This is a genomic window from Blautia sp. Sow4_E7 (assembly GCF_052116245.1).
Lineage (GTDB): Bacteria > Bacillota > Clostridia > Lachnospirales > Lachnospiraceae > Blautia_A.
The window spans coordinates 1-57671 of the sequence record NZ_JBQKLL010000019.1; the positions used below are offsets into that span (position 1 = coordinate 1).

Here is a 57671-nt window from a genome sequence, read left to right on the forward strand (position 1 = left end):
GATCGCAGAATAACCAATAGTAATTAATCAACCTGCTGAGCTTTGCTCAGTTTGAAGCGGAATGGCGCTCCGTTCCTCTGGAACGGATGCGCAGTTCTTGCGGAATATGCAAAGGACTCTAGCACACGAAAATGATTGGTATTATAATAATTATATTATGAGATTACTGATTGTAGAAGACGAGAATGATTTAAGAAACATTGTCAAAAAAAGGCTTGTCAAGGAACATTACAGTGTGGATGCCTGTGGGGATGGTCTAGAAGCGATGGATTATATCGATATGACTTCCTACGATGGTATTATTCTTGATATCATGTTGCCGGGAAAGGATGGGTATGAAATCTTAAGAGAATTAAGGCAACGAGAAGATGATACACCGGTTCTGTTACTGACAGCAAAAGACAGCATTGAAGACCGTGTCAAAGGACTGGATCTTGGTGCCGATGATTACCTGATCAAACCATTTGCATTTGAAGAACTGCTTGCAAGAATCCGTGTCATGATGCGTAGAAAGCCACAATTTACATCCAATCAACTAAAAATAGCAGATCTTATTCTGGATCGTGACACAAGAAAGGTTACAAGAGCCGGAAATGAAATTGATCTTTCTGCAAAAGAATTTATGGTTCTGGAATGTCTTATGCGCAACAAAAATATCGTAATGACAAGACAGCAGATTGAACAGAATGCGTGGGACTTTGATTTTGAAGGTGGTTCCAATGTGATCGACGTATACATTCGCTATTTGCGAAAAAAAATCGATGCACAATATGAACAAAAACTCATCCACACTGTTCGCGGTGTCGGATATGTAATGAGGGAAAACGAATGAAACAGCTAACGATCAAGAAAAAAATTACGCTTTGGTACACTGGAATCATTGCCGTAGTTCTTGGGACTATTTTAGTTCTCGTCCTTCTTTTTGTGGATAAGGTTGGAATTTCTGCGACAGAAGAAGAAATCAGTGCCGCAGTGACCGGTTTCTCTTCAAATATTAATTTTCAGGATGATTCCTTTTATCTTGACGGCGATACCGAATTTTACGATGACGGTATTATGTTTTGTATTTATGACAAAAACGGACGCTTACTTTATGGAACGATTCCAACCCAATTTCCAGAAGAAACTATCCTCAAGTCGAATACACCGCGAAAGATAACCGGATCAAATCGAAAATGGATGATATATGACAGAGTTTACACTTACGGTGATGATGAGGAAATGTGGGTACGAGGAATTACCTCCGTACATTCTATAGAACTTTTCATGCAGACATCCGAGAAAATGCTGTTGATTGTATTCCCATTACTCATTATTCTGATCGGGGCCATCGGATATTTTATGATCAAGCGGGCATTGAGACAGGTGGATCTTATCTGCGATGAAGTTGAAAACATCAGCAATGGAAAAGATCTTTCCAAACGATTGTCTCTGCCAAAAGCAAAAGATGAATTATACGAATTGTCGGAGAAATTTAACGAAATGTTCGAGCGCTTGGAATTTTCGTTTGAGAAGGAACGTCAATTTACATCAGACGTATCCCATGAACTGCGGACTCCCGTTGCTGTTATCATTTCCCAGTGTGAGTACTTATTGGAAAATGAAAACTTATCTGCAGAAGATAAGGAAGAGATTGTCGTCATCTTAAGGCAGGCAAAACGAATGTCAAAGCTGACAAGCGAAATGTTAATGATCGCCAGAAACGAACAGGATGAGCAGCATCTGATGGAAAAACTGGATTTTGGATTATTAAGCGAACTTGTAATAGAAGAACTGCAGACAAAAGCACAGGAAAAAAATATTGAAATCACCCTGCAAAAGCAGGACGACTTATTTATGAACGGCGACCAGACATTGATTTTGCGTATGATGATGAATTTAATAACCAATGCCATCAATTACGGAAAAACAAATGGACATATTCATGTTATCCTGAAGGTCGAAAATGACCAGATTGTCGGTGAAGTGAAAGATGATGGTATTGGAATAAGTGAGGAACACCTGGACAAAATCTGGGAGCGTTTCTATCGCATAGATAAAAGCCGTTCCAGAGAAAATGGCGGTACCGGCCTCGGTCTTTCTATGGTGCGCTGGATTGTAAACTTCCACAATGGAACCATTCACGTCGAAAGTATCGAAGGTATCGGAACGAGTTTTATTTTCCGATTTCCGAAAATATAAAGGGCTATCGCTATATATCATCATGAAGATTTTTTTAATATCGTAAAACTAGTAAATGATGAAGCATCAAACCAATTCTCACATTTATTTAATGAAAATCCGTTAAAACATTCTCGTCTAAAATCTCAATGTGATTGTATTAATAAAATCGCAAAGCGAGAGTATGAATATCATCAACATCTAATCCACCGTATAGTCCCATATATCCGGCATTTTGAAAAATTGCAAACTCCTCATTTGTAATAACTCCTGCATTATGTGCTGTCTCTGCCAGCATTTGATTCCATTGTTTGATATCTCCCCTGACAACAAGTCTTCTGTTATCTTCATCCAATTCATTAAAGTGGTCAGCGACTTCCTGTCTGTATGTCTGGATTGCAAAATACGTCTGTCCTAACGCAATGACCTCTTTTCTTGGATCTCCATGCACAGCCAAAACCATCTAATGCTATGCTTTCTATTCACAGATTCGTTCTTAACGTATATCACAGGATAATCTCGTAATCTATATTTTTACCTGCTAACTTCTTAACTATTTTTCCAGATACCTGCGGTAGTTATCCATGACAGAATCTGTGACACCGTTTTTGTACACTTTACGGATATCAACAATTTTTTCATCTTTCAATGCTTTCAGCCAATCCAACAAATCTTTTCTGCTGTTTGCAAAATTACAGCATTTTCCGTCTGCATATTCAATCCGGTATCTCATAAGCCCCTCCTACACATAAACCAATTCACTTAAAATAATTTCATCTACCCGGCTTCTCACATTGTTTGCCTGGCGGACCCATTCCATTTGATCTCTGCTTTTCCTGTTACTGCTATTTCATGTTCACATATAATAATGAGGTCGCATTCCACGACCTCATCACCTTCCTTTAAATATAAATAACTTTCGTTTTACTGTTATTTTTCTTCAGAGTTAAACAATTCACTTAAGGTTTCCGCATCTTCCTGCAGTACCTTCATCACATACTTGTCAAAGTGTCTCGCATCCTGTGTCGAAGAACCAAATTCATAGGTTTCCTGTCCATAATCCATAACATCAAATCCCGGAGTTGCTTTACTGGCTCCTTTTGTTCTGTACGAAGCTGCATTTTTCAGAGTAAAAATCACCTCTCCATTCTCATAAGATACCCAACTGCTGATGTTTGTTCCTGTTGCCTCTGTGGCAGTTCCGTTTTCTGTCTGAGTCTGCGCCGCTGCTTTTGTTACTTTCGCAGCTCCTTCCACATATTGTCCATACATTTCATCAACATAAAGTGCCAGTGATTCCCCAAAAATTTCAGACGGAACATGTCCACCATCCCACTGCCATTCCAGTTTGGCATCTGTTCCGCTGTTAAGCCATGCAATCTGCATGTTCATAGACGCAAACAGAGACATATCACCTTCGGATGCACCCATTACAAGTCTGGTCCATGTCGGGCTTTCTGTATCTTCATCTCCAATATAGTTGATTGGATTATACAGGTCTACAATATTATTTCCGTATTTGTCACCATCCTCGATAGAGGCGATATCACTTTCATAAGATTCCAGCATTTCTTCATAGCTGCTATAGCTTGAAGAATCTGTTTTTGTGCCTACAGACTGTGTAGTTCCGGCATCCGGAGTTCCGACCTCATCTCCCATTCCACTTGTAACCAGGTCGTCTTGAGCATTGCCACCCAAAGTTTCTCTATCTGGCATACTTCCGGCTGGTGCTCCCTCCGGCTTTTCTCCATCTGAGTCATTTCCATCCGGTATTCCGTCCGGCTTTTCACCCGGCATTTTACCCGGCATTTCACCCGGCATTTCATTTCCATCCGGACCATTTCCATCTGGCATTCTGCCTCCTGGACCTGCATTTTGTCCGGATTCTCCTTTGGCATATCGTCCTTCCAGAAATGCCTGAGCTTTCTCTTCTGTTGTCATCTGTGACACATTCTCATCACTCAGTGTATTTCCATCACTGTCAAACCACGTCCAATCATCTGCATAATCCAGATTTTCCAGATACCATTCCAGATTTTTTTCAAATTCTTTCAGATAAAGCGTAAGATAAGTCCCACCGTATCCGTCTGTATCTGCATATTTTTCCCCATCATATTCTATCGTCAGATCCACTACATCGTCCTTATCCCCATCTCCATTGATATCAATGTCCACTGCCGACTCGCTGACACTCAGATTCTGATCATTGATATACTCCATATATTCCTGAGACAGGTATTTTGCCAGCTTTTTCTGAAAATCCGTATTAAATTCATAATCTGTATCAAGATAGTATTCAAATGCCATTGCCATATCCGCTTCCTGTAAAGAAGTGATCGCACTGTATGCAACACATCCCCATACTCCATCTGAAATTTCAGTATCCTCTGATCCTATGGTCTCTGAATAAGTTCCATCTTCATTTTGATAGATTCCTACTGCCCCTGCTTCTACTTCATATGGGAAATAATCTGTATTGTCAGAAGTTGCTGCTACCATTGCCGCATGTGCTCCACCACCGGAACCTCCCGTAGACACGAAATATTCTGTATTTCCCGGAAGGTTTCCAAGAATGATATTATACTTTACAAAACGGATTGCATTTTTCTGATCCACCAAACAGAGCGGTGCATCGCCGGTATAATATTCCTCCCCATTCTCATCCGTTGCCGTACTCTGTTTGCCACGGTTTCCACAAGCCACATTGATATATCCATATGCCGCATTGCCGGAAGATGCCTTTTGATTTTCCTGTGCACTATACCCTGCTGCTCCTGTATTTATAATAACCGGTGCTGTAGATGCAGTATAGGTCTGTCCGTTTGCATTCGTAATTTGGGCACTATCGTCAATCACGAGCTGTCCATTTACTTCTTCCGAATAAGTTTTCCCCGTTACATCCTCCGTTCCGTCCCCATCTGTATCAATTCCTTTTACATATGCACCAGGAACATTTACAGAAACGCCCTGATAATCCGGCAGCTCCGGATTTGCAACTGCGCATGTTACGGACATTGTCCAGGAATCTGACTGGCTGTCATAACTCCATGTAATTTCATCGTTGTTTGAAATATTTAAGGTACTTTCAATTTCTGTCTGTTCTTTATTCTCCTGCTCTGCGCTTACGTTTCCTGCTCCATATGCTGTGATTCCCAGCACCATTGTCATTGCTGTTATCATTGCAGTTATCTGCTTTCTTTTCATTGACTGCGCCCCTTTCTTAATCAGAATTTTTTACGGGCACGATTATATGAGAAAAACCTTGAAAATTCCTTGAAAAAATAAATTTTCAAGGAAATTCACAAGGTTTTCATAAATCTTTTATTTTCTGTGAAGAAACGGAAAGTCTATTACATTCTCGCTTATCACTGTTATACATTCCAGTCGCATAGAATCGTTTATTTAAATCCTGTAAAGAAATGCTGGACATATTGGTGATTCCAACCACATGTTGGATCAGCGATACTGCCACAGACTTTCCAGTTCCACCATTTCCTTTCAACGTAAGGAATTTTTGAAACTGCGTATCCTGGGTCATACAGTATCCAAAATACTCCCAGAATGTCTGCTGTTCTTCTTTGTTAGGAAGAGACGATGCCAGGTACTTTTTGATATTTTCTCCACCCTGCAACACCTGCTCACAATCCTCTGGATAATAGGGAAATGGAATCTGGTTGATTGTCAGATAATCTGGATTGTGTTCCAGCATTTCACCCGTAACCGGATCATAATATCCATTTTTGAAGTTGATCCACCGCACAGGCTGTTTATTTAATTCATAGGCTTCTCTGTGGACTTTTGGCTGTGTGATCAGCAGATTATAGATTCTTTTGATTACTCCACTCTGTACCTGATCTCGATAGATCAGCTTCTGGATACGGTATTTCATTCTTACCCCATCATGGTCTTCCAGGAAAACGCCGTGTTCATAATAATAAGGCGTGATTCCCACCACAAAAAACTGAACATTCTCCACCAGGTAATCTACAATCTCCATATCCCTGACACCTTTCACATTTCCTTTTGCATCAAATAAGTGAAAACGGCTCAGTTCCGGTTCTTCTTTCGGATCTCGCTCAAACCGAAGAATATACTGTTCCAGTAATTTCTTAACTTCTTTCTGATTATCCAGTTTGCCAAGATACTCCTTCTCTTTGAACAACTGCCAGCCTGCTTTTCCATCAAGACCAGCGTCTTTGAAAAATGTCAGTAACTTATCATTTACCCGCTTCACTGAACAGGAAGCCACATAATGATAGGCACACTGGTAGCTTCCAGTAAACTGAATAGCTCTCATTTCTTCTATAAAGAAATCTGCACTGAAATAATATCCGTCATCTTCCTGAACCAGACAAAATGCCTGATAACCTGACATCACAATATTCAAAGCTATATCCTGATTATCCACCAGAAAGATATAGGTCTGTGCTGTCCCTTCTGGATTGGTTTCCATATAATGCTTCAAAAACTTCTTGTTCAAACTTATCACTTCCTTTCAAGCAAAAAAAAAGACGCAAGCCACATTTCTATGACTCACGCCTTTCTCTACTCATATTTTATAAATCTTTATTTTCTTTTTCTTCTTCTTTCTGTAGATAATAAAATCTCTTCTGAATTTCAATCTCTTCTCGAAGCTGTTCTTCTGATGGAAGGCAAGTTTTATATTTAGATGCAAATAATTGTTCGTGCCCATGCAATATAGAATATTTTGCAATATCTTCGTCTGTATCAGAACATAAAATAATGCCTAATGTTGGATTATCCCCTTCATTTCGCTTCATTTCATCATACATACGAATATACATATCCATCTGTCCCACATCCTGATGTGTGATTTTCGACGTTTTTAAATCAATCAATACAAAACACTTCAAAATGTAATTGTAAAAAACAAGATCAATGTAATAATCTTCTTTTTCAGTTCGAATATGCTGTTGTCTCGCTACAAATGCATATCCTTTCCCCAACTCCATGAGAAATTTTTGAATATGCGTGATAATTCTCTGCTCCAATTCACTTTCTGTAAAGTCTGTATTAGAAGATAGTCCAAGAAATTCTGCTATTACTGGATTTTTGATAAATTCCAGCTTATCAGCCTGATAAGTAGCTGTTAGTTCTTTCATTTCTTTTTCTACAGGTTCTGTATTTTGAGACATGAGCATGCGGTAATAATACTGTGAAGAAATATTCCGTTGCAAAGTCCGAACTGACCATGCTTGCTCCTGTGCCTCTTTTGCATACCATGCTCGTGCCTCTGGTGATGTTTCCTGAAGCAAAATTCTATAATGCGTCCATGACAAGGGACGCCCAGACTTTGGACGCAGTGAGTCCAAAATTTGAGGAAATTCCTGATGAAATTTCACATATTTATAAAGACTGCTAAAGTCAAAGCCTTTGCCATATTTTTCTTTTAATTCTGATGATAGCTTTTTCATAGTTTTTTTGCCATAGTCCGCTTTTCCATTTTCATTCAGACACTCTATAGCAATTCGCTTTCCCAACAACCAGTTCCTTTGAACCAGAATTGTATCGACAGCCGCATACGCAATACTTTGTGCACTCTCCACGATTTCACATGTATCAGCAAATAAATCTCCTGTTTCATGATAAGCAATCATACTTTTATTTAATTTTGGACTCGGTGAATCCAAACTTGTTTTTTCTTTTTCAGAATGTTTTTTTTCCATCAAATCAACCTCCTTTTCGATAATTGTTGCGACGCTGTCGCAACTTTTCCATTTTGAAGTTCCAGATTGACACCTCAAAACGATTTCTTTAAATCTCCAAAATCTATGTTCTTATTTTACCCCAACTCTTTCATTCTGCCTACTGCTATTTCATATTCACATATAATAATGAGGTCGTAATCCACGACCTCTTCACCTTCATTTAAACATAAATCAATTCCTTGAGAATAATCTCTTCCGCAGTGTTGATTAGCAGCTCTTACCCATGCCATCTGACCTGCTTCTTTATCCGGCAGTGGTTCTTTTTCTTCCAACTGTTTCAGAATTACCTCTTCCCGTTCTCTGGCTGCCTTTTCTACTTCCAGAAGATGCTCTCCAATGGTATCCTGCAGAAGCATCACCTGATACGTTGAATTTCGATGGTTTTTCAGATAATCTCTGCGAAGAAAACCATACTTGCCAAGTTGCTCCATCTGCTCACCGGATTTATAGGTGAGATTCGGGATCAGATATCCATTTACATTTGTGTACGTTATATAAATAGGACATTCGCAATCCGCTTTCGCTACTTGCTCATGAACGCAGTTGCTTCGCTGCCTGCGTTCATTTTATTAGCACTCTCCATTTCTCATCATTTTTTGACCACAAATTTACGACATTTACGACAAATCTGACACTGCTTTACAATACCAGACAAAATGACTGATGCCCCGGAAAGCCTGTAAAACAGGCACTTCCGGGATACACAAGACAGGACAAAAATCAACTTCCATTATCAAGAGGTGAGTGCTAATTATTTTGTGAAGAATTTGTGATCGTAAAATGAAACACTAACTTCCACCTCTGGCCATTTTAACTTTCCTTGTGCCTCTATCATGTTCTTACTCATATAGCCGCCTACGCTTATCTATATAATAAAAATCCGCACATCCACTTGACATCTCCCGTCATTTATTCTACTATTAGAATATTCAATTCTGGACTATTACAAAAAGAAGGTGAACCAAAACTCCATGAACCCAATCGACTTCATTTCCATCAGTACCAAAGCTATGAAAGCCTACGAGACCTTCTGCCAGCCTGTTTGCAAAAAGTATCAGCTCAGTCAGACAAGCTTTGATGTACTTATGTTTCTGGCCAATAATCCAGAATATAACACCGCAAGGGATATTTGTGAAATCCGGGGAATCCGGACGGGGATTGCTTCGGTAGCGGTTGATCTGCTGGTAAAAAACGGGTATATTCACAGGCAGCCAGATGCCAGTGACCGACGTCTCACACGGCTGATCCTTACTGAAAAAAGCGAGGAAATCATACAAAGCGGCCGGCTGATCCAGCGGGAATTCGGGGCACAGCTGATCACCGGGATTTCTGACGAAGAAATGACTGCTTACATGAAAACGGCTCAGAAATTCAGAGAAAATATTTTAAATATGAAACAAACGAGAGGAGATTTGTTATGATCACAACAGTTATCGTCTGTATCCTGGCAGGGCTTGGAGCCGGGCTTGGGACAGGATTTGCGGGGATGAGCGCGGCGGCGGTTATCAGCCCTATGCTCATTACGTTTCTTGGAATGGATCCCTATCAGGCTATCGGAATTGCTCTCGCCAGTGATGTCCTGGCCAGCGCAGTTTCTTCCTATGAGTATGGAAAGAACAAGAATCTGGATATCAAAAACGGACTGGTGATGATGTTCACCGTTATGCTTTTTACCTTTATTGCCAGCTTCCTTTCCAAGTTCGTTTCTGGAAATACAATGGGAAGCTTTTCCACCTTTATGACCATGCTTCTTGGTATTAAATTTATTGTAAAACCAGTCATGACTACCAAGGAAAAAATGATGGCAGTGGATAAGAAAACCAGGATCATCCAGTCCGTCCTCTGTGGGATTGTGATCGGTCTGATCTGTGGTTTCGTTGGCGCAGGCGGCGGTATGATGATGCTTCTCATTCTTACCTCTGTGCTTGGATATGAGCTGAAAACAGCAGTTGGAACCAGCGTATTTATTATGACTTTCACCGCATTTACAGGCGCTGCCAGCCACTTCTATCTTGGCGGCATGCCGGATCTTACCGTTTTGGCCCTGTGTGCACTCAGCACCCTGTTCTTCGCCCGGGTAGCTGCGGTTTTCGCAAACAAGGCTTCTGCGAAAACGCTGAACAGGGCACTGGGTATTGTATTGACAGTGCTGGGAGCTGTGATACTGATCGTGAAATTTTTCCAGTAATCCGTTATAAAGCGAGAACTAAAATAACATTTATGCTAATTCCTTTCCTGCAAAAGCAGCTGCATCAGGTTGTAATCTCAACCAATGCAGCTGCTTTATTCTTGCCCAGCCAGATGCCATCATCATATCTGAAAATCAGTTTCGCCGCTGCTAACCAGAGCTTTCAAAGTGAGCTACAATAATTCTCTACAGCATCTCCCTCAACTGATAATTGGTACACACCTGTTCATAATCATATTCCTCATCATACCGGGTCAGTGTTACCATAGGATCTGCTCCTGGGAGTACCTGGTAGCTATAGGAAATTTCATAATCCCCGTCTATAAATTTCACAGCCCCCTGGTTTTCAGAGCCTTCTGTGATCTCCGTCATATGGGCGGTAAAAACATGACCGCTGTTTACATCATTTGCCATAGTGGCCATAACTTCTGCCAGATTTCCAAGATCCTCCTTCACCGTACTCATTTGCAGCCTCTCTCCAGCGAATGTTAATATAGTTATCATCCGTTATCCTGTAGCTTCCAATATAGTCCTTGGGATCATAATATTCATCTCCCGCCCAATGAGCTGTGAAGGTTCCAGTTTCTTCATCCAGGGAAACTTCATAGCCTTTTTCCAGGTTTACAGTGCCAAGATAACAGCCAATAATATCCGCAGGATCGTCCGTTTCCGGCTGATAGATATACGGGTTCTCTTTTGGGATCTTCACCTTTTCGCTGTCCGTCATATCATCCAGACTCTGGCTGTTTCCCATCTGCACCAGTTTAACTGCTGTAACTATATTATAAGAATTATCTCTTGAAAAAAGCACTATACTCTGGTTAGTATTTTCTCTAAGCCTTCTCCCTTTTTCAAAGACAAAACCGAACATGCTTTGTGGATTTTGGTTTATTTTTGCGGCAGTCGCCAAGTTCTCATGCAAGCACAGGCTTTGGCTCATTGCTCGCGTAAAAACAAGGCGCCCTTTGCAAGCTGCAGTCCTCGCAAAAAACGCCTCATAAAATGATCCGTAATTCTATTTTATCTCTCCAAAATCTTCCCAACCAGGCTTGTCACCAGAAATGCCACAATATCCACAGCCACAATAGTAGAACCTACCGGCGTTCCACCCAGAATGGAAACAATAATTCCCAGGAATGCACACAGCACAGATAAAATCGCAGAGCAGATGATCACCGCGCCAAATCGTTTATAGATCCGCATAGCCGACAATGCCGGGAAAATGATCAGGGCTGAGATCAGCAGGGATCCCACCAGGTTCATAGCCAGCACAATGATCACCGCTGTGATCACCGCGATCAGCAGGTTATAAACATCTGTCTTGGTTCCAGTAGCTTTTGCAAAATTTTCATCAAAGGTAACGGCAAAAATCTTATGATAAAATACCACAAACAGTGCCACTACGATCACAGACACGATCACGCACAGCCACACCTCCGCTGTGGTCAGCGTCAGAATGGAAGTGGAACCAAACAGGCTGCTGCATACATCTCCGGAAATATTGGAGCCTGTGGAAAATACATTCATCAGCAGATAACCAACCGCCAGAGCGCCCACAGAAATCATGGCGATTGCCGCATCCCCTTTAATCTTAGTGCTCTGTCCAGTGCGAAGAAGAAGCACCGCGCAGATCACCGTTACCGGCATGACAAACAGCATATTGTTGCTGAAATTCAGCACCGACGCAATGGCCATTGCCCCAAATGCCACATGGGAAAGCCCGTCCCCAATAAAGGAAAACCGCTTCAGCACCAGCGTCACGCCCAGAAGTGAGGAACAAAGGGCAATAAGCACACCTACGATCAGCGCATACCACACAAATGGATACTGGAAATAAAATGCCAGCTTTTCGAATATTCCGCTCATGCTTTTCCCTCCTCTCCAGCGTCCACAAGCCGCTTCCCGATCTTGCTTTTCAGATATTCCTCTTTTGTTCCGAAGAAAACCTTCTGTCCGATATGCAGCACATGGCTTGCATAGGTTGCCACCTCGCTGATATCGTGGGAGATCATGATGATGGTTACTTTGTCCTCTTTATTTAATTCGTTGATGATCTGGTACATATCCGCAGTCGCCACCGGATCCAAGCCGGAAACAGGCTCATCCAGAAGGAGGATTTTCCTTGTGGCACAGAGGGCTCTGGTCAAAAGCACTCTCTGCTGCTGCCCGCCGGAAAGTTCCCGGTAACAACGGTTCGCCAGGTCTGTGATCCTGGTTTTTTCCATCAGTTCGTGAGCCTCTTTTTTCTCCGCCCTATTGTAAAAAGGGCGAAGTCCCATCCTTCCCAGGAAGCCGGACATCACGATTTCTTCTACCGAAGCAGGGAAATCTCTCTGGAGGGCGGTCTGCTGGGGCAGATAGCCGATTTCATTGATTTTTAGATTATCTCCCAGAGTGATACTGCCGCTCATAGGGCTCTGAAGATGAAGAAGTGTCTTCATCAGTGTGGATTTGCCTGAGCCGTTTTCCCCTACAATGCAAAGGTAATCACCGGAATTTACGGTGAAATTCAGCCCGGACAAAATTGCTTTTCCTTCATATCCTAATGTGAGGTTCTCACAGGTGATCAGACTCATAATGCCTCCTTCAGGATCTGCAGATTATTTTCCATAATGGAAAGATAGGTTGTGCCTTCTTCCACGTCCTGGGCTGTCACGGACTGCATGGAATTTAATGTCAAAATCTTCTGATCCTTAGTGTTTGTATTTTCAATCACTGCTTTCGCTACTTTCTGGTCGGAATTCTCGATGGTGAGGACCACCGGGAGCTTCAGCTCATCCAGCTTGCCAGCCAGGAACGTGATGGTCTCGAAGCTGGCGTCTGTCTCTGCAGAGCAGCCGGTGAAGGCAGCGTAATAGGTAAGGTTGTAATCATCCGTTAAATAACGGAATGGAAAACGGTCTGCAAAAAGCAGGGTTTTGAACTGGGATTTGTCCACTGTGGCCTGGTATTCCTGATCCAGGGCTGCCAGCTTTTCTTCGTAGGCCGCAGCGTTCTGCTGGTAAAGCTGGGCGTGTTCCGGGTCTGCGTCGGCCAGGGTGCTGGCAATGGTGTTGCAGAATAAGGAAGCATTTTTCAGGGACAGCCAGACGTGCTCGTCGTATTCTAAGTCGTCATCCGTCCCCTCATCGTGGGAATGCCTCTCAGAATCATGTGAAGAATCTTCCGTCACTTCACTTTCTGTTCTCTCCTTATCTGAATCTGCATCGCTATCATGGGCATCGGCAGAATCAGCTTCTACATGGGTATGCCCATCTTCGTCCTGCATTCCCTCTACAACTTCTTCCTCTTTCACCTGATCACCCAATACTTCCATCAGATTGATGGCTTTTCGGTCCGGGTTTCCAGCACCTTTCAGTACATCAGCTACCCAGGAATCGGATTCGCCTCCTACATAAATGAATACATCACAGGTGGATACCTTCAGGATATCCGCCATGGTGGGCTGGAAGCTGTGCATGTCTGTTCCGTTGCCAAGAAGCAGGGTAAGATCCACGTTGTCTGCCTGATCACCCAGGATTTCCTTAACCCAGTCATATTCCGGGAAAATGGTGGTCACTACCTGGAGCTTCTGGCTGTCTGAACTGTCAAAATTCCCACCGCTGCCATTCCCCTCACGCTGATTTTCGGTCACGTCTGAACTCTCAGCTCCCGCCGCGGACGCGCCCACACCACAGCCAGCAAGAAGACAGGCAACACCAACTGTGGCAGCTGTCAGAAAAAGCTGCCTAAATTTATTTTTCAATTTATACATAATGAACCTCTTCACTTCAAAATACAAATCACTCCACAAGAACCTATTTTCCACGGCACTCCTCGCAGACTCCATAAAACACCGTCCGTGTAAAGTCCCACTGGAATCCATGGTCTGCCAGCATATGCTCACCCAGATGTGTCATCTCCTCGCATTCCAGGTGGATCACTTTCCCGCATTTCTCGCATTTGCAGTGGAAGCATACATGCTTATGACAGTGCTCCTCATGTCCCAGATATTCGAAGCATGCGCTGCTTGTACCATCTACCACATATTTGGCAACCAGCCCCTGCTCCACCATCCGGTCTAGCTGGCGGTACACGGTTGTGGTTCCAACAGAAATGCCCTGGCTTTTAAAGTATTTACATATATCGCTGACCGTAACATGCTTTCCTTCCATAGAACACAGATAATTCTCCAGCTCTGTGATCTGCCTGGTACGGTATTGTACTTTTTCACTCATCGCTTACGCCTCCAATTTGAAAATCATTTTCATATTATAGCAGATTCTTTTTTTAAGTCAATATGAAAATCGTTTTCATTTTTATCATTCCGTATTTTTTACAGTGCAATCCAAAATTCTCTTGTTTCTGCATCACACAAGTGCTATTCTTATTCTCAAAACGGACATGTCGCCTGTCGGTGACATCACCATATATGAAAGTTTACGTTTCTAAAGGAGCCTGACATCATGGAAAATATAAGTTATGGAAAAATTGTTCTGATTGGCGCAGGTCATGTGGGATCTGCCATTCTGGATTCTCTTCTTCGAATGAATCTTGCAGATGAGATTGTTGTCATAAACAGAAATGAGAAAAAAGCATTGGGGGTTGTGTTAGATGCCAGCCACACCACAGCCTTCGCATATAGTGCCAACGCCAACATCCGCGTAGGAACCTACGAAGACTGTAAGGACGCCCAGATCATCATCAACACTGCCGGTCCCAGCATTCAGCCTGGCAACTCCCGTGACCGCATGGTGCTGCTGCAGACCAATGTACAGGTGATGAAGGAGATCATGACACAGATCACCACTTACACCCGTTCTGCCATTATTATCAATGTTTCAAATCCTATGGATATTCTTACCTTTATCGCACAGAAGGAATTCAACTATCCCCGAAACCTTCTGATCGGTACCGGTACGCTCCTGGACACCGCCCGCTTCAATAAAATGCTAGCCGACCTTTGCGGCGTAGATGCAAAAAATGTCACCGGCTTCGTTCTGGGCGAACACGGCGGCACTAGCTTTATCCCATGGAATGCAGTTAATATAGTAGGAATTCCTTTTCATGATTTTCAGAAACAGTTTGGCCTGAAGGAGCCAATTGACTGTGAAAAGCTGCTTCACGAGGTGAAGGTCAGCGGTCTGGATATTGTAGAACTGAAGGGCTACACGAGCTCCGGTATCGCCCTTAGCGTATGTCGTCTTGTGGGTGCTATCATGCGAAATGAGCGCGCTATAGTACCAGCCTCCGTTGTCCTGGAAGGGGAATATGGATTGGAGGGAATCGCAATGAGCCTTCCATGCGTCATTTCCCGAAACGGCGTGGAGCGCACTTTGCAGATTCCGCTGGACAAAGAGGGGGAGAAAAATCTTAAGATCTGCTACGATTATCTCCGCGGAGTGATTGAGAGTATTTCCTGATATGCCCCCAGCAGACAGGCTCTAGAGCTCCATAAATACCAAAAGCTTACTACAACTTAAACATACATTTTTCCATGTCTAAATTGCAGTAAGCTTTTTTTATAAAACATACATAAAGTGAATCCCTATTATCTCTTGCACCCACTCGCAATGGCGTGTACTGGACATGCCTGCTTACACCGTCCGCAACGGATACATTCCGGACTGTTGGGGTTTTCCACAGGATTGACCGCCATCTGGCAAGCCTTTGCACATTTTCCACAGCCAACGCATTTCTCCATATCTACCCGGTAACGGTAAATGGAAACCTTATTGAATACGGAATAAAACGCGCCAAGCGGACAAATATAACGGCAAAATGGTCTGTAAATGATAATGGAAAGAACAATTGTCACGATTAGAATTGTGTTTTTCCATATATACAGCCAGCCAATGGCACCGCGCATCGCCTTGTTCAAAAGTACCAGCGGCAGTCCGCCCTCCAACGTTCCGGCCGGACAGATCAGCTTACAGAAATAGGGTGCTCCCTGCCCCATTATGTCTGTGAGAAACAGGGGAAGCAGGATTACAAACACCAGAAAAATCACATATTTCAGCTTTCGAAGAAGCTTGTCCCCCTTGAAGGTACGGATTTTCTTTGGAAAAGGAATCTTATTCAGCAGGTCCTGGATCAGTCCAAAGGGGCAGAGAAAACCACACACCAGCCTTCCCAGGATCGCACCTACGAAAATCAGAAATCCGATTACGTAGTAGGCAAATTTAAAGTTCCAGCTTCCAACCACAGCCTGTAAGGAACCAATGGGACAGGCTCCTGCTGCCCCGGGACAGGAATAGCAGTTCAGTCCAGGAACACAGGCATTTTTCAGCTTTCCTGTATATATTTTTCCAGTTACAAATCCAGATAAATGTGAATTTGTAAGCAGCGCCCAAAGTGCCTGTATGGTATGTCTGGGCCAGTTTTTTATGTTCATTTTCTTATCATCCAATTCCAATACACTCCATACAGATATTTACAGCTTTTGTAAAAACAACTTCCATTTCACCCCGGTAAATACCAAAGGCCATCATCAGAATCCCCACCGCTGCAAGGGCGATTCCGGTCCATTTGGATTCGGCGATTTTTTTCATATGCTTATTCTCCTGCTTTGATATTTTCCAGGGCATCCTCTACAGCTGCTTTCCAGTCTTCCAGACTTCTGCTGCCCATAATCGGATCACCTACAATGTTTCCATCTTTATCTACAAAGAAGGATTCCGGGAAACTGCTGAGACCGCTGATACGTCCATTCATGTTTCCTGCATCTGGAATCAGAAGAGGATAGGTAACTCCTGTTTTTTCCTTGAGAATCTGAGCCTTTTTCACAATATCTTCATCTGTTGTTCCGTCCTCGCCTACAGAATCGATAACCATTCCTACTACGCCCACTCCCTTTTCCTTCATTTCCTGATAAAGCTTGTCAAGGTCTGGCATTTCATTTACACATGGAGAGCACCAGGTTGTAAAGCAGTTTACAAGAGTCAGGTCATAGTCGCTGAATACTTTTTCTGTATAAGCATTTCCATCAATATCCGTTGTCTCAAATGCACCTACATTTTCTGCATCCGGGTTGGCATTTTCTGCTGGCATATCAAATACGGATTTATTTGGATCAAATGCTGTCATTTCTGTAATTGTAGTCTCGATTTTTTCAATCTCATCTGTTAAATCAGATTCAGCATCTTTATTAATGCTGAGATAGTACTTATAATTTCCATCCTCGCTGGTTCCCAGCTCTTTGTGCTCGTTACAGCCTGTGATGGAATCCAGATCATCGATCACATCCTTGCTGTAAACACCAAGTGTACCAACTCTTTCGATGCTCTTAAGCCAGTCCTCATAACCGGTTCCAAGAAGGTTTACATCTTCGTTTTTCTGCTCCTCAGTAAGCTTATTCCAGTGGAAAAAGGCATACTTGAAGCCGGTCATGTCATCATTCCATTCTTCCTCTGTGATCATAAGCATATCGGAGTTTTCTATCTGTTTCTTCAGTTCTTCCGGAAGGACTGCCTTTAAGCCAAGGAATGGGAAATCGTAGGAATCCTGCACCTTCATATTAATATCTGCTGCTTTTACTGTTTTTTTCACAGGTGTGCCATCTCCAGAGAAAACAGCTGTCTCAGAACCGTCACCGGCTACCACTACGCCTGCTTCGTCTGCTGATACTGCTGCGCCGGCCTCATCTGCAGAAACTGCTACTCCTGCTGCATCTGCCGGAACTGCCATGCCGGCTTCCTCTGCGGATACGCTTTCAGCCTTGATCATAGCGGGATTGAAAGATGTTGCGGTCAGAACTCCTGCTGCCAGAATTGCCATAAGTCTTTTTTTATTCATCATTTTAATTTTCCTTTCAGCGTTTTTTATTTGTCTGAACGTATTTTAACATCTTTCCTATAAAATCTGTGTTAAGAATTTTATTTTTTTGAAAAAACCATTTATTTCAGGCTGTTAAACAAGAAACTCCTTAAAAACATTATCAACTATTTTTTCATCTTCCATATCTGCCACAAGCTCTAATGGCATTTCCAGGTCAAGACTGAAGATTCCCATAATAGATTTTGCGTTTACATAATATTTTCCACTGATTAAATCCATATCACAATCGAATTTAGAACATAACTTATTAAATGTATCAACATCTTTCATATTCTCAATTCTAACTTTACGTTTTACCATTCCTCATTTCTCCTTTATCATTTTATATCCACAGTTTCATCTGCCACATATTCAAAGAAGTCAAAATCAGCTGTGTGCTGATGAAGCATACGGTCGCCACAGGTGATTCCTACGAAGGTTCCTGTAAATTCACCAAACTCAGAATACTCATCCGAAAATTTCGTAGTATCAAAGCATGGTCCGATTTCTTTATAGGTATCTCCATCAAGCGACCACTTAAAACAGGATTTTCTGCCCTTTATCTCCAGCCGCATCCAGATGTCCTGTCCGTCTTCCACAAAAGTCCTTGCTTCCGGGAATTCCCGTTTTATTCCATTTTCCACCTGCATAACAGAAATCGCACTGTGATTCAGCGTATCGCTGAAATATTTATACAAATATACAAAATTCATATTATCATAATAAAGAATCAAGCCAGCTGTATGCTGGTAACTCAGCGGAGTGAAATCAACCTTTGTCGTTACCGCTGCCTGTACACTTGTCAGCTTTCTTGCCAAAATACTTGTCTTATTCAAAGAGCAGCCGGATTCCTGACCACGCAGGCGAATCCAGCCTGGTCTTGCTTTCAGGTCAACAAAAGTCACAGGATCAATGCGAGGCGCATAATAACCGATTCCAAGAGTTTCAGAATCAAAGTCATCCCTCTGCGGAAGCTTTTTCACCGGATACTCGGGAAGCTTACTCTCCTCCACAAACTCCTGGGCCATATTGCCTCCATTTTCCATTCGAAGCCAGCCATCCTCTGTCCATTTCATTCGCTGAATGGCAGTTTCACGGCCAAGAGTGCAGCGAAGCTCCGGAACAAAAGGTCTGGAAGTGAGATGTACCAGCCAGGTTTCTCCGTTCGGAAGATCCACATAACTGGCATGACCTGATTTCTGAAGCTTACTCTCCGGATTATAATAGCGAGGCTTCAAGTGATCCCAATCAGCACGTTCGTTATGATTTTCCGGAACAGAAGTTACAATTGGGTTACATGGATCAGCCTCATATGGTCCCCATACATTTTCAGAACGTCCCATTGTCACGCTATGATAATAGCCCGTTCCGCCTTCAGCACACATTATATAGTAGTAATTCCCACGCTTAGTCAGATGAGGCGCCTCAATACAACCACGGTCTGTACCTCCTCTCCAGAAAGCTTTTGGCATTCCCACTACTTTTTTCTGTGCCGGATCATATTCTACAATGCAGATCGGACCCGGTTTCTCGTATTCTGTTCTTGTCTCCCATTCAAGAGCCACAATATATTTTTTGCCGTCATCATCATGAAACATAGAAGCATCAAAACCGGAAGAATGAAGATAAACCGGTTCACTCCAGGGGCCGCGCAGATCTTTTGCTGTGATCAGATAGTTATCTACATCAAAATATCTGGCATTCATAGAATTCATTACACCATATACTACATAAAACAGATCATCTGCTTCACAGTAGGTCAGGCAAGGTGCCCAGATTCCTTTTGCACTTGGCAGCTTTTTTAAGTCAGGCTCTTCCGCATTGGTAAGAGCATGGGAATACAGCTCCCAGTTTTTCATATCCTTTGAATGATAAATGGGGATTCCTGGGAACCACTCAAAGGAGGATACTGCAATATAGAAGTCGTCGCCTTTGCGGCAGATACATGGATCGGCGTGGAAACCGGGTAAAATTGGATTCTGGATCATAGGAAAAACCTCTCTTTCTTAAAAATGTCTGTACAAAAATGTCAATATTGTTATTATCAGTTGCTGTTCACGGACTGAACGGGAATCGCCTCGCAGAATGTTGCCCTCGAACAGTTTTTTATAAATTTAGAATAAATTACTTGCTCTCAAATTTCCAGATATGATAGTATCTAAGTAATAGGTTAATATTCTCTTTTTTATGGAGTCAGACAGTTATGAAAAAAGTGATCACGACTTCAAATTATGAAGTGATTCCTCTTGATTTCAGGACAAATGTGCGTTTTTATACATCGGTGGATTTTGGAAGCTATGTGCCGCCTCATTGGCATGACGCCATTGAAATTCTCTATTTACAGGAAGGCGAACTGAAAGTAAATACAGAAGGCACTTCCAGAAATCTTAGGTCTGGGCAATGTACGCTGATACAGCCAAACAGGATACATTCCACTTTATGTACACGTCCAAACAAAGCCATTGTATTTCAGATTCCACTTCTGTTTCTGGAAAGATTTGTTCCCGATGCCTCCCAGCTGACTTTTCAGCTTGAAGAAACTCCCAGACAAGCTTCTCAGCCAGAATGGGACAGACAAAAAACACAAATAGATCAATTTAAAGAAAAACTGGAGCAAATGCAGTTTATAATGGATACAAAACCAGACGGAGCACCGCTGTTGTTTAACACGCTTCTTTTTGACGTGCTTTATCAGCTTTATCACAATTTCAGTTTCAGATTTACAGCAGATTCCACAAGCAGGCAAAATCAGAATCTGGAAAAACTAAAGCCTGTTCTGGATTACATTCACTGCAATTATAACAGAGCCATTTCCCTTACTAAAATTTCCAGGATTGCCATGTTTGATCCTAAGTATTTCTGCCGGTTTTTTAAGAAATGTATGGGAACAACATTTCTGGAATACCAGAATGACATCCGTATTTCCCATATTTATCAGGATCTGGTATCCACAAATGATAAAATTTCTGTCATTCTGGAGCGCCACGGATTCACTAATTATAAACTGTTTCGAAAAGTTTTTTATGAGCATTTTTGTGCCACACCAACTGAAGTACGTAAAAATAATTCTGTCTATCAGAAAACCACATTATGAAAGGAGACAATATGCACATTTTAATTATAGAAGACGAAGAACAGCTCTGCCGCTCTGTTGCGGAGGGACTTCGCATAGATGGTTATGAAACAGATATCTGTTTCGATGGAGACGAGGGGCTTTGCCTGTGTATGACAGAAAATTATGACCTGATCCTGCTGGATCTGAATCTTCCCGGCACGGACGGTCTGGAAATTCTCCGCCAATTCCGGGAACACAATACCAATACCCCGGTTCTGATCCTGTCCGCCCGGGATCAGATTGAAGATAAAGTAAACGGTCTGGATCTGGGAGCCAATGATTATCTTACCAAGCCCTTTCACTTCCAGGAGCTGGAAGCCAGAATCCGAAGCCTTACCCGGCGGAAATTTGTTCAAGAGGATGTATGCCTGAAATGGAATCAGCTTACCTTTGATACCAGAACAAGAGAAGCTTCTGTAAATGGAGTGCCGCTTTCCCTTACCAGAAAAGAAAGCAGCCTTCTGGAATATTTCCTGCTCCACCAGAACCGGGTCATTTCACCGGAAGAAATGATCGAACACATTTGGGATGGAAGCGTAAATACTTTCAGCAATTCCATCCGTGTGCACATTTCATCTCTTAGAAAAAAACTAAAGACTGCAATTGGATTTGACCCTATTCAGAATAAAATTGGCCAGGGCTATATATTGGAGGAATACAGATGATAAAAAAACGTTTCCACACCTCACTTCAGCTGAAACTCACTTTATTGCTGTCCTTACTGATGATCATCTCCTGCGTTCTTATGTATTTTTTCATCAGTCATTCCGCCGTATCGGGAATGGACGGATTGCAGAATTACATGATCAAGGTGGATCCCCAGGATGGAGATTCCCCCATTACCTTTAATGTAGATCCCAAAGCCCTTTTTCCTCAGTTTGAGCAGGAAATCCAGGAAACCAAAGAGGCTTTTCTTCTCCGAAGTGTTATTGCAACCACGATCATTATTCTTCTTTCCAGTGTGTGTACTTATTTTCTTACGAAAAAGACCCTCACACCACTGCAGAAGCTAACCAACGAAGTCAGTCAGATTCAGGCTCAGAACCTTTCCACTCAGCTGGCAGTTCCCAATTCAAAGGATGAAATTGCACAGCTGACCAGCTCTTTCAATGAAATGCTGGCCAGGCTGGACAATGCCTTCAGTACACAGAAACAGTTTTCTGCAAATGCCGCTCATGAGCTGCGGACACCACTAGCAGTATTGCAGACCAACCTGGAAGTTTTCGAGAAAAAGCAGGAACCGGAAATAATTGAATACAGACGGCTTTTCACCATGATTAAAGAACAGACAGCAAGGCTTTCCCAGTTGGTGGGAACTCTTCTTGACATGACAAATCTGAAATCTGTTCCACGAACGGATCAGGTTACGCTGGAAGAGCTTGTCGATGAGGTGTTCTGCGACCTGGACCCAGTTGCAGAAAAAGCAGGAATTTCCATTCATTTTAATGACAGCGCCAGTCAGGATTCGCATACCGATGTCACCGGCAGCTATGTACTTCTTTATCGTGCAGTCTACAATCTGGTGGAAAATGCCATTAAATATAATCGCCCCCATGGTTCAGTTTCCGTTTCTGTGAAACAGGAAAAAGGGCAGGCTATGGTCCTGGTAACAGACACCGGCATCGGTATTTCACCTGAAAATCAAAAAAAAATCTTTGATCCTTTTTTCCGTGTAGACAAGTCCCGCAGCCGGGCCATGGGAGGTGCCGGACTGGGGCTGGCGCTGGTTGACTCCATTGCCAAAGAGCACGGGGGAACCGTAAATGTGCTGGAAAGCAGCGAAACAGGCAGCACGATAGCGCTTATGCTGCCTGTGGAGAATTCCTGAATATGTCTTTACACGCATATGTCTTGCCGCATAATTAAATTCTTGTGGCAAGACATATGTTTTTCCCCTCTATTTCTTCCCTTCTTTTTCCTTTGACAGCGAATGTCCGTAAATCTTCTTATAAAGATTATAAAGATAATGCCAGTCCGAATATCCAACCAGTTCTGCAATTTCGTATATTTTCAAATCACTGTTCAGATAAAGATTTCTGGCCTGTTCCATTCTCTGTTTGGTAATATAATCTACAAATTTAACTCCTGTACTTTCCTTAAAAATTTTACTGAAATAGTTTTTACTCACACCAATTTTTTCAGCTACCATCTGCAGGGAAAGCTCTTTATTCCCAAGATTTTCACCAATATAATTCAGTGCCTGCACCATCTCTCTTTTCATTGAACCGGAAATATCCAGTGCGCCGGAAAAACGAATCTTGTTTACTTCAGAATCTGCTGTTGCACATAGCTCCACTGCCAAAGCATAGCTTCGATTCAAAGCTTCTGCTCCCTGCACCAGATTACTGATACCTGCTACAACTTCAATCTGATAATGCAGCTTCAGGAACGTAAATCCTGAATTCAGCTTGTTATAAATCCCATCAATAAAACAGCTGTTTTGCTCAAGAATTTCTGTTTTGCAGCAGATAATTGCATATTCCTTGTAATTAATCCGATAGAGAAAACATTCATACTCCGTTCCCATAACCTCTTCCAGCACGTTTCCAATGGAAAACTGCATAAGACTCAGGTCGTCCCCAAACACTCTCACCAGACAATCCTGATATTTCGTCAATCGGACACTGGCAATTGCATACTCCGTTGTCTCCAGTTCCTGCCATTGCTCCTCTGAAATTCCGTATTTCTCCCTGGAAACCTTTTCTCCCTGAAGAAACCTTTCCAATATTTCTTTTTTAGAAATAGCCTGAACTGCCTTTTTCTTTGTTTCTTTTTTCTTTTCCAGAACTCTTTGTACTGACTCCAAAATGTCTGTTGGCATCATAGTTGGTTTAAACAGGTAATCCTCTGCACCAAGCTGCATGGCACTGCGCACAAGCTCAAACTCATTAAAGCTGCTAAGAACAATTGCTGCTGGAGACCAGCCATTCTGATAAACCTTTTCCAACAACTCCAGACCTGTCATTGACGGCATACGTATGTCTGTCATCAACACATCTACTGTACGTTTTTCCATAAATTCCAGTGCTTCTTTTCCGCTGGATACCTGATGAACTTCCACTCCATGCTCGGCCCACGAAATCGTATTTGCCACGGCCTGCCTTGCATAGGCTTCATCGTCTACGATCAGTAAGACTTTCATCTGCTGCTTTTCCTCCCTCAACAATCGGAAATACTATTGTCACACGGGTCCCTTCTCCTATTACACTATAAATCTGCATTTCTGATTCTGTTCCAAAATTAAGCTCCAGTCTGTCTTTTATATTATTCAGGCCTATTCCCGTAAGCTTGTCAAAGCCTTCATACTGAAAGCCACGGCCATTGTCATACACGGAAATCTTCATATGTCCCTTATTTTTCTTACATGTAACTGTAATTACATTTCCCTCTCCGCTATTGTCGAAAGCATGAATCAATGCATTTTCCACAATTGGCTGCAATAACATTTTCAGCACCAGACACTCTCTGCAGTCATCTTCAATCTGATATTTGACAACAACACTGCTGCCATACCGCATGTTCTGAATATAAATATAGTCCTCAATAAACTGGATCTCTTCTCTAAGTGCGACCATATCCAGGGTGTTTTTACAGCTATATTCCAGAATTTTTGTCAGCGCCACAATACTGTTGGCAATATCCATCTGACTCTGGGAAATGGCCTGCCACTTAATGGTATTTAAAGTGTTATAAAGAAAATGGGAATTGATCTTTGCATTTAACGCCATCATTTCCATTCTGGTTTTTTCATGCTCTTTCTGAATATTTTCTTTCATCAGAACATCCACTTCCAGAATCATGGTGTTAAAGCTTTCCACTAATTCTGCCAGATCTTTGTTATCTGGCTTTTCTACCTGAATATTAAAATTTCCCTGACTGACTTTTCCCATACTTTTGATCAGGCCTGCAATGGGCTTTGTTATGCTGTGGGATAAGCTGAGAGACAATCCGAGAGCACATAACAGACAGATTACAAATACCAGAAGCCAGGTATTCTGAATCTTTCCCAGCTCCTCCCGAAACATGACATCACTGTTCACCTGAATCAGATACCACTTTTTATTAAACAGGGCAACCTTTTTAATCAGACTTTGTTCTCCATTATTTTCTTTTTTATAATCTGCGTTGACTTTCTCCCAAAGACCACCCAGATTATAACTTCCGTAAACAACATTACTGGCCTTTTTCCCTATATCTGCGGAATCAGGAGCATAAATCAGATAATCGTTTTCATCTACAATAAAAGAAAAATCACTCTGGGTCATTTCCAGCAATTCCACTGACTTTCTGATCTTTTCATAGGGAATATCCATCTGGATCAGTCCGATTGCACCACTTTGTGTATATCTGTTCAAATAAATCAGCATACTGACCATATAGGGAGCTTTATCTCCATTTCCGCGGTATCTGTAAGCTGCCCTGTGAGGTGGGAGAATCACTGTTTTCCCTTGCTGGTCCCTGGACAAAGGCTCTGCCAGCTCCTCTTTATAAACCTCTTCATTCCACTCGCTGTTGGAACTGAAACCATTTCCATCAAAATCCAATATATAAATATTGTCTATAGTATCATTTGAGATGCAGATATTTGTAAGCTGAGATGTTATTTTCCGATACAAAAGCAAACGGTCATATGTACTTTTTTCCGAATAATTTTCAAATTCAGAAGACAAAACTGCAAGCCCCAATACCTGATCCGATACCGTATCAATCTGACGCAGAATATTATTCACATTGGCAGTCATATTTTTACGGTTGTTTTCCTGAAATATGGCCACCTTTTCACGATAAAACTCTCTTGTATAGTTATAATAAAAACCCAGAATGATCAAACTGGACAAAACAGGCGTAACTAACATCGCAATTGCCATTTTCTTTTGTATGGAAATTGTTTTAAATTTACCAATCCATTTTCTCATTCCGGGTCACCTTCCCTTTTTATGTTATTATTGTCAGAAATTCCCATCTTTTATTATAACATGACAGGACAAATCATAAAATTCTTTTTCCAGATTCTTTTTTACCTTTTCTAAATCCTCCCAGTCATCACCATACCGGCCAGATGTGGTCAGTATCTTTATTTTATTCTCTCTTACCACCAGAATACAATTGAAGTACAGCTTTCCCTGATTTGTTACCCACAAAAGGTAGGTACCATCTTCCTGAATCCATTTTTTCAATGGCTGGAAAATATGCCTGGGAAAATCACTTCTCCGGATCACCTGTATTCCATCTGTTTCTTCCAGTGCCCGATATTGATATTCCAGATAATCATCAATATCCCAGTCATAAACCTCTTCCGTCTGTAGCTTTTTATCGTAACAATCCATTGCAGCTTCTGTATAAATCCGTACTTCATCTATCGCTGGAAAAGCCTCTAATAATCCTTTCGGCTGCTCCAGGGACTTTGAATCCAGCATAACCTTTTCACCATTCTGGGTAACTGCCCGAAGTCCCTCTGCCTTTTGCAAAATATGAAGAATCTTTACAGGAGGACAATACAGATCCAGAATCTCCTGAAGATGAGTCCAAAGCTCTGGTTTCAGGCATTCTGCGGATATATTTTTATCAACCATTTCAGTGCTCCTCCTTTTTTACTTTCCAGATTTGAATTTCAAATGGACGAAGTGTCACATTCAAACAATCAGTTACTGTTTTATTAGCATGGCTTTGCATATCTGTAAATTTTCGTCTTCCCCGGAAATCTATCGACGCTTCTTTGGACTTTTCTGAAGTATTTGCCACAAAAATTAGGATGGCATTATCACATTCTCTTCTGTAAACAGCCAATTCACAATTTGTACTGCTGTACTCTGATTTTGGAAGATCTTCCAATAATAGATCTTTCGGATTTACCACCGTTTTTACTGTGCTTTCCTCTTTTAATAAGGTACACCCGTTCCCCCGCCTGTCAATTTCCGGTACAGTTGGTCCCAGATATAGCTGTTTTCCTGAAAGTCTGGAAAAATCCAGCAATTTTTTCTGAATCCATGGCTCCATAAAATTATAGGAAGCTGCAAAAACAACATCATACTGAGCCAGCTTTTCCTGTGTAACATAGCAATCAGACATATCATATTCAAACCCATTCTGATCAAGAGTTTCCATAATTTCCTGTACCCACATTTCCCTGTCATATCCGCCAGTACAGCTGTCTATATTCAGTTTTCCGGCATAAGCTTCAGCTTTCCACAGGCTTCCTGGTATGTCTGTTCCTTTTATGAAACAGTTGGAGGAAAACATATTTCGGTTTCTCGTGGACACAAGAGCCCGCAAACGACCCATATCATAATTTTTCAATACAAGAATTCTGGCATTTCTGCTATATGTATTTAACTCTGAATTCTTCAACAGACTTAGCAAATCCAGAAACATTTTGTACCATTTCTCCCGGATAGTGCCATCATTTCGAAGCGGGCAGCCAGTCCAACGGTCACGGTCAGCAAGCATATAAAAGTTTACTGCCTTCATTCCATTCATGAACGCATACAAATAGCCAAACCTTTCCTCTTCCGGACTAAGCAGCTGTTCCCTGTCGAACCAGGAACCGGAACCAAATTCAGGTACAAATGGAAGTTTACTGCTTCCTGCAAGATAGCGGATTCTTTCCTTCAGCATCGAAGTATCACCTGGATCCGGATATGCGTCAATTCCGGCCACTGAGAGACCTGGAATCTCCTCATCACGCTGCATGGAAATTGGTGTGTAATTCTGGTAAGCACAGTTATGAAAAATTGGAATCGGAAGTTCAAGCTCTTCCAGAATCTCAACCATTTTTCGCAAAGCTTCCAGGATCTGATATTCTTTGTATTCCAGCCAGTCAAAATAATACTCCAGATTTTCATCTTTCTCCTGGTAGCCTGCAGGAGGACATATTTCTTCAAATTTCTTATACTTGGAATGATAAGTTTTATTCAGCTTCTCAATTTCCTTATATTTTTCTTCCAGAAATCTGTAATATTGCTGAACCGATTCCTCAGAATAGTCCATAATATATGGCTGATCTCTGAAAAAATTGCAAGTCTCATTATCTGCCTGAATTGCAACGATTCCACCTTTCGGATAGCAATGTTTTTTCAGAATTTCTGCAAAACTTTTGAAATAGTGTCTTGTCTCCTCATACAGTTTTGAGCTTGCATAGGATGGAATGGGAAATGCACCTGTTACATAAGGATATACTACAGAAGTACCCAGCGGTGTCTTTGCCTGTATTTCCGGCATTCTGAGAAGCCACTGTGGATAACCAAACCAGGTCATCTCCGCATTGATGTGGGGTCCCGGCCTTACGATTACATACAGTCCAACTTTTTCGCAAATATCCAGAAATTTATTCAAATCTTTTCTCGGGTCTTTTTTCCCATAATCAAACTCATTTCTCTCTGGCTCATGTACCCCCCATGGAATATATGTTTCTACGATAGAAAATCCCATATTCTTTGCATTGATCAGCGCTGTTTCCCATGTTTCAGGAGCCATTCTCCAATAATGGATGGAGCCGCTATACAACGGAATTTCTTTTCCTTCTTTCTCTGACTGAGAACCTTCCAGATAAATTCCATTTTGTGTAAATCTTACACTTTTCTTCATATCAGTACCATTATCCTTTCACTGCACCTGCTGTCATTCCGGCAATAACCTGTTTCTGGAAAAGCAGATACATAATAACAACCGGAACTATGGAAATTACAAATCCGGCACACAGGAGACCATATCGTGTAGCATAGGAACCCTTTAATGCAGAAATCGCAAGAGATAAAGTTTTCTTTTGCGGAGATGAAATCAGAACAAGTCCCATAAGCAGATCGTTCCAACAGTTCAAAAACGCCAGAGTGGCAACCGTAGCAATTCCAGGCTTTGCAATTGGGAAAATAATGCGTAGGAAAATCTGACTTCTGGAACATCCATCAATCGTAGCAGCCTCATCCATTTCTCTTGGAATGCTGTCAAAAAATCCATTCATGATATACATGCTAAGAGATATATTAATTGCCGTGTACATCAGAACTAGTGAAAATAAATTATCTGTTAATCCGATTTTTTTGAAAATCAGCACAGACGGAATCAAAAGTGCATGGATTGGAATCATAATTCCCAGTGAAAAATATGTGGAAAGAAATGTATTTTTCCATACCCTGGTAAGAATATAACACCCCATAGATGTAATAATGATCAAAATTACCAGTGTAGTAAGGCAAACGATCATACTATTTAAAAAATTTCGGCCTACATCCGCACCAGCCCACACTTCTTTATAATTTTCAAAAGCAATTTTTACCGGCAATCCAAACGGATCTCCAAAAATAGAATTATTATCTTTAAAAGAAGAAATCAGCACCCATATAAACGGATATAACGATACAATCGCTACCAGTATCAGAAACAAATATTTAATCACAGTCGTTACCTGATATTTCCAGGATTTACGAAAAAATCTCATGGCTCCTCCTATCTTTTCTCCCGCCAGGCAGAAATTGTATTAAATAATACGGTAATTACAAGAGACAGCAATACAATTGTCACTGTAATCGCACTTCCAGTTCCAAAATCTGAGTTTACAAATGCTGTTTTATACATGTAAACCCCAAGATATGCTGACCTCACACCAGGTCCGCCTCCTGTCATGATCCAGGAATGTTCAAAGGCTTTCAGAGAGCCTGTCACACACAGAATTACACATATATTTGTAAAATTCGCGATTTCAGGCAAAACAACATGGAAAAATGTCTGAGTTCTGTTTGCCCCATCAATCTGTGCACTCTCAGAAAGCTCTTCCGGCATGGACTGCAGCGCTCCTAAAAATATGGTTACGTAAAGTCCAATGTACTGCCAGACCTGAGGTACCATTACTGCATATAAAAGTGTATGAATATTGGAAAGCCAGTTTGTTGCAAATCTTCCCAGACCAATTGCCTCCAGAACCTTGTTGAATATGCCAATCTCACTGTTGTAAAAAAGAGAAAACATCAGGGAAATAGCCACTGGAGCGATAACAACCGGAAGGAAAAAAATCGTACGGAATATTTTCATACCTTTTACTTTTGAATATAAAAGGTATGCAAGAAGAAGTCCTACCGGAATCTGTATACATAAACTGATCACAACCAATTTGATGGTATTCCAGAAAGTGATCCAGTAATCGCTGTTTGAAAACAGTGCTTTGAAATTATCTAAACCCACAAAAACCTTTTCCGTTACTCCGTTCCAGCTTGTCAGACTGTAATACGCAGACTGAACCAGCGGAACAAACAGAAATATGGTATAAATCAAAAATACCGGAAGTAAAAATCCTATACATACAGGAACTTTTTTGTATTTATTCATAATGCCTCCTCATCTATACCGCAACGCCTGAAGATATCATGTACTTTTGGGCGTAAAAAGGCTGCCGCTTTTAATCATTCCTTCGCGGCAGCCTTTTATCAACATTACTTATCCTTTAAAGCAGCTACCGTTTATTTCTCTTTATCCAGTACTGCCTGTACCTTATCAACGAATTCCTGTCCGGTCAGTGCATTGATAAACAGCTCATCAAGACTGGAATCCATCATGGTAATTGCTTCTGCGCTTGGCATTGTAGTATAGTGAACCTGAACAAGAGTTTTATCAGCCGCATAATCAAGTGTTTTCTGCATGATCAGTTTCTGGGAGTCTTTGTTAACTTCTACTTTTTTGCATGGGATCATTCCGCTCTCTGTAAGAGATTCTGTTAACTCATCAGAAGCAAGCATATCGCATACTTTCAGGATAGCATCATGTTTTTCCGGATCCTCATAGGAAGCTTTGTTGATCATAAATCCATATACAGTAAATCCTGTCTCAATTGTTGCCGGATCAATTGTTGCACCTGGCATCTGCGGGATTGGAATAATGTCACTGCATTCCTGAATATCATCCGGAATTGACTCATACATCCATGGATAGGTGTAAGTCATAGCTGCTTTTCCATCTGTATAAAGCTGAAGGCTTGCAGACCAGCCACCGTTTGCCATTGTATCTTCCGGAAACAGCTTGTTGTCAATCATATCAAGAAGAGTATCTGCAACCTTTACTGCATTGTCAGTGTTAAAGTTTCCACCAGAAGCAAGTGCTGCAATCTCATCTGCGCCGCCTTCATACTGATTGTAAAGTTCACTATAGAAGAACTCTGAAGGTGTTCCGCCGTTGCTTCCGATCGCCATTGGAATAATTCCATTTTCATTAAATACTTTTCCGACCTCTAACAGCTCATCGTATGTTGTTGGGTATTCCAGATTATACTGCTCAAAAAGAGTTTTGTTTGCCAAGAGAACACCTCTTGTGGACTCAATCGGAATACCATATGCATTTCCATCTCCTGCAATATAGTAATCAAATGCTCCATCATCGAAGTCTTCTTTTGTTACGCTTTCACTATCAGCAAAGTAATCATCTACATTAAGAAGCAATCCAGCGTCAACCATATCTTTCATCATACCGCCGCCCCAGTATGTAAATACATCGGGAAGATCTCCGGATGCTGTCTGGGTTTTGATCTTCGTCTTGTAATCCTCAGTGCTGTATGTCTGAAGGGTAATGTCCATTGTATCTGCATTTTCTTCCTGGAATTTTTGGAAAACAGGATAGAAATAATCGTATTTGGAATCGCCTTCGCCCCAGTTTGTAGCCACAACAACGGAAACCTTATCATCAGCCTTAACTTCCTGTCCGCCATAAGCAGCCAGACCGCCCGCACACATAACAGCTGCCATACTTAAAGAAACAAGTTTTTTTCCTTTCATTCTGCTATAACCTCCCTGAAATTTTCGTTCTTCTTTTTTTGCGTTTTCTATTTGAGATTTACCGGTATCTCTCTTTGATGTACTTATTATTACAGAAAATTGAGTTTTTTGAAATACGAATATTTTCCTTGAAATGTTATAGATTCTTACACTTTGTATGATTTTTTCTACAAAAATAGCCAGGGGTGAGGCTTTTTGTAGTGACTATCCCTGGCTTTTTTGACATCTTATTAATATTTACAATAGGTCTATAAATCAGCTTACTTTCTGGCAACTGCTTTGTTTTACCCTTTTAATGGAATCTCATATTCCAAAACTATATTTCATAATCCGAAAACGGCACTGGTTCCGCAGACACGTCATAGAAATGCCACCATTCGCATTCGTACGCCAAAAATCCAACAGATTCCATTACTTTTTTCAGATATTCACCATTTCTTCTTCCGATTTTTGAATGACCGGCAAAGTTCAGGGCAGCGCGTTCGTCCATAGTGTCAAATGGGGACGGCATTTCGATTTCATTGCCCTCTTTGTCAGTTAAGGTGACGTCAACACACATTCCGTTCATATGAGTAGGACGGAATTTCTTAATTTTCGTCATATCCGGCGGACGGGCAATGAAATCATCATTTGGCATGATCTCCCAGAACCGCTTCTGCGCACGAATTGGACGATAAGCGTCCCAGATTTTCACCCGATAGCCATCTTTTTCGAAAATTTCCTTCGCTTTTATCAGGATCTGCGCTGTGTGTTCATCCAGCCAGCAATCCGCAGACTGGTATACCTGCACGCCGGTGAAATTGTGTGGCGTGGCATATTTCAGGTCGATGATGAAATCGGAAGACAGGTCCGTAAGTTTAATTAAGTTTCCTTTTCTTTCCATTAGACTTACCTTTTCAGAACAGTTACCTTTATGTTTTTAAAGTTCACTGGTTATCAAACAATTAATGTTCTTGAAGCTTTTCCTTGAAGTTCCAGAGCGTGTTTGAAAAAGGCTCTAGAACCCAATTCCAGTTGCAATCCCCAACAAAATCGCCTGTGTTACAAACAAGATCAGAAACAGCGGCGTAAACCACTTATACCATTTCTGCAGGGAAATTCCACCCAGGCCACAGATGATAACGATATCTGCCGTCGGCCAGAAAATATTGGAAAGTCCGTCGCCAAACTGGAATGCAAGAACTGCTGTCTGTCTGCTCACACCAATAATATCTGCCAGCTGTGCCATGATCGGCATGGTTGCAGAAGCCTGACCTGTTGCAGATGGTATGAAGAAGTTGATCAGAGTCTGTACTACAAGCATTACCTGTGCAGAAACTGCATGAGGCGCATTTTTCAGCACATTTGACAAGCCGTAGATAACAGTATCCATAATTTGCGCATCCTGCATAACAACTGTGATAGCTTTCGCAATACCAGTCAGGATACATCCCCACATTGCAGTCTTTGCGCTGTCAATAAACTCACTGCACCATTTATTCGGAGACCACTTACAGATTGCTGCAGCAATCATGGACATAAGAAGGAACAAGCCACAAAGCTGCGGGAAATCCCATCCCCATTTGATCAGACCCAGCATAAGAACAATCAGCACTACAAGGACATCCAGAAGAACCAGACCATCTTTTAAGGTAAAGCTGTATTCATTTAACTCATCTCTGTCAAAGGCATGAATGTTTTTTTCACCAAATACAACGGATGCACCTGGATTTTTCTTAATTTTCCGCCCGTAAACCATTACATAGATAATGGAAATTGCCATGAAGATCACGAAGCAGATCGCACGGTATCCGGTTCCGGAATAAAGCTCTACACCTGAAATTGTCTGGGCAATTCCTACAGAATATGGATTCAGTGTCGCGCCCATAAATCCAACAAACTCTCCAACTGCAATAATGGCAAATCCGAACATTGCATCATATCCAAGTGCAACTCCCAGACCTACGATCAATGGATAAAATCCATAGAATTCACTTGCCATACCAAACACGGAACCGCCCAGTCCGAAGATCATCATAATGATCGGAACAAGCAGAATTTCTTTTCCCTTCAGTTTCTTTAAAATGGTTCCGATTCCTGCATGAAAAGCACCTGTTTTCACCACAACACCGAAGGTTCCGCAGCAGCAGAGGATCATGAAAATTACATCAGCAGCCTCCACGCAGCCTCGATACAGTACACTGAAAAATCCAAGGAATCCGGTTGTGGTAACTTCGGACTTATCAATTGTGTGATAAGTTCCATCAATGGCTACATTTCGAATTCTTCCATTGATGTTCATTTCCTGATAATCGTAGGTTCCGGATGGAATGATCCATGAAAGAATCGCCACCAGAAGTACAACGGATGCTACGATGATCAGGGTGTCTGGCATTGCCAGTTTTCTTTTTCTCTTTCCCGTCATAAATGACTCCCCCTTTAGATAGATGGATTATAAAAACTATTCGCTTTGCCTGAAGAGTTTTACACTTTTTTCTTATGCATACCCCATACATTTATCCACTCCGCAAACAGCAATTATAAATTCATAATACACTTCGTATACTGTGGAGTCAATTAAAATTAACGTGTTAAATGCCCCGCCGGGGAAATGGTGAAGCTTCCCATCGACGAGGCATTTAAAACCTTATATTGAACTGGTTCACGTGTCTTTCTCTTCCTTTAAGACTACCGGATTATGTTTGAAACAAGCTCTATGTTATTATTTTAATGTAATCGTGTTATCCTTCAGATTATATCCGATCACATCATCCCAGTTTCTCCGAAGGGCAATCTCTGCCGCTTGTAGCAAACATGTCATACTGGTTCAGAAGCTCTACGGCTTCTTCTGTAGTTGCCGCGCGGTCCAGAATCAAACGGATCACAAGCGTAGTTCCGATCACCGGCTTGCCTGTATTCTGGTGAACCGGTTCGCTGTCCAAAGTAAGGACTGCAATTGATACCCCTTTTTCATTCATGCCATCCAGGCAGATAAATGGTGCTGTTAATGTGGCAAGCTTTTTCTTCATACTCGCATCCGGAGTATTTGCTGAGATATTATCCAATGCTGCAAAAGCCACGGATTTGTAACCACCCTTCGGTTCACAGTAAACCAGCATTGCGGAAGTATCCCGTTTGAAATCATAGTTTCTTCCCATCAGCACATTTCCGTCTGCTTCCTGCAGGGTAAAAGCACTGCAGCCAAAGTCCGGTGCTTTAATATGTACTGTTTTGTACAATTTGGATGAAACAAAGCGGTTGTTCTTTGTAACACAGATGGTCATAGCGCCGTTTATGCTGGAATTACTGTTGCCGTTGGCGTGAATGCGCAGGTATGCGTCTGCTTTGGCTTTGTTGGCTGCTTTGGCGCGCTGAATGCAGCTTAGAGGATTTTTACTGTTTGTTCGGGTCATAACCACTTTGCACCCCTGCTTTTTCAGCGCCGTGGAAAGCTGTTTCGCCACTTTTAAAGTCAGCTGATACTCAGCAACACCTGTTGCGATACCTTCTGTGCCGGAAGTATCCTTCGCTTTCATTTCACTGGAACCTGGTCCCAGCGGTTCATAGCCGCCGGCTACCACACCGGTGTGTCCTGGATCCAGTACTACTACCGGAGTCCAAATTCCCTTGCTGTTTATTTTTCTGCCCTGAATTGTGGTGTTTACTCGCATTTTTCCTGTTTTTTTCGAAAAATAACGATAATGATCGCGTATATGCTGCCAGCCAGTGCACATGACGCCTTTCGAATTGAAATAGTACCAGACACCATCAATCTGTTGAAAACCGGTTAGTTTCCTGCCGTTACGGTAACAATAACGCTTACCGCCTTTCTTTTTCCAGGTTACAGAAGACTATAGCGGAGCGGTAGTTACTCTAGTTTTGTCCGAAGGTGTAGTTCCCTCTTGTGAATTAGTCTCTGCCTGTGCAGTGACAATTGCCAGCTGTTCCACCTCCGGACAGGAAATCCCCAAAACTCCTGCCAGAATCATTCCTGTAAATAATCTTTTTAAATTTCTCTTTCCCATTTTCTCTCCCTTTTTGTACCTGTTTTGTATAAATGACTGAAATCATGCGCAAAGAAAGCGCACTTCCCCTACCCCATAGAAATTCTTTTTTTGAATCTATGCGGCAGTTCTGTTTCTCATCTTTTTTTCTGATATTTATATAGATTGTGGCCTATCGCCACGAGTAAAACTTCCAGTTTGACTGAATGAATACCTCTTCGGACAATTCTCTTGTACCAACGGTCGTTTTTCATAATTCCGAAAGTGCCTTCTGCTTGTATCGAACGGTTCATTCGTAATAACGCACCGTGGATACTTTCTAGGTTTTCGATTACTTCCTGATGCATGGAAGTTAATTCCTGATTGATCCGAACGGTTCGATTCTTATCTGTCTTCTTACATTTCTCTGCATATGGACATCCACTACAGTCTTCGCATTCATACAATTCTTCCTTACGTCCGTATTGATTTCCCCTCACATTTTTTCTGTATAAAAAATGGAATGCTTTATCGTTAGGACATCTCATGACACCTTGCTCATCAATTCTGAAGTTAACTGCACGAAATGGATCTTCATGATATTTCTCATCCTTAGTTTCCTTTTTAAACATTGGAAATTTCATATACTTTTCAATTCCGTTCTGTTCACAGAAAATATAATTGTTGTATGAGCCATATCCAGCATCTGCCACAGGATATTTGGGATAGAATCCATAAGTTTGTTTGAAGTGCTCCATCAAAGGAACGAAACAATCCATATCCGAACGATAATGGTTTACGTCAACAACTGCAATATATTCATCTGCTACACCAATCTGTACATTATATGCTGGCAGAAGCTGATCATTGCCCATGTAATCCGTTTTGATACGCATAAAGGTAGCTGAGTTATCTGTTTTAGAGTAACTGTTTCGATTAGGATCACAGATTTCAATTTTTTGTATGTATTCTTGAAGTTTCTGACAGAAAGTAGTCAAGTGTTCATAATGACGCTGTTCTTTGGATTTTCGCTTTCCACTTCCGTAAACAAATGTACTTGTATCCAGTTCCCATAAAAGTACTAGCTGCTCAACGATTTCATTCAGATAATCCGGTACATACTCCGGATTTGTTGTGATCTGCACCCCGCTCCATGCGATTTCTGCATTAATCTCCTCAATCTCCGCAGTGATTTTTTCGTAAAGCTTGTAACGGAACTTTTCGGTAGCCTTCTTCCATACCCAGGTATACTTGTTTGCATTTGCTTCAAACTTGGAGCCGTCGATGTAGAGATGTTGCAGATCTACATGCTCATCGTTAAAGATAGCATGATTGATGTCGTTAAAAATGTTTTCGATCTTATCTTGAAGTATTTCATTGATGAAATATCCAAAGGTTCTGTATGACGGAGTCTGGTGATCCATGAGATACATGAACCTGATATTAACTTTGCAGTTGTCTTCCAGTTCTCTCAGAGAGCAGTAGCCGCTAGTCATAAATCCGAAAAGTACTGTTTTTAACATGTTGACTGGATTATATCTGAGTCGTCCGGTTGTGTACTCCGGAATATCCGTCAGATACTTGTTTAAATCGATTCCTCCCATCAATCTGTCAAATGTTAAAACAGGATCCAGCAGATCCAAACAATCTGAAAGAAACAGTGGTAAATATCCTTGTTTTGAATTACAATAATTATTGTGTAAAGTTTTCATCGCAAGTTAATTTTACCACAAAAATAGGACCTTTCGCATGAACGAATGGTCCTATTTCTTTTAGGGACTTATTTCACATCCCCTATTTTTACAGAAAAAATCAAATTCTCTTTAACTCATAGCTTCTGGTACCAAGCCCAATCTTTTCGCCATGATCCAGAGTAGCTTCCCACTCAACATTTGGATTGGAATCCATGAAATGATTGTGGTGGTGATGCCAGTCTGGCTTGGCAAGGTTGTCGCCAAGCTGACTGTTGCGGATCGGTGTCTGGGCAAGACAGGCATCTACACAGGCCTGGTCAAGGGCAATGGGATCAAAACTTGCGAACATTCCTACATCCGGAAGGATTGGAGCATCGTTTTCAACGTGGCAGTCACAGTTAGGGCTGATATCCTGAACCAGGGCAATGTGGAAACAAGGACGTCCATGACAGACAGCCTGTGCATATTCTGTCATTTTACGGCAGAGCAGTTCGTTGGAATTGCTGTGAGGATTATGGATGGCATCGAAACTGCAGGCACCGATACAGCGGCCGCAGCCTTTACATTTATCATAATCGATAACTGCTTTTTTCTCAGGATATGTAATGGCATCACTGCCGCATTCCTTGGCGCAGCGCTTGCAGCCACGGCACAGTTCTTCGTTGATAACCGGCTTTCCGCTGGCGTGCTGGGCCATTTTTCCTGCACGGCTTCCGCAGCCCATTCCGATATTCTTGATAGCACCGCCGAAACCAGTTGTTTCGTGTCCCTTGAAGTGGGTAAGGCTGATAAAGATATCAGCGTCCATGACAGCGCGTCCAATCTTTGCAGTCTGGCAATATTCTCCATTTACAACAGGCACTTCTATATCATCGGTTCCTCGAAGCCCGTCACCTATAATGATCTGGCATCCGGTAGTAACGGTATTAAAGCCGTTAAGATTGGCACAATCCATATGTTCAAGGGCATTTTTGCGGCTTCCTGGATAAAGGGTGTTGCAGTCTGTGAGAAATGGCATTCCGCCCTGTTCCCTGCATAGATCTGCCACAACTTTCGCATAGTTGGGACGCAGGAAAGCCAGGTTGCCAAGTTCTCCAAAATGCATCTTAATGGCAACAAATTTTCCATTCATATCAATGTCATGGATGCCTGCTGCAATACATAATTTTTTCAGCTTATCCAGCTGACTTGTTCCGACTTTACAGCGAAAGTCAGTAAAATAAACAGTTGATTTTTCCATAATGTCCTCCATTCTTGTTGTTTGTTATGAAAGTCCTAGAGCGTGCCCCCGAATGCTTTCTGCAAGATGAAGCACACCCTAATACAGAAACAAATAAAAAATGTCCTGTCAGGCAGTGTCAACGCACCACCTGTAACAGGACATTTTTCCACAAACATACTCTCAATCAGGATATCTTTTCCACCAAACTGTGCAAAATCATGAAAACTATACCATGTAGCCTTTGCATATACCTCACACAATTAAAGTCTCTCTATCTCCTGCACCCCTGAGCCATACAGCTCCTCAATCTGCTCCTTCGTCGCAAGATCCTCATGAAACGCAGTGGCACTTCCCGCCGCAGAACCCAGACGGAAAGCAGTTTCCGGATTCTTCTCCTTTTCATATCCAGCCAGGAACCCAGCCACCATAGAATCCCCTGCACCAACAGAGTTTTTCAAGGTACCTCTAAAAGCCGGAAGCTTATAAGCATTTTTATCACGGTCAACCAGAATTGCCCCATCACCGCCCATGGAAATAAGCACATTTTCCGCTCCCTCATCCTGAAGCCTCTGTGCATACTCCACCGTTTCTGCGTCACTTTCAATGGTTACACCAAACAGGTCTGCCAGCTCCTGACGATTAGGCTTGATCAGAAATGGATGATAGCAAAGCGTTTTCCGAAGAAGATTTCCCGTAGCATCTACTACTGCGTGAATCCCCTTCCCAGCTATTTTTTCCAAAATCTTCTCATAAATATCATTAGGAAGAGAGCCTGGAATACTTCCTGCCAGCACCAGGTAATCATCCTCTTTCATCTGCTCAATCCTGGAAAAAAGCCGCTCCACCTCTTCACTGTCAATCTCCGGCCCTTTGGCATTAATCTCCGTCTCCTGTGCACCCTTCAGCTTCACATTGATCCTGGAAAAACCTTTTTTCACCGTAATAAAATCTGTACAGATTCCCAGCTTCTTCAGTTCCTCATCAATTACACTACCGGTAAATCCCGCCACAAAGCCAAGAGCCGTATTTTCCACGCCAAGAGCACACAGCACTCTGGAAACATTAATCCCCTTCCCGCCATAGAAAATATCTTCACTCTGTGAACGGTTGGTTTCTCCGATTTCCAGCGGCTTATCCATTCGCATGATATAATCCAGCGCCGGATTGAATGTAACAGTATAAATCATAGGAGCCTCCTTATTCTACTCCGAAATGCTCAAAGAGAATCTTCTCTGCTTCCGGATTCCACAATCCCTGATGAGCAGCACAGGAATCAGCCAGTTTCTTAAAGAATGGGTCTGTTTTTCCAAGCTCTGCGAAATCGTCAATAGCTGTCATCGGCATACTGATCTGTGTATATGCCAGCTTCTTTCCGCCTTTGATGTGAGGCAGATTCAGGGTAGTCTCTGCAACACTGTCAAGACCTCCCACATGAGTAATCATAACAGACGGATCAAGAGTGCCCTCTGCAGCCAATTTATTTGCTTCGATCAGGTCATCATTATTTCCGCCTGTAGTTCCCATAATATGAGTACTTGTGTAATGGCAGTCATAAAGATTGATCATAGCGCTGAACTTCTTGTCGGTAGGGCCAGAGAAGAAGTTCATGCAGCCATCAAAAGCCATAAGACGGTTTCCAAGCTCGCATACAGCCGGTACCGGAACAAAAACAAATACATCATCATATCCGTGGCCTTCTGTAATGTTCATCAGCTTTTCATATTCATCATTATCTTTGGCAGTATTTACGTAATGAAGTTCCACACCATGCTCTGCAGCATATTTTTCTGTAATAACAGTACGTGCACGCTGGATCTTCGCCTCATCAATATCCGTTACCACGATTCTCTTCGGGTGATACTCGCAGATAATCCCATAAGCAACAGCACCCAGTCCCATAGGGCCGCAGCCACCAAGAATCAGGATATTTCCACCCTTTTTCGTTCCCATTTCATGGTTGTAATTCTGCTTGTTTGTGTGATAGCAGGCATGATAGCCACCAATGATACAGCTCATTGGCTCTCCAAGGGAAGCCTTGTAAAAGCTGTCCCCGTTAAACGGCATCAGTGCCCCAAGCTCCATTGTCTCGTGAGGGAAAATACAGTAGGTGGTATCTCCGCCGTAATATTCATAAGAATAGCCCGGAGATGCCAGACTGCCTTTATAATTCAGTGCAGGCTGCTGTGCAAAACGCATTCCGGGTTTAAACTGATCTTTCCATTTCTCGCCAACCTCTACGATCACGCCTGCAAATTCATGACCTACAATAACCGGATTGGTGTCAATATTCTGCGGTGCTCTCTTATGGCTCTTTCCCTGTTCCACCAATTTATACGTAGACATACAAATACTGTCACTATAAATTTTTGCCAAGATCTCATCATCCTTAATTGGCGGAAGCTCAAACTCTTCCAGTCTTAAGTCTCTGGTTCCGTACATTCTTACTGCCTTCGCTTTCATAATAACAAAACTCCTTTCAAATCTCAAGTCTGCCTGATATATGTATCCCCCCGGTTGTCTGCCGGGGGACCAGATTTCACTATTTTTCTGTTTTAAAGTAACCCTTGGAACAAAGCTTTTATCAACCGTTCAGGTCTGCATACATCTCTGTAAATTTGTTGATCATCTCGTCTTTGTGCTCTGCAAGATAGTCATAGTCAATATCTACAAGACCAAGTGTATCGCTGTCCGGAAGACCTTTCAGATCACAGTTTCCGTTGGAACCACGGCCTGCTGAAACCTCTGCTCTTGCATCCTGGAACTCTGCGGAAGAAAGAAGATCCATCATAGCCTGCGCTGCTTCAAGGTTTGGAGCTGTCTTAACGATTGCAGCACCACCAGCCATTGCTGTATTGCCTTCTTTCATGTATACGCACTCAATAGGTGCACCGTCGTTGATCATAGCGACAACGCTGGACTCATAGGAAAGACCTGCCACGTACTCGCCGTTGCTTACAAGGTTAAATACATCCTTGGAAGAAGTTGTGGAGAAGGTCTGCGGAATCAGCTCTTTAATGTAATCCCAGCCTTTCTCATCGTCAAAGCTGTCACCCATTGTTGCCAGTACAGTCTGCAGCTGACGATATCCAGAGGAAGAAGCATCCGGTGCTGCGATAATGATCTTGCCTTCCAGTTCCGGCTGAAGGAGGTCTTCATAGCCTTCAATCTTAATTCCAAGCTCATCTCTTAACTCTGGGTTTACTGCCAGGCACATTACCTGAACATCATAGAAGGTGTAATATCCAGCTGCGTCATGGTAATCCTGCTCTTCATCACAGGCAGCTGTATATGGCTGGAGAATATCATGATAGCTGTCACCATCTGCCGCAAACAAACCTCCGATTACAACATCTGCATCTGTAGACTCATCACTTCTGATCTTTGTTGCCAGAGTTCCGATGGAGTCTGCCTGGATCTCAAGACTGCAGTCCGGATAATACTTGGACCACAGATCCTGTAATACCTGCTGCTGTGTCTCTTCCATTGTAGTATAAACAGTCAGCTTTCCAGTTACCTTATCCGCCTCTCTTACATAATAAGGACGGTCACCCTCTGCCTCTGCTGCTACCGGTACGCATACGGTAGATGCCATCATAGCTGCTGCCATTGTTGCGGATAAAACCTTCGTCATTGTCCTTCTCTTCATAATCTTTTCCTTCTTTCTTATATAGTTTTTATTCAAACGGATATTCACCATCCGTTTCATTACCTGTTACAGAGCCATATCCTCTGATTTGGAAATCTTCAGATATACGATCAGGCAAATTACAGTAAGCACTGTGGTCACAGTTGCAAATACTGCTGCAACTCCATAAATTCCGGATGTGATGCAGGTGTACGTACCAACTGTCAAAGTGATAGTGGAGTTGTTGTACAGGATCACTCCTGAGGACATCTCTGTAATGATAGACACGAAGCTTAAAATTGCTCCTGACAGGATACCACTTGACATCATTGGAATTGTAATTTTTGTAAATGCAGACACCTTCGGTGCTCCAAGGCTAAGTGCAGCCTCCTCAACACTGATCGGAATCTTCATCATAGCTGCCGTTGCGGAACGGCTGGTAAAAGGCATTCGCCGGATAGCCAACGCAATGATCATGATTGCCAGAGTTCCAGTCATGGAAAATGGTTTCCTGGAAAATGCGATGATCAGTGAAATACCAATTACAGCACCTGGCATAATGTACGGCATCATAGAAACTGTATCAATGGCATTGTTCGCAAAATTGTTCTTTCTGACTACCAGGTAGGAAATCAGGACTGCGATCACAAGGATGATTGCCAGTGCCGCAAAGCTTACGATCAAGGTATTTCCCATTGCACGGAACAGGTTCTTGTCTATTGCCTTCTTGTAGTTTTCCAGAGAGTAGCCAGGTTTCAGAATACTGTTTGTGTAGTTTCTGAAAGACATATTGATGATGTATACCTGCGGAAGTAATGCAAGTGCCAGTGTTACATAACAGAATACATTCATCAGAACTCCGGAAGCACCTTTTGTTTCCTTGGGGTGAATGGAGTGAAGTGCATTGATGGTAAATTTAAAGTGGTTGGATGCTACCTTCTGTATAATGAAGATAACTGCCGTTACCAAAACTGCGATGATACTGATTGCTGCTGCAAAATGGAAATCAGATCCATTCTCACCAAGGTACTCATTGTAGATCAGGACCGGGAATGTGGTGTAGCCTCGGCCAATGAGGACCGGAGTACCGAAATCTGCAAAGGATCTCATAAATACCAGTAATGCAGCTGCCAGAATGGTTGGCATTGTCAGTCCCATGATAACTCTTTTAAAACGCTCCACACCTTTGCAGCCCATGCTTTCTGCTGCCTCCAGCAGGGTATTGTCAATGTCACGGAAGGCTCCGTTCATGTAAATGACAACCAGTGGAAAAAGCTTTAATACCTGTACAAAAACGATTCCTCCAAATCCATAAATGGAAACGCCCTTGATTCCGATCAGCTTCAGTGCCTGTGTGATCAGTCCGGAATTTCCCATCAGAAGGATCCAGGCATAAGCACCGATAAACGGAGCTGACATGGTACATAACAGGCAAAGCACGAAAATGATCTTTTTCCCTTTCAGCTTATAAAATGTATAAAAATAAGAGAAGGGAATTCCGATCAGCAAGCTGAAAACGGTTACACAGATTCCGATCATGGTGCTGTGTCCAATGGTTCCATAATAATGCTTTTTACTGAAAAATTCTGCGAATCCATCCAGTGAGAACGCTCCGTCTTTTACAAAAGCTTCTTTTAATAATCCTCCGATAGGATATACCAGAAAGACCAGAAAGATCAGAGCCAGTACACAGGTAACGATGGTCCAGAAATCAACTCTCCTTTTTTCCTTCATGCGCTCATCTCCCCTCACTGTTTTTCAGGGAAAGCGCTTACGGAATTCTTCACACCTTCCATAAGAGAATCGGTTGTTTCTTTGTCAAACACGTTAATCTTTTTTTCCTTCACGGTAAGAAGAACCTTGCTTCCTGCTTTGATCTGAGAATCCATATCAGACTCTTCCATAGCCTCTACCGTTTCCCCGTTTTCCATTTTCAGGAAATAATGCGTGTTGGAGCCGAGGAATACATGATCCTGTACCGTTGCAATGATCCCCTGTCCTCGTTTCGTATCGGAATATGGCTCAAGGACAAATTCCTCAGGTCTTACAGAAACGGTTACCGGTCTGTTTTTCCGCTCTTTTTTCAGAATGGCTGGTACCTCCACCTGATAGCCTCCTGGAAACTCCAGCAGACAGACACCCTCTTTCATCAGAAGCCTGCCTTCCATTACATTAGATTTTCCAATAAAGGTTGCTACGAAAAGATTTGCAGGTCTTAAATAAATGTTCTTCGGCTCGCCACAATGCTGGATTACCCCTTTATTCATAACTGCGATCCTGTCAGAAACTGCCATTGCCTCTTCCTGGTCATGTGTAACGTATACGGTTGTGATTCCTACATCCTTCTGGATGTTTTTGATGACCGTTCTCATTTCCACTCTCAGCTTTGCATCCAGATTGGAAAGAGGCTCATCCATCAGAAGCACTTCCGGTTTAATTACAAGAGCTCTTGCCAGTGCAACTCGCTGCTGCTGTCCACCGGAAAGACGTTCCGGCATTCTGTCTGCGTACTGGTCAACATGAACCAGCTTCAGGAATTTATCTGCTTCTTTGCTTCTCTGTTCCTTTGGAACATTTTTGTATTTCAGGCCAAATTCTACATTTTTTCTTACGGTCATATTTGGGAAGATCGCATAGTTCTGAAATACCATTCCGATATCTCTTTTTCCCGGTTCCATATCGTTAATGATCCTGTCATTAAATTTGAAATAGCCTCCCTCAACAGTGTTAAAACCTGCGATCATTCTTAACAGTGTGGTTTTTCCGCATCCGGAAGGTCCAAGTAAGGTAAAAAATTCGCCATTTTTTACGGATACTGATAAATCCGGGATTACGGTAGTGTCACCATATTTCTTTACAGCGTGCTCTATATTAATTGCTACACTCATTTTCACTGTTCTCCTTTCCTCTGATATTGTTTTCTCTTCATCTGTTGAACCTATCATAGCTATTTTTCATGCCTGAAAAAACCGAAAATATCAAACGGTTAGTAAAAATATCAAACATTTTTACAAGTTAAAACGGTAGTAATTGTATTTTTGCACAATTACTACCGTTTAGATTTAGGTGTTATTCTCATTTTTTCTGTTATCATGCAGCCGAAATCGAAATTCTTTTGGTGAATATCCCACATACTTCTTAAACACTGTATTAAAATACTTGTATTCCCCGATTCCGCATTTCCAGGCGATTTCCTGGATATCTTCCTCATCCTTCTGCAGCATTTCTATGGCTTTCTGTACCCGGTAACGGTTGAGATACTCGATAAAGGTTGTCCCCATCTTTTTCTTAAACTTATTGTTGAGGAAGGTTTCACTATAATTCATTTCTTCCACAATATCACCCAAAGTTACCTTTTCTGAAAAATGCTGCTGGATATACTGGAGCATCTTTCCTACAATCTCATCCTCCTGCTGCTCCTTTGTCAATGCCTCTATGATCTGCAAGCTGCCAAGGGAGCCCTTCTCCTGTTCATTCACCGCCAGATGACGGAGATTTTTACATCTTTCAATGGCAAGCTCCACATTTTCCTTAAGCTCTTCTCTCTTCAAGGGTTTCAGCAGATAGCCCACAACACCGTAGGTAATGGCCTTCTGTGCATACTCAAACTCAGCATAGCCTGACAGGATAATAGCCGTATACTGATACTGCTTCCAGGTTTTTTCAAGCATTTCAAGCCCTGTCATAACGGGCATATTGATATCCACAATTACAATGTCCGGCCTCAGCTTCTCAATCTGTTTAATTCCTTCCACACCGTTTCGTGCCTCACCAACTGCCATACAGTCCATTTCCTCCCATTTGACTGTATACAATAGTCCTTTGCGGATAATATCTTCATCTTCTACTATCAATATTTTATACATTTTTTCTGTCCTTCTCATTGATGTGAATCACAGTTACTACTTCAAACCCAGTTCCAGGCCGGTTATGAATGTGAATGCCGCTGTCCTGTCCGTATCTCAGATACAAACGCCTGGAAATATTTCGCAATCCAATAGAGGTAGAGGTATTGTCATGTTCCTTCAGCTGTTTTTTCAAAAGTGCGGCGCTCTCCTCATCCATTCCGTATCCGTCATCTCTTGTGCGGATTACCAGCCTGTCTCCATCCATTCTCGCCGTGATCCAGATGTGGATATTCATTTTGTTCTTGAAACCGTATTTGATACTGTTTTCAATAAATGGCTGCAAAAGAAGGCGGGTTACAATTACATTTTCGCATTCTGGCTGAATATCAATGTCACATTTCAATCTATCGCCAAAACGAGTGTATTGAATATCCAGATATTTATTAATATACACCATGTCTTCAGCCAGAGTTATTTCGTTTTTTTCTTTATTTACGCAGTAGCGCAGAACATCAGTAAGACGCTCGATTAGCTGCTCGGCCTTCTCCCCGTCCCAAAGCACCAGCGTCCTTATGATTTCCAGGGTATTGTAAAGAAAATGCGGGTTCATCTGCTCCGTAAGCTGCTGAAGCTCAATCAAAGAATTCAGCTTTACCAGCTCCACGTTTTTTTCATTCAATTCATCAATGGCGTCCAGCATTCGGTTAATCTGCATTCCAACCTCTGCGAATTCGTTTTCCTCCTCAATCTCCACACGATGCTTGGGGTCTTCTTTTCGGATAATGCGGATCTCACTTACCAGCTGATTAATGGACTGGGAATTTTTCTCTGCCATTACCTTTGACATTTTTCTTGCAATAAAATACCATACCACTCCCATAATAAATACGATTCCAAGCATCAGAGGAACGGTCTTACTTTTCGGATAATCTACAAGGGAATAGATAATAACGTTTCTGCTCTCTATTTTCTGAGATACCACCCAATAACGTTCTGTATCATTCCAGACAACGCCATTTTCATCTCCATAAAACTTACTGGCATATTTTACAAAACCTCGTTTGCTGGCATACATGACGTTGTTTCGCAGATCTGTGATAATGCCATCATTGCTTTTCTCGGACATATAGTAGTTCCAGTTACTTCCGGAAAGAACCAGTGTAATATACCCGATTACCTCATTGTCTTTGCTCAGAGGCTTCACATATAGAGTATCTTCGTATTTATCAATATCAAAATAAACACCTCTGTATACTTGATTTCCGGTTTTCTGAGCCCTGAAACACACTGCATAAATGTAGTTTACAAAGTAGGAAGAAAGAGTTTCATCCGTATAGGAAGATGAAATCAGATTCTGTTTTGTGTCTGTTATCATGTAGTTATTTTTTACAAGGCAATTTCGGTTAAAATGGGTGAATTTCCGGTTAAAAAGATCCTCGTTGTTCTTGGTTCTGTCCTCCAAAAGTGCAATTCCGGCTTCCATTACCTGCTCGTCCTCAAGAAATTCTGTGTTTCCATCATCAATCTGCAGAAATGTGTCCCGTAATACCTTCAGATGGCGTCTGGCATTGATTTCATTTGACATATACGTGATCCCCCACTGACCCGCCAGGGTCATCACGCAGCTTATCAGAAGCATAACTATGATCTGCTTCAGGGTAAGGCTCTCCAATTCCTTCTGAAAGCTGGAAGATACTGCTTTCTCTCTGTTCTTTTTTTTGCCTGTCCACTTCATCGTTTATCATCCCTTTTGTATTGCTTTCCAGTTTATGATACCATCTTTTTTTCCAAAATCCAAATTGTTTATTTTTACTTTTCCACTTGTCTCATCTGGGAAAGAGGGTATAATAGAATTAACTATTCTTTATAAATTCCACAACATCCTCCTTCAAGAACAACCACTTTCCCGCAATCCGATGTCCTGTAATAATATCATTATGTACAAGACGTAATGCAGTATTTTTTCCAATCTGAAGGACACTCTGTAATTCAGCCAATGTCAATGTATCAGGAATATTATCTAACATTTTCATCACCTCACATAATCTATGACAATTATAAAAATGTTTTAGCTGTCCAGTTGATTTCAGCTTATGAAGGTTTAACTTGGTTTATATTGGCATTGTTCAATGGCGTTTTCCCAACATTACCCGGTTCCGTGTTTTTCAATTCCTTCTTATATTTATAGTAACTGCCTTTTGAGATTCCAATGAGCTTTATACACTCTGCATCTCCCAAAGATCCACCAAAATCCCGGCTGTACTTTTGTATCAACTGCTTCGATTTTACAGATTTCTTAGTAACAAGCTTCTTTCCGGGAAGCTGCCCGATTTGTTTTCCATGAAGCCGCGCGGTCTGGATTCCTTCACGTGTTCTTTGGTGCAAATCTGCAACCTCTTTCTCTGCCTGTTCAAATGCGAGCTGGATCTGTCGCCTTGCAAGATTGAGCATATAACGGTTAAGTGCGCCGAATATACCAGCCAGTAATTCTTCTGATGCTTGATCGCCTGTTTTAAAATTTACAGATAACTGGTTTTCCATTGCCTGTTGATAGGTACTGGTATTTATATGCGGCTCTTTTAAAAATACCAATGACACTCCACGCTTATATAATTCTTCATACATTCCGTACCCCTCCTGTGCAGTACGGCTCATACGAGATACCGAATCAAAGACCAGCGTATCACCAGAAGAAACAACTTTGATCAGTTTTTCAAATTCTTTCCGTCCCTGTATTTTCGTTCCTGTGTATGTTTCTTTTACAATAACCGCATCTGGATATGCCAGCTTAATATTTCTGATCTGCCGCTCCATTGACTGCTTGAATGTAGAAATTCTGCAATACCCATAGACTTTCATTTTATCATTTCCTTTCTATAGACAAAATTAGGGCAGAACCCTCTACCGATTCTGCCCTCACATATTTCTGATTATATTTAGTTCCTACCAATATTTCTCCACGTAAGCTTTTGCCTCATCTTCTGACAAAGCAAATTCTTTTACAACATTCTTAATCGTATCTGATTTACTGATTTTAAAAGTTTTACAAGTTCTAATATTAGCCTGGATTCCTTCCTGGATTCCCTCCTGGAGGCCTTCGATTCTTCCTTCCTGTCTGCCGCGCTGAACGCCCTCGTTTACCAATTCCTCTAATGCACCACACATATAAATCTGCCCTCCTTTTTTCTCTGATTGCAAAGCATGGTTAATCAGGCTCTGGGATTCTGTGATTGCTCCAATCACGACTCCGAGTTCTGCCGGGATTGCCTTTTCTTTATACACAGTATTGATCTTCTGAAAATCCTTTTCATAAATGGAACGGCTTACATCAAATACCGTGTCCACATCCTGATTATGGAACCGCAGTGATCCGCTTTTCCTTAACTGAAGTAGGTTCATTTTATAATCGGATACCAATGGTTTCAGTTTCTCTGGGATTTCCAGCATATCTGCCAGACAGAACGGGCCGTCCCATTCTTTTTCCCCATAATATACGCACAGGCTTATCACTGGATGAAGCCTGTCTGTCCTCTTTAAGTTGGAAAGGAATTCGTCAGAAGACTCAAACCCTTTCTCAGCCTTGTTCCTGGCTGCAATTTCGTTGTACTCCTTCAGATATGAAAAGGAATCCCCGATCATATGCCGTAAAGGCATTGCATAGTGAATTTTACTCTGGTTCTCCAGCCCCCAGATTACAAAATCCACTCCATAGGCTGTTTTCTTCACCACATCCAGGACTTTCTGAACCGTCTCTGCATGATTGTTAAAGTTCACCATGGAGGAAACATCTGTATCTACTTCCATGAGATCAGCAGGGTTCAGTACCTGTTCTCCATCAAATAACGCTGCATTAAATAAATCTGCGAAATGATCATTATCCCGCCAAAATGTCTTTAGTATGGTATCCGGTTTTATGTTGTTTTTCTCAGCGGTTTTCGACACCTCCTATATCCGTTTCTTCTATACTTAATATATCATAATCCATACGGTATTTCCACGAAAAGAAATTACCTAAATCTGAAAATTTTTTAAACCTCAGTACTACATCTGTATCAAAACTGACGTTGTAAAAAAAAGTATCAAAAGTAACCCATTCCACTAGCTTTGCCACGGTATATACCATTCCAGATCTGACGGTCGTTAGATTTGATACCTTTTTGATCTTACATTCCTGGCTGGTGATCCCGGTCATCCGAAAATCACCAGCCAGAAACTCACTTGTAACACTATGCCGCTAGCATTTCGATCTGGTCTGATTTCAGATCGTAGTGATAAATATGTCTGGTAAGCACATCCTCTTCCGGGGTTGCTTCTTCTATTGTCTCTTCCAGAATTGTTTTCAAATTTTCAGGCTCCACACTTTCCTCATCATGGAGCATCACCTCATGAACACTTGTAAATGCCAGATACAAGCCTTCTGCCCCAAGCTTATGACAGAATGTCCTTGCAACCCCCGGGTAAAAGATTGCCACTGCACCATTTGTTTTTAATCTGGTGCTCATACAGTTTCCTACCGCGTCTTTTTCCGGAATATAATCAGAAGCATAAATATCTTCTCCCTCATAAGCTGGATTTTGAACCAGTTTCAATACTTCACATACTCTTCGCTTAGCTTAATTCACTTTATTTTATTCCATATTCTTTCATCAGTTTTTCACGATATCCAGGATCGTCCAACGCAAGCTGCAAGTCAGCCATTCTGTCAGCTTCCAAAAGCTTCTTGGTTAATGATGCCATTCTATCACTTCCTTCTATTCTTCCTTCTATTCTTCCTTCACTTTTTCCAGCTTTTAATCCATCATCGTACAACATCTGACCTAATCTCGTCATCGCCACAACCTCCTTTATCTCTTCCAAATCACTTCCATGCAAAAACTTATCCGCCAATGTATATAATATCGCCACGGTCTTTTCTGCGGTTACTCTGGTATCCTGTTTTGCAAGTAATATAGCTGTTTTTATTGTATCTTTCCTGCCTTGTCCGCTGCTCATCAATGGTGTTAAGGACAGCTTCATATGCATGGAATCTTCTCAGATCATCTTCCCCGGAATCCGTGGTCTGAAACTCCACATGGATATAAAAATCTTTTGTCGTCAGAAACGTAAAGTCCATAAACATGGAATGAATGGTTAATTCCACAAGCTCTGTAGGTCCGATATCCACATAGTCGTAATCGATTCCCAGCATCTTCAGTATCTGATCACGAAAATACCGAAAACCCATTTTCATAATTTTATATCTTTTAGCAAGAACATTAGTTTTATAACAAAACAGCCCAAATTTATATATCGCATACAATCATACGCACTATCTAATAATAATATTGACTTATATTTTTATCATAGTTCAATATAATACGGACAGATATCCTCATACTCCCCATTTTTCAGCCTGAATCCCCCTGGGATCACGCCTAGCTGGTGAAATCCAACTCTCTCATAGAGATGTCTTGCATGAACATTGCTCGCCACAACTGCGTTAAACTGCAGTACACGGAAACCATGCACTTTTCCCTGGGCTACGCAATCTTTTACCAGCTTTTCTCCAATATGAAGTCCGCGGCTACCGCGAGATACGGCGTAGCTGGCGTTGCAGATGTGTCCGCAGCGGCCTACATTGTTCGGGTGAAGAATATATAATCCCAGGACCTGTCCGTTCTCTTTGTTCTCTGCTACCGCCGTATAAGTCTGCGCTGCAAAAAACTCCGCGCCGGTTTTCTCATCCAGACATTCTTCCTGCGGAAATGCCACACCATCTTCCACAATCTCATTCCAGATGCGGATCATGGCTAGAATATCTTTTTCTGCATATTTTCGTACGATAATTTTGTTTTCCATAATGGCTCTCCTCAATTTCACTTTATCGTTTCATTTGTTGTTACTGAGGGTGCTTTAATTAAAAAGGCACTATCATTTTGCAAAAATTATATGCAAAAGCACGCAAAAAAACAATCGTATTTTTTTACAATTGTTTTTTTGATTGATTTCAATTATTATTTGTCCACAATAATTATGCACAAAAATACAGCTGAAAGATATTACTTCAGCTGTATCTATAAGTATTCGTGCTCCCTGATCCTTTTTTAATTATTTCATCACGGCAGATCATTTCCTGCAGCCAGATATATCTCGTACCACTCTTTTTTGCTCAACCTAACTTCAGTTGCTTTTGCTGCTTCACGGACACGAATCGATTTTGTAGTGCCGATTACAGCCTGAGTTGCTCCAGGGTAGCGAAGAATCCAGGCAAGAGCAACAGCCATAGGAGTGACCACCTTTTCAGAAGCAATTCTATTGAGCACAGTGTTCAATTCCCGATAATTATCAGATCCAAGAAAAGTTCCCTGAAAATATCCATACTGAAGGGAAGACCACGCCTGAACCGGGATTTTTTTCATACGGCAGTATTCCAGTACTCCACCGCCATCCCGCATGATTCCCTTATCACACTGCATATCCATGTGAAAACCAGCGTCAAAAACCTGGGTAACGGCACAGCTAAGCTGAATCTGGTTTGCACAAATTGGGAACTGTATTTCCCTGCTTAGCATTTCCATCGTCATAGGCGTCATGTTGCTAACCCCAAAATTCCGTACTTTTCCAGCTTTATAAAGGCGGTCAAAAGCCTCTGCAATTTCATCTGGTTCCATAAGCGCATCTGGTCTATGAAGAAGCAGACTATCCAGATGATCTGTGTGAAGTCTGGACAAAATTCCATCTACAGCCTCCAGAATATAATCTCTGGAAAAATCGAAATAGGTAAAATCCGGATCACAACGGATTCCGCATTTTGACTGAATAAAAAATTCAGTACGCAAAGAAGGATTCTCTGTAAACACTTTTCCTATCACTTCTTCTGATTTTCCGCCACCATAAATGTCTGCGAGATCCAGAAAATTAATCCCCTCTTCAAGGCCAGTCTCAATCAAATCCAAGACCTCACCAGTGGACATCTCTGAAATCCTCATCAATCCCATAACAATTTCAGATACCTTATCTTTATCTTTTCCAAATTCAATATACTGCATACAATTTTCTCCTCTTATGCCAAACAGCTTATTATCCAGAAATCGCAATATTACATCTTATTTTGCAGAAAGCCTTTTTCAAACACGCTCTAGTTTATCACACTGTTAATAGCCTTGCAAGATTCCGCTTTTTCGCCATTAAAAAGTTTTTCAATTTTTTCAATTTCATTTGTTGCAGTACAAAACAAAGAGCCGGATCACTCCGACTCTTTGCTCGTTTCAACATATAAAATTTTACCGCCGCTTATTTCTCCAGCATATAATCCTTAATCACATCATGGTCTCTCAGTACCTTCTCGACTAAGGTTCCCTTGATTGCTTTCAGCAGAGGTTTTTTCACCAGGTTCAACGGGCCAGGAAGCTCGATTTCAAGTGGTGAACGGCCATCCATAAGTTTTACGCTGGCATCAAGGAGTTCTCGTACGTCGTAAACACTTCCCCATACTTCCGGAACACCACGGTCTACGCCCATAAGTCCGTATACAGCTTCCATTGCGGTACGAACAGAATATTCTGTGGTAAAGATAGTATCTCTTGGAGTCTCAGCGAACTGTCCAAGGAATGCGAAGTTCACGCAGCCATCCGGGATAACATCCGGTCTGTCGCCTTTTGCTCTTGGCATGAAGAATGCAGTGATGTATGGCATCATGGTCGGTACGCAGACTGCGCTGTTTTCAGCCAGATCCTCGATCTGATCAGCCGGTACACCCATGTGGTACAGCCACTCTTCGGTAATTTCCTTACCGGTACACTCTTTCATCGGTTTCTTTACATAATCGCCAGGTACATCTGTGAAAAGACCATATACCCATACGCAAACCTTATCTTTGTCCTGATCCTTGAACTGACCCTGACGATTGATGGTCCAGCTTAACAGCCAACTGGAATCCTGACAGCTTACAATACCGCCGGTAACAACCTTGCCGCTCTTTGGATCTCTCTTGCAGATATTTGTAATATAAGGAATGATCTTGTTATCCAGTGTGGTAACAGTTGCAGACTCCCAGTTTGTCTTTGCAATATCAGAGCAGAATTTCTCCGGATGTCCGAAGGACGGATCCTGTTTTGCAATATTTTTCCAAAGGCTCCAGCAGCCGCTTGTACGAACCTCAGCATCTCCGTTTGGAGCATGGTTCTGGTCACCGTAGATAGTTCCCTCTGTACAGCTTCCGTTGGTAACAAATACGTAATCGTTCTCAGTAAGAAGAATTCCCTTCTCAACACCCTTTACCTTGCACTCAATGGCTGTTGCCACTTTTTTGCCATCGTGGATATCAAAGATTACATTGGTAACCTCTGTGTTGAACTGGAAATCAACACCTGCATCCTCCAGATATTTCTGCATTGGAAGGATCAGGGATTCATACTGGTTGTATTTGGTGAATTTCAGGGCGCTGAAATCCGGAAGTCCGCCGATATGGTGGATGAAACGCTGGATGTAAAGCTTCATCTCCAGTGCGCTGTGCCAGTTTTCAAATGCGAACATGGTTCTCCAGTATAACCAGAATGTGGAATTCAGAACCTCGTCATCGAATACATCCTCGATGGTCTTGTCATAAAGATCCTCATCCTTTGTAAAGAACAGCTTCATGATCTCCATGCAGCCCTTCTGGCTCAGGTTGAATTTGCCATCTGTGTGGGCATCCTTGCCCTGATTTACAGTGGCGCGGCAAAGGGAGTAGTTCGGGTCGTGCTTGTTCAGCCAGTAGTATTCATCCAGTACAGATGCACCTGGTTTCTCCAGAGATGGAATGCTGTGGAAAAGATCCCAGAGACATTCGAAGTGGTTCTCCATCTCACGGCCGCCTCGCATTACGTATCCTCTCATCGGATCAAAAATACCGTCGCATGCGCCGCCTGCAATGTCCATTGCTTCCAGAATATGGATGTGGTCACCAGGCATCTGTGCGTCTCTTACCAGGAAGCAGGCTGCTGCCAGGGAAGCAAGTCCGCTTCCTACCAGATATGCGTGCTTGTCATCTACGCCTTCCGGTTTCTCCGGGCGGGCGAATGCTTCGTAGTTACCGTTTGTATAATAAATGCCCTTGCTGTTTTTCTCGTTTTTACCACGCTCTGTATTGCGGTAATTCGGGTCTACGTGTGCTTCTGTGATCCGTTTCTCCTCACGGCTTTTATTTGCCAGAACTGCTGCTCCTGCACCTGCTGCGGCAAGTGCTGCCATACCTAATACGGAATGTTTCTTCTTTGACATAAAAATTTCCACCTTTCTGAAATTTGCCGTTGCATTATTTCCGGCTGTCTGTGTTTATTCTTGTTTTAACTTTTCGAATCAGCTTCTAAGCTCTCTCAGGTTTGTTTCCTGACCTTCAGATAAAAAGCTTTTATTTGACTGATTCGAAATTCTGCTGCCTTTTATTTAGTATTTCCTGTTTCTGAGTGTATTCTACGTCAAAAAATAATTTTCCTCAATTTACAAAACAAGACGGATGACAAAAAACTTATCATCCGCCTTACTTTGTAAAGTTTATTATTTTTCTTTCTCCATATTCCGCAGTGAATTTCCAATATTTCCATGCATGGTCACGCAGATCATATTCGCGATTTCTTCCGGTGCTTCCTTCATTCCCCGCTTGATCCAGTCCAGCATCACGCCAACGAAGCTGTATTTGTAAAAATCTGCAATAAATTTCTTCTGCTCTTCTGTAACCATCAGATTCTCGCTCTGCTCTTCCACAACGCCCTCAATCAATTGGTACGTCAGACTGTACAGATAATTTTCCACCTGTTCCCTGCCCACGGAACGATACACATTCAAAATAAACGGTTTATTTTCCAGAACAGCTTCAAATATCTGTTCAATTCCTTCCTGCCAGGTATCATAAGTCTTCTTTCCCTGCAGGGCTCTGGAAGCATCCTCAATGCAAGCCCATTCAACCAGATCATAAATATCTTTGAAATGATAGTAAAATGCCATCCGGCTGATCCCGCAGTCTGTAGTCAGATCACTGATGGTAATCTTGTCCAGAGGCTTCTGAAGGAGAAATTTCTTCAGGGATTCTTCCAGGGCGTTTTTTGTGATATTGTTCATTCAGATGTACTCCTCCTGATTTCAATACAGTGCGAAGCGCACTGTTGTAAAAGTCATACGTTATCATCTTTATGGCTTCGCCAAGTACAGGACTCCACTGCCATACTTTACAAGATAATAACACAATGCTACAATAAGTTCCAGTTGATAATAAATTTACTTAAAAAAAATACAATTACTGTTCACAGGTAATATTCCGCGAGGTGTTTTTTGTGAGCAAAGCTCACAGAAAACCCGAGAACCTCGGCGCGAAATCATGCGCAAGCATGATTTCTGTGCATTGCGAAGCCTGTTGCTGAATTGGAATAAGCAATACCACATTATAAAGGAGACCACTATGGAATTAAAACTCGAAAACGGACGCCCCGCAGATACCACAGGAAGACTGGAAAAAGAGATCCGTACTTATGATTTTCTAGATGAACTTCAGGTACCTTACCAGAGAATCGACCATGAAGCTCTCATGACCATCGAAGCCTGCCAGGATGTAGATAAATTACTTGGCGCCATGATCTGCAAAAACCTTTTCCTCTGCAACCGCCAGGAAACCAACTTTTACCTTCTGCTCCTGCCAGGGGACAAGAAATTTAAGACAAAAGAAGTATCCTCCCAGCTTGGTGTCGCCAGACTTTCTTTCGGAAATGAAACTTATATGGAAAAGTTCCTTGATATCACCCCAGGCTCTGTGAGCGTGCTTGGCCTTATGAATGACAAGGAAAATCATGTGCAGCTGCTTATGGACGAAGACCTTTTAAAAGAGCCTTACATCGGCTGTCACCCCTGCATCAACACTTCCAGTCTGAAAATCGATATGAAAGACATGATGGAAAAAATTATCCCAGCTATGAAACACGAGCCGATTTTTGTGAAGCTGGGACAGGAAGAATAAAATTTTATATGACAAATGCCCTGATACGTGAAGCAAATGGATTACTTTCACAGCAACCATATTAAGCTTCCAAATCAGGGCTTTTTTTAATAAAAGTACTAAAAAACAGACCAACACAGATTTCCTGCATTGGTCTGTCTCATTTCATTCCTTATTCAATTCTTATTTACTCTTTCTCTCCTTCACCAGTGCAAACACACTCTGAAGTACGATAAAGAAGCACAGCAGGATTGCTGTTACGATATTGGACCAGGAGCTGATCAGTTTTCCGTTGGTTTTTACCAGAGTGGAAATTGTACCATTGATCAATACACCAAACAATGATCCAAGCACGTTTCCAACACCACCGGTAAGAAGTGTACCACCGATTACGGCGGAGGAAATGGCATCCATTTCAAGACCTGTTGCCTGGGTGGTGGTACCTGCCATAGTGTTCAGGCAGTAGCAGATTCCGCCGATAGAGGTCAGAAAGCTGGAAAGGATGTAAGCTTTCATCTGGGTTTTCTTAACATCAAGTCCCATCAGGGTTGCGGACTGCTGGTTACCGCCTACTGCGTAAATGCTGCGGCCGAAGCGTGTGTATTTCAGCATCAGGTAAATAGCAAGAACTACGA

At 42.0% G+C, this 57671-nt stretch carries 55 protein-coding genes and 4 pseudogenes (1 of these 59 running past the window's edge); 9 read left to right on the forward strand and 50 right to left on the reverse strand.

Translation table 11 applies throughout. From position 1 onward, the window contains the following. The first annotated feature begins 157 nt into the window (after window positions 1-157). Both ACTQ50_RS11520 and ACTQ50_RS11525 read left to right on the forward strand, forming a co-directional pair. On the forward strand, window positions 158-832 hold the full coding sequence (locus ACTQ50_RS11520; RefSeq protein WP_107001140.1) for a response regulator transcription factor: 675 nt from the start codon (window positions 158-160) through the stop codon (window positions 830-832). Next, window positions 829-2181: a sensor histidine kinase gene (locus ACTQ50_RS11525; RefSeq protein WP_441484326.1), complete on the forward strand. Its 1353-nt coding sequence runs from the start codon at window positions 829-831 to the stop codon at window positions 2179-2181. Before ACTQ50_RS11520 ends, ACTQ50_RS11525 begins: the two co-directional genes overlap by 4 nt. Before the next feature lie 139 nt (window positions 2182-2320). Here ACTQ50_RS11525 and ACTQ50_RS11530 read toward each other — a convergent pair whose 3' ends face one another. The 7 genes and pseudogenes from ACTQ50_RS11530 to ACTQ50_RS11560 all read right to left on the reverse strand — a co-directional run bounded on the left by ACTQ50_RS11530 (window position 2321) and on the right by ACTQ50_RS11560 (window position 8389). Further along, window positions 2321-2623, reverse strand: coding sequence for a hypothetical protein (locus tag ACTQ50_RS11530; RefSeq protein ID WP_441484327.1), 303 nt, complete (start codon window positions 2621-2623; stop codon window positions 2321-2323). A gap of 90 nt (window positions 2624-2713) precedes the next feature. Continuing rightward, entirely contained in the window at window positions 2714-2893 is a 180-nt protein-coding gene (locus ACTQ50_RS11535; RefSeq protein WP_441484328.1) for a hypothetical protein, read from the reverse strand. 9 nt (window positions 2894-2902) lie between these two features. After that, a pseudogene (locus tag ACTQ50_RS11540) lies at window positions 2903-2989 on the reverse strand (TnpV protein); the annotation flags it as partial. Window positions 2990-3090: 101 nt separating this feature from the next. Next, window positions 3091-5364, reverse strand: a complete 2274-nt coding sequence (locus tag ACTQ50_RS11545) for a hypothetical protein (RefSeq protein ID WP_441484329.1) — start codon at window positions 5362-5364, stop codon at window positions 3091-3093. 106 nt (window positions 5365-5470) lie between these two features. After that, complete coding sequence (locus tag ACTQ50_RS11550) at window positions 5471-6640, reverse strand: hypothetical protein (RefSeq protein ID WP_441484330.1); 1170 nt, start codon at window positions 6638-6640, stop codon at window positions 5471-5473. A gap of 76 nt (window positions 6641-6716) precedes the next feature. Continuing rightward, entirely contained in the window at window positions 6717-7847 is a 1131-nt protein-coding gene (locus ACTQ50_RS11555; protein ID WP_441484331.1) for a PDDEXK nuclease domain-containing protein, read from the reverse strand. 202 nt (window positions 7848-8049) lie between these two features. Next, window positions 8050-8389: pseudogene (locus tag ACTQ50_RS11560) on the reverse strand (TnpV protein). Window positions 8390-8860: 471 nt separating this feature from the next. On the opposite strand from ACTQ50_RS11560, the gene ACTQ50_RS11565 reads away from it, so the two are divergent. Next, on the forward strand, window positions 8861-9310 hold the full coding sequence (locus ACTQ50_RS11565; protein ID WP_441484332.1) for a MarR family winged helix-turn-helix transcriptional regulator: 450 nt from the start codon (window positions 8861-8863) through the stop codon (window positions 9308-9310). Next, window positions 9307-10077, forward strand: coding sequence for a sulfite exporter TauE/SafE family protein (locus ACTQ50_RS11570; protein WP_441484333.1), 771 nt, complete (start codon window positions 9307-9309; stop codon window positions 10075-10077). The genes ACTQ50_RS11565 and ACTQ50_RS11570 overlap by 4 nt, the downstream gene beginning before the upstream one ends. 186 nt (window positions 10078-10263) lie before the next feature. On the opposite strand, the gene ACTQ50_RS11575 is transcribed toward ACTQ50_RS11570, so the two are convergent. From ACTQ50_RS11575 to ACTQ50_RS11600, 6 genes are all read right to left on the reverse strand, one after another. Further along, on the reverse strand, window positions 10264-10542 hold the full coding sequence (locus tag ACTQ50_RS11575) for a hypothetical protein (RefSeq protein ID WP_441484334.1): 279 nt from the start codon (window positions 10540-10542) through the stop codon (window positions 10264-10266). Further along, entirely contained in the window at window positions 10481-10837 is a 357-nt protein-coding gene (locus tag ACTQ50_RS11580) for a hypothetical protein (RefSeq protein ID WP_441484335.1), read from the reverse strand. Before ACTQ50_RS11580 ends, ACTQ50_RS11575 begins: the two co-directional genes overlap by 62 nt. A gap of 260 nt (window positions 10838-11097) precedes the next feature. Continuing rightward, entirely contained in the window at window positions 11098-11943 is an 846-nt protein-coding gene (locus tag ACTQ50_RS11585; protein WP_441484336.1) for a metal ABC transporter permease, read from the reverse strand. After that, window positions 11940-12653: a metal ABC transporter ATP-binding protein gene (locus tag ACTQ50_RS11590; RefSeq protein WP_441484337.1), complete on the reverse strand. Its 714-nt coding sequence runs from the start codon at window positions 12651-12653 to the stop codon at window positions 11940-11942. Before ACTQ50_RS11590 ends, ACTQ50_RS11585 begins: the two co-directional genes overlap by 4 nt. Next, window positions 12650-13831 (reverse strand): metal ABC transporter substrate-binding protein, encoded by a 1182-nt coding sequence (locus ACTQ50_RS11595; RefSeq protein WP_441484338.1) that lies wholly within the window; start codon window positions 13829-13831, stop codon window positions 12650-12652. The genes ACTQ50_RS11590 and ACTQ50_RS11595 overlap by 4 nt, the downstream gene beginning before the upstream one ends. A 43-nt stretch (window positions 13832-13874) precedes the next feature. Continuing rightward, the gene (locus ACTQ50_RS11600; RefSeq protein ID WP_441484339.1) at window positions 13875-14294 is read right to left on the reverse strand and encodes a Fur family transcriptional regulator; all 420 of its coding nucleotides are present in this window, start codon (window positions 14292-14294) and stop codon (window positions 13875-13877) included. A 228-nt stretch (window positions 14295-14522) separates the two neighbouring features. Here ACTQ50_RS11600 and ACTQ50_RS11605 point away from each other — a divergent pair, with 228 nt between their 5' ends. After that, window positions 14523-15479 (forward strand): lactate/malate family dehydrogenase, encoded by a 957-nt coding sequence (locus tag ACTQ50_RS11605; RefSeq protein WP_441484340.1) that lies wholly within the window; start codon window positions 14523-14525, stop codon window positions 15477-15479. Between the two features lie 128 nt (window positions 15480-15607). Here the strand turns inward: ACTQ50_RS11605 and ACTQ50_RS11610 are convergent, their stop codons facing one another. The 5 genes from ACTQ50_RS11610 to ACTQ50_RS11630 form a co-directional block, all read right to left on the reverse strand. Beyond that, window positions 15608-16450, reverse strand: a complete 843-nt coding sequence (locus ACTQ50_RS11610) for a 4Fe-4S binding protein (RefSeq protein ID WP_441484341.1) — start codon at window positions 16448-16450, stop codon at window positions 15608-15610. Between the two features lie 7 nt (window positions 16451-16457). Next, entirely contained in the window at window positions 16458-16607 is a 150-nt protein-coding gene (locus ACTQ50_RS11615; protein ID WP_226819892.1) for a CD1871A family CXXC motif-containing protein, read from the reverse strand. Window positions 16608-16611: 4 nt separating this feature from the next. Continuing rightward, window positions 16612-17853, reverse strand: coding sequence for a TlpA family protein disulfide reductase (locus tag ACTQ50_RS11620; RefSeq protein WP_441484342.1), 1242 nt, complete (start codon window positions 17851-17853; stop codon window positions 16612-16614). Between the two features lie 111 nt (window positions 17854-17964). Further along, window positions 17965-18192 carry an HPr family phosphocarrier protein gene (locus ACTQ50_RS11625; protein ID WP_441484343.1) on the reverse strand — a complete coding sequence of 76 codons (228 nt, stop codon included), beginning with the start codon at window positions 18190-18192 and terminating at the stop codon, window positions 17965-17967. Window positions 18193-18209: 17 nt separating this feature from the next. Further along, on the reverse strand, window positions 18210-19859 hold the full coding sequence (locus tag ACTQ50_RS11630) for a glycoside hydrolase family 43 protein (RefSeq protein WP_441484344.1): 1650 nt from the start codon (window positions 19857-19859) through the stop codon (window positions 18210-18212). Window positions 19860-20074: 215 nt separating this feature from the next. Between ACTQ50_RS11630 and ACTQ50_RS11635 the strand changes: the two genes are divergently transcribed. Genes ACTQ50_RS11635 through ACTQ50_RS11645 form a run of 3 tightly spaced genes read left to right on the forward strand, consistent with a single transcriptional unit; the run spans window position 20075 to window position 22814 of the window. Continuing rightward, window positions 20075-20965 carry an AraC family transcriptional regulator gene (locus ACTQ50_RS11635; RefSeq protein ID WP_441484345.1) on the forward strand — a complete coding sequence of 297 codons (891 nt, stop codon included), beginning with the start codon at window positions 20075-20077 and terminating at the stop codon, window positions 20963-20965. An 11-nt stretch (window positions 20966-20976) separates the two neighbouring features. Then, complete coding sequence (locus tag ACTQ50_RS11640; protein ID WP_441484346.1) at window positions 20977-21651, forward strand: response regulator transcription factor; 675 nt, start codon at window positions 20977-20979, stop codon at window positions 21649-21651. Next, complete coding sequence (locus tag ACTQ50_RS11645; RefSeq protein WP_441484347.1) at window positions 21648-22814, forward strand: HAMP domain-containing sensor histidine kinase; 1167 nt, start codon at window positions 21648-21650, stop codon at window positions 22812-22814. The genes ACTQ50_RS11640 and ACTQ50_RS11645 overlap by 4 nt, the downstream gene beginning before the upstream one ends. A 69-nt stretch (window positions 22815-22883) precedes the next feature. Here the strand turns inward: ACTQ50_RS11645 and ACTQ50_RS11650 are convergent, their stop codons facing one another. The 31 genes and pseudogenes from ACTQ50_RS11650 to ACTQ50_RS11800 form a co-directional block, all read right to left on the reverse strand. Then, window positions 22884-24128 carry a response regulator transcription factor gene (locus ACTQ50_RS11650; RefSeq protein WP_441484348.1) on the reverse strand — a complete coding sequence of 415 codons (1245 nt, stop codon included), beginning with the start codon at window positions 24126-24128 and terminating at the stop codon, window positions 22884-22886. Continuing rightward, window positions 24100-25902 carry a cache domain-containing sensor histidine kinase gene (locus ACTQ50_RS11655; RefSeq protein ID WP_441484349.1) on the reverse strand — a complete coding sequence of 601 codons (1803 nt, stop codon included), beginning with the start codon at window positions 25900-25902 and terminating at the stop codon, window positions 24100-24102. The genes ACTQ50_RS11650 and ACTQ50_RS11655 overlap by 29 nt, the downstream gene beginning before the upstream one ends. 33 nt (window positions 25903-25935) lie before the next feature. After that, a complete protein-coding gene (locus tag ACTQ50_RS11660) occupies window positions 25936-26559 on the reverse strand; it encodes a hypothetical protein (protein WP_441484350.1) in 624 nt (207 codons plus the stop codon). A gap of 1 nt (window position 26560) precedes the next feature. Continuing rightward, entirely contained in the window at window positions 26561-28570 is a 2010-nt protein-coding gene (locus tag ACTQ50_RS11665; RefSeq protein ID WP_441484351.1) for a beta-galactosidase, read from the reverse strand. A gap of 10 nt (window positions 28571-28580) precedes the next feature. Continuing rightward, the gene (locus tag ACTQ50_RS11670; RefSeq protein WP_441484352.1) at window positions 28581-29420 is read right to left on the reverse strand and encodes a carbohydrate ABC transporter permease; all 840 of its coding nucleotides are present in this window, start codon (window positions 29418-29420) and stop codon (window positions 28581-28583) included. 8 nt (window positions 29421-29428) lie between these two features. After that, window positions 29429-30304 (reverse strand): carbohydrate ABC transporter permease, encoded by an 876-nt coding sequence (locus tag ACTQ50_RS11675; RefSeq protein WP_226819883.1) that lies wholly within the window; start codon window positions 30302-30304, stop codon window positions 29429-29431. Between the two features lie 131 nt (window positions 30305-30435). Further along, window positions 30436-31740, reverse strand: coding sequence for an ABC transporter substrate-binding protein (locus tag ACTQ50_RS11680; RefSeq protein WP_441484353.1), 1305 nt, complete (start codon window positions 31738-31740; stop codon window positions 30436-30438). 316 nt (window positions 31741-32056) lie between these two features. Then, window positions 32057-32623, reverse strand: coding sequence for a M15 family metallopeptidase (locus ACTQ50_RS11685; protein WP_441484354.1), 567 nt, complete (start codon window positions 32621-32623; stop codon window positions 32057-32059). 114 nt (window positions 32624-32737) lie between these two features. Further along, window positions 32738-34144: a YfcC family protein gene (locus tag ACTQ50_RS11690; RefSeq protein ID WP_195379599.1), complete on the reverse strand. Its 1407-nt coding sequence runs from the start codon at window positions 34142-34144 to the stop codon at window positions 32738-32740. Between the two features lie 343 nt (window positions 34145-34487). Next, window positions 34488-35390 (reverse strand): N-acetylmuramoyl-L-alanine amidase, encoded by a 903-nt coding sequence (locus tag ACTQ50_RS11695; RefSeq protein WP_441484355.1) that lies wholly within the window; start codon window positions 35388-35390, stop codon window positions 34488-34490. Beyond that, a pseudogene (locus ACTQ50_RS11700) lies at window positions 35388-35507 on the reverse strand (N-acetylmuramoyl-L-alanine amidase); the annotation flags it as partial. The pseudogene ACTQ50_RS11700 and the gene ACTQ50_RS11695, both read right to left, overlap by 3 nt. A 63-nt stretch (window positions 35508-35570) precedes the next feature. Beyond that, window positions 35571-35744 (reverse strand): hypothetical protein, encoded by a 174-nt coding sequence (locus ACTQ50_RS11705; RefSeq protein WP_441484356.1) that lies wholly within the window; start codon window positions 35742-35744, stop codon window positions 35571-35573. A gap of 96 nt (window positions 35745-35840) precedes the next feature. Beyond that, window positions 35841-37414: pseudogene (locus tag ACTQ50_RS11710) on the reverse strand (IS1182 family transposase). 100 nt (window positions 37415-37514) lie between these two features. Beyond that, a complete protein-coding gene (locus tag ACTQ50_RS11715) occupies window positions 37515-38636 on the reverse strand; it encodes a DUF362 domain-containing protein (protein ID WP_441484357.1) in 1122 nt (373 codons plus the stop codon). Window positions 38637-38878: 242 nt separating this feature from the next. Further along, window positions 38879-39805, reverse strand: a complete 927-nt coding sequence (pfkB, locus tag ACTQ50_RS11720) for a 1-phosphofructokinase (protein ID WP_178732687.1) — start codon at window positions 39803-39805, stop codon at window positions 38879-38881. 10 nt (window positions 39806-39815) lie between these two features. Beyond that, window positions 39816-41078: a zinc-binding dehydrogenase gene (locus ACTQ50_RS11725; RefSeq protein ID WP_178732689.1), complete on the reverse strand. Its 1263-nt coding sequence runs from the start codon at window positions 41076-41078 to the stop codon at window positions 39816-39818. A gap of 121 nt (window positions 41079-41199) precedes the next feature. Further along, complete coding sequence (locus tag ACTQ50_RS11730) at window positions 41200-42264, reverse strand: extracellular solute-binding protein (RefSeq protein WP_441484358.1); 1065 nt, start codon at window positions 42262-42264, stop codon at window positions 41200-41202. Window positions 42265-42330: 66 nt separating this feature from the next. Then, on the reverse strand, window positions 42331-43977 hold the full coding sequence (locus ACTQ50_RS11735) for an ABC transporter permease (protein ID WP_441484359.1): 1647 nt from the start codon (window positions 43975-43977) through the stop codon (window positions 42331-42333). Window positions 43978-43991: 14 nt separating this feature from the next. Further along, window positions 43992-45131: an ABC transporter ATP-binding protein gene (locus ACTQ50_RS11740; RefSeq protein ID WP_441484360.1), complete on the reverse strand. Its 1140-nt coding sequence runs from the start codon at window positions 45129-45131 to the stop codon at window positions 43992-43994. A 174-nt stretch (window positions 45132-45305) separates the two neighbouring features. Then, entirely contained in the window at window positions 45306-46109 is an 804-nt protein-coding gene (locus tag ACTQ50_RS11745; protein WP_441484361.1) for a response regulator transcription factor, read from the reverse strand. Further along, the gene (locus ACTQ50_RS11750) at window positions 46102-47826 is read right to left on the reverse strand and encodes a sensor histidine kinase (protein ID WP_441484362.1); all 1725 of its coding nucleotides are present in this window, start codon (window positions 47824-47826) and stop codon (window positions 46102-46104) included. The genes ACTQ50_RS11745 and ACTQ50_RS11750 overlap by 8 nt, the downstream gene beginning before the upstream one ends. Window positions 47827-47944: 118 nt before the next feature. Continuing rightward, window positions 47945-48118 carry a helix-turn-helix domain-containing protein gene (locus ACTQ50_RS11755; protein ID WP_441484363.1) on the reverse strand — a complete coding sequence of 58 codons (174 nt, stop codon included), beginning with the start codon at window positions 48116-48118 and terminating at the stop codon, window positions 47945-47947. A 64-nt stretch (window positions 48119-48182) separates the two neighbouring features. Further along, window positions 48183-48950 carry a recombinase family protein gene (locus tag ACTQ50_RS11760; protein ID WP_441484364.1) on the reverse strand — a complete coding sequence of 256 codons (768 nt, stop codon included), beginning with the start codon at window positions 48948-48950 and terminating at the stop codon, window positions 48183-48185. An 84-nt stretch (window positions 48951-49034) separates the two neighbouring features. After that, window positions 49035-50033, reverse strand: a complete 999-nt coding sequence (locus ACTQ50_RS11765) for an Rpn family recombination-promoting nuclease/putative transposase (RefSeq protein WP_441484365.1) — start codon at window positions 50031-50033, stop codon at window positions 49035-49037. A 284-nt stretch (window positions 50034-50317) separates the two neighbouring features. Further along, window positions 50318-50680 carry a DUF5688 family protein gene (locus ACTQ50_RS11770; RefSeq protein WP_441484366.1) on the reverse strand — a complete coding sequence of 121 codons (363 nt, stop codon included), beginning with the start codon at window positions 50678-50680 and terminating at the stop codon, window positions 50318-50320. A gap of 34 nt (window positions 50681-50714) precedes the next feature. Then, the gene (locus ACTQ50_RS11775; protein ID WP_441484367.1) at window positions 50715-50948 is read right to left on the reverse strand and encodes a hypothetical protein; all 234 of its coding nucleotides are present in this window, start codon (window positions 50946-50948) and stop codon (window positions 50715-50717) included. Window positions 50949-50967: 19 nt separating this feature from the next. Continuing rightward, window positions 50968-51321, reverse strand: coding sequence for a hypothetical protein (locus ACTQ50_RS11780; RefSeq protein WP_441484368.1), 354 nt, complete (start codon window positions 51319-51321; stop codon window positions 50968-50970). 110 nt (window positions 51322-51431) lie between these two features. Next, window positions 51432-51929 carry a GNAT family N-acetyltransferase gene (locus tag ACTQ50_RS11785; RefSeq protein ID WP_441484369.1) on the reverse strand — a complete coding sequence of 166 codons (498 nt, stop codon included), beginning with the start codon at window positions 51927-51929 and terminating at the stop codon, window positions 51432-51434. A 257-nt stretch (window positions 51930-52186) separates the two neighbouring features. Next, window positions 52187-53119 (reverse strand): aldo/keto reductase, encoded by a 933-nt coding sequence (locus tag ACTQ50_RS11790; RefSeq protein ID WP_441484370.1) that lies wholly within the window; start codon window positions 53117-53119, stop codon window positions 52187-52189. Window positions 53120-53363: 244 nt separating this feature from the next. Next, on the reverse strand, window positions 53364-55331 hold the full coding sequence (locus ACTQ50_RS11795; protein WP_441484371.1) for an oleate hydratase: 1968 nt from the start codon (window positions 55329-55331) through the stop codon (window positions 53364-53366). Between the two features lie 276 nt (window positions 55332-55607). Beyond that, window positions 55608-56168: a TetR/AcrR family transcriptional regulator gene (locus tag ACTQ50_RS11800; RefSeq protein WP_441484372.1), complete on the reverse strand. Its 561-nt coding sequence runs from the start codon at window positions 56166-56168 to the stop codon at window positions 55608-55610. Window positions 56169-56505: 337 nt separating this feature from the next. Here ACTQ50_RS11800 and ACTQ50_RS11805 point away from each other — a divergent pair, with 337 nt between their 5' ends. Beyond that, window positions 56506-57057, forward strand: coding sequence for a prolyl-tRNA synthetase associated domain-containing protein (locus ACTQ50_RS11805; RefSeq protein ID WP_441484373.1), 552 nt, complete (start codon window positions 56506-56508; stop codon window positions 57055-57057). A 162-nt stretch (window positions 57058-57219) separates the two neighbouring features. On the opposite strand, the gene ACTQ50_RS11810 is transcribed toward ACTQ50_RS11805, so the two are convergent. After that, a protein-coding gene (locus ACTQ50_RS11810; protein WP_441484374.1) for an ABC transporter permease subunit crosses the window boundary here: on the reverse strand, window positions 57220-57671 show its end. It continues 568 nt past the right edge of the window; only the last 452 of its 1020 coding nucleotides appear in the window; its start codon lies off the right edge, out of view; its stop codon occupies window positions 57220-57222.

Excerpts from the sequence above, each read along its gene's own strand:
- ACTQ50_RS11520 (WP_107001140.1), top strand. The coding sequence starts at position 158 with ATGAGATTACTGATTGTAGAAGACGAGAATGATTTAAGAAACATTGTC.
- ACTQ50_RS11525 (WP_441484326.1), top strand. The coding sequence starts at position 829 with ATGAAACAGCTAACGATCAAGAAAAAAATTACGCTTTGGTACACTGGA.
- ACTQ50_RS11530 (WP_441484327.1), bottom strand. The coding sequence starts at position 2,623 with ATGGTTTTGGCTGTGCATGGAGATCCAAGAAAAGAGGTCATTGCGTTA.
- ACTQ50_RS11535 (WP_441484328.1), bottom strand. The coding sequence starts at position 2,893 with ATGAGATACCGGATTGAATATGCAGACGGAAAATGCTGTAATTTTGCA.
- ACTQ50_RS11545 (WP_441484329.1), bottom strand. The coding sequence starts at position 5,364 with ATGAAAAGAAAGCAGATAACTGCAATGATAACAGCAATGACAATGGTG.
- ACTQ50_RS11555 (WP_441484331.1), bottom strand. The coding sequence starts at position 7,847 with ATGGAAAAAAAACATTCTGAAAAAGAAAAAACAAGTTTGGATTCACCG.
- ACTQ50_RS11565 (WP_441484332.1), top strand. The coding sequence starts at position 8,861 with ATGAACCCAATCGACTTCATTTCCATCAGTACCAAAGCTATGAAAGCC.
- ACTQ50_RS11570 (WP_441484333.1), top strand. The coding sequence starts at position 9,307 with ATGATCACAACAGTTATCGTCTGTATCCTGGCAGGGCTTGGAGCCGGG.
- ACTQ50_RS11575 (WP_441484334.1), bottom strand. The coding sequence starts at position 10,542 with ATGAGTACGGTGAAGGAGGATCTTGGAAATCTGGCAGAAGTTATGGCC.
- ACTQ50_RS11585 (WP_441484336.1), bottom strand. The coding sequence starts at position 11,943 with ATGAGCGGAATATTCGAAAAGCTGGCATTTTATTTCCAGTATCCATTT.
- ACTQ50_RS11590 (WP_441484337.1), bottom strand. The coding sequence starts at position 12,653 with ATGAGTCTGATCACCTGTGAGAACCTCACATTAGGATATGAAGGAAAA.
- ACTQ50_RS11595 (WP_441484338.1), bottom strand. The coding sequence starts at position 13,831 with ATGTATAAATTGAAAAATAAATTTAGGCAGCTTTTTCTGACAGCTGCC.
- ACTQ50_RS11600 (WP_441484339.1), bottom strand. The coding sequence starts at position 14,294 with ATGAGTGAAAAAGTACAATACCGTACCAGGCAGATCACAGAGCTGGAG.
- ACTQ50_RS11605 (WP_441484340.1), top strand. The coding sequence starts at position 14,523 with ATGGAAAATATAAGTTATGGAAAAATTGTTCTGATTGGCGCAGGTCAT.
- ACTQ50_RS11610 (WP_441484341.1), bottom strand. The coding sequence starts at position 16,450 with ATGAACATAAAAAACTGGCCCAGACATACCATACAGGCACTTTGGGCG.
- ACTQ50_RS11615 (WP_226819892.1), bottom strand. The coding sequence starts at position 16,607 with ATGAAAAAAATCGCCGAATCCAAATGGACCGGAATCGCCCTTGCAGCG.
- ACTQ50_RS11620 (WP_441484342.1), bottom strand. The coding sequence starts at position 17,853 with ATGATGAATAAAAAAAGACTTATGGCAATTCTGGCAGCAGGAGTTCTG.
- ACTQ50_RS11625 (WP_441484343.1), bottom strand. The coding sequence starts at position 18,192 with ATGGTAAAACGTAAAGTTAGAATTGAGAATATGAAAGATGTTGATACA.
- ACTQ50_RS11630 (WP_441484344.1), bottom strand. The coding sequence starts at position 19,859 with ATGATCCAGAATCCAATTTTACCCGGTTTCCACGCCGATCCATGTATC.
- ACTQ50_RS11635 (WP_441484345.1), top strand. The coding sequence starts at position 20,075 with ATGAAAAAAGTGATCACGACTTCAAATTATGAAGTGATTCCTCTTGAT.
- ACTQ50_RS11640 (WP_441484346.1), top strand. The coding sequence starts at position 20,977 with ATGCACATTTTAATTATAGAAGACGAAGAACAGCTCTGCCGCTCTGTT.
- ACTQ50_RS11645 (WP_441484347.1), top strand. The coding sequence starts at position 21,648 with ATGATAAAAAAACGTTTCCACACCTCACTTCAGCTGAAACTCACTTTA.
- ACTQ50_RS11650 (WP_441484348.1), bottom strand. The coding sequence starts at position 24,128 with ATGAAAGTCTTACTGATCGTAGACGATGAAGCCTATGCAAGGCAGGCC.
- ACTQ50_RS11655 (WP_441484349.1), bottom strand. The coding sequence starts at position 25,902 with ATGAGAAAATGGATTGGTAAATTTAAAACAATTTCCATACAAAAGAAA.
- ACTQ50_RS11660 (WP_441484350.1), bottom strand. The coding sequence starts at position 26,559 with ATGGTTGATAAAAATATATCCGCAGAATGCCTGAAACCAGAGCTTTGG.
- ACTQ50_RS11665 (WP_441484351.1), bottom strand. The coding sequence starts at position 28,570 with ATGAAGAAAAGTGTAAGATTTACACAAAATGGAATTTATCTGGAAGGT.
- ACTQ50_RS11670 (WP_441484352.1), bottom strand. The coding sequence starts at position 29,420 with ATGAGATTTTTTCGTAAATCCTGGAAATATCAGGTAACGACTGTGATT.
- ACTQ50_RS11675 (WP_226819883.1), bottom strand. The coding sequence starts at position 30,304 with ATGAATAAATACAAAAAAGTTCCTGTATGTATAGGATTTTTACTTCCG.
- ACTQ50_RS11680 (WP_441484353.1), bottom strand. The coding sequence starts at position 31,740 with ATGAAAGGAAAAAAACTTGTTTCTTTAAGTATGGCAGCTGTTATGTGT.
- ACTQ50_RS11685 (WP_441484354.1), bottom strand. The coding sequence starts at position 32,623 with ATGGAAAGAAAAGGAAACTTAATTAAACTTACGGACCTGTCTTCCGAT.
- ACTQ50_RS11690 (WP_195379599.1), bottom strand. The coding sequence starts at position 34,144 with ATGACGGGAAAGAGAAAAAGAAAACTGGCAATGCCAGACACCCTGATC.
- ACTQ50_RS11695 (WP_441484355.1), bottom strand. The coding sequence starts at position 35,390 with ATGCGAGTAAACACCACAATTCAGGGCAGAAAAATAAACAGCAAGGGA.
- ACTQ50_RS11705 (WP_441484356.1), bottom strand. The coding sequence starts at position 35,744 with ATGGGAAAGAGAAATTTAAAAAGATTATTTACAGGAATGATTCTGGCA.
- ACTQ50_RS11715 (WP_441484357.1), bottom strand. The coding sequence starts at position 38,636 with ATGGAAAAATCAACTGTTTATTTTACTGACTTTCGCTGTAAAGTCGGA.
- pfkB (WP_178732687.1), bottom strand. The coding sequence starts at position 39,805 with ATGATTTATACTGTTACATTCAATCCGGCGCTGGATTATATCATGCGA.
- ACTQ50_RS11725 (WP_178732689.1), bottom strand. The coding sequence starts at position 41,078 with ATGAAAGCGAAGGCAGTAAGAATGTACGGAACCAGAGACTTAAGACTG.
- ACTQ50_RS11730 (WP_441484358.1), bottom strand. The coding sequence starts at position 42,264 with ATGAAGAGAAGGACAATGACGAAGGTTTTATCCGCAACAATGGCAGCA.
- ACTQ50_RS11735 (WP_441484359.1), bottom strand. The coding sequence starts at position 43,977 with ATGAAGGAAAAAAGGAGAGTTGATTTCTGGACCATCGTTACCTGTGTA.
- ACTQ50_RS11740 (WP_441484360.1), bottom strand. The coding sequence starts at position 45,131 with ATGAGTGTAGCAATTAATATAGAGCACGCTGTAAAGAAATATGGTGAC.
- ACTQ50_RS11745 (WP_441484361.1), bottom strand. The coding sequence starts at position 46,109 with ATGTATAAAATATTGATAGTAGAAGATGAAGATATTATCCGCAAAGGA.
- ACTQ50_RS11750 (WP_441484362.1), bottom strand. The coding sequence starts at position 47,826 with ATGAAGTGGACAGGCAAAAAAAAGAACAGAGAGAAAGCAGTATCTTCC.
- ACTQ50_RS11755 (WP_441484363.1), bottom strand. The coding sequence starts at position 48,118 with ATGTTAGATAATATTCCTGATACATTGACATTGGCTGAATTACAGAGT.
- ACTQ50_RS11760 (WP_441484364.1), bottom strand. The coding sequence starts at position 48,950 with ATGAAAGTCTATGGGTATTGCAGAATTTCTACATTCAAGCAGTCAATG.
- ACTQ50_RS11780 (WP_441484368.1), bottom strand. The coding sequence starts at position 51,321 with ATGAAAATGGGTTTTCGGTATTTTCGTGATCAGATACTGAAGATGCTG.
- ACTQ50_RS11785 (WP_441484369.1), bottom strand. The coding sequence starts at position 51,929 with ATGGAAAACAAAATTATCGTACGAAAATATGCAGAAAAAGATATTCTA.
- ACTQ50_RS11790 (WP_441484370.1), bottom strand. The coding sequence starts at position 53,119 with ATGCAGTATATTGAATTTGGAAAAGATAAAGATAAGGTATCTGAAATT.
- ACTQ50_RS11795 (WP_441484371.1), bottom strand. The coding sequence starts at position 55,331 with ATGTCAAAGAAGAAACATTCCGTATTAGGTATGGCAGCACTTGCCGCA.
- ACTQ50_RS11800 (WP_441484372.1), bottom strand. The coding sequence starts at position 56,168 with ATGAACAATATCACAAAAAACGCCCTGGAAGAATCCCTGAAGAAATTT.
- ACTQ50_RS11805 (WP_441484373.1), top strand. The coding sequence starts at position 56,506 with ATGGAATTAAAACTCGAAAACGGACGCCCCGCAGATACCACAGGAAGA.